Raw genomic sequence first — 53445 nt, forward strand, 5'->3', positions numbered from 1 at the left:
GGCGGGCTCGTCGGACGCGGCAGGCTCGTCGGACGCCGCGGCGTCCTCGGAGGCGACCTCGTCCGCGGCAGGGGCCGCGTCGGCGGCCTGCTCGGCCGCGGCGGCCTCGTCGCGCTCGGCGACGGCGGCGTCCGCCGCGGCCTCGGCCTCGACCTGGGCCGCGGCGGCTTCCGCCGCCCGCGCCTGGTCCTCCTCGAGCGTGCCGGCGAGGACCGCCTTGCTCGGGCCGAGCAGCATCGTCATGTTGCGGCCGTCCTGGATCGGGCGCTGCTCGACGACGCAGAGCTCCTTCAGGTCCTCCGCGAGGCGGTCGAGGATCATCACGCCGCGCTCCGGGTGCGTGACCTCACGGCCGCGGAACATGATCGTGATCTTGACCTTGTCCTTGTGACGCAGGAAGCGCTCGACGTGACCCTTCTTCGTCGAGTAGTCGTGCTCCGCGATCTTCGGCCGGAACTTGATCTCCCGGATCGTGATCTGCGTCTGGTGCTTCTTGGCCGCCTTCTGCTTCTGCGCCTGCTCGTACTTGTACTTCGAGTAGTCGAGCACGCGGCACACCGGCGGGCGCGCGTCGGCGGCGACCTCGACCAGGTCGAGATCGCGGCTCTGCGCGTAGCGGAGTGCCTCGTCGGTGCGCATGACGCCGACCTGTGAGCCGGTCTCGTCGATCAGGCGCACCTCGGGCACGCGGATGCGCTCGTTGATGCGGGTGGTGTCCCGCTCGGGCGGGCGCCGGTCGAACCTACGCGGAACCGGCACTAGCTGTGTACACGCGGCGCGATCGTGCGCGCGGCGGGGGCAGTGAATTCAGTCAACAGCCAGGAGCATAACGCCTCAGGCACTGCGGGCGCGGGTGATCTCCGCGATCCGCTGCGCGACGGCCGCCACGGGCTCGCTGCCCTCGTCGCCCTCGCGGTGCCGACGGACGCTCACGGTGCCCTCCTCCATCTCGCGGTCGCCGACCACGAGCATGTACGGGACCTTGCGCAGCTCGGCCTCCCGGATCTTGCGCCCGACCGACTCGGTGCGCTCGTCCACCTCGGCGCGGACGCCGGCGGCACGGAGCTCGTCACGGACCGCGCGGGCGGTGTCGGCGTGCCGGTCGGCGATCGGCAGCACGAGCGCCTGGGTCGGCGCGAGCCACACGGGGAGCTCGCCGGCGGTGTCCTCGATGAGGATGCCGATGAACCGCTCGTAGGAGCCCATCAGCGCCCGGTGGATCATCACCGGGCGGTGCTCGGCGTTGTCCGCGCCGACGTAGCTGAGGCCGAACCGCTCGGGCATCTGGTAGTCGACCTGGACGGTCCCCAGCTGCCAGGAGCGGCCGAGCGAGTCGGTCAGGTGCAGATCGATCTTCGGGCCGTAGAACGCGCCGTCGCCCTCGTTGACCTCGTACTCGAGACCCTGGCTGCGCAGCGCGCTCTCCAGCGCGCCCTCGGCGTGGTCCCACAGCTCGTCGCTGCCGAGGCGGTTCTCCGGCCGCGTGGAGAGCTCGACCTTGACGTCGTCGAACCCGAACACCCGGTAGGTCTCGAACGCGAACTCCAGGCAGCCGGCGATCTCCTGCTGGATCTGCTCCTCGGTGCAGAAGACGTGGGCGTCGTCCTGGCAGAAGTGCCGCACGCGCAGCAGGCCGTGCAGCGCACCGCTGAGCTCGTCGCGGTGCAGCAGCCCCGGCTCGGAGTAGCGGACGGGCAGGTCCTTGTAGGACCACTGCTGCATGCCGAACAGGTGCGCGTGGCCCGGGCAGTTCATCGGCTTGACGCCGAACTCGCGCCCCTCCGACCCGGTCACGAACATGTTCTCGCGGTACTTGCCCCAGTGCCCGGAGGTCTTCCACAGCTCGGAGTCGTAGATCTGGGGGGTCTTGACCTCGGTGTAGCCGCGCGGCTCCCCCATCTCACGGGAGAGCGCGACGAGCTCGTTGAAGACGGTGGTGCCGGCGGGCAGCCAGAACGCGCTGCCCGGCGCGGCGTCGCTGAACTGGAAGAGGCCGAGCTGGGGACCCAGGCGGCGGTGGTCGCGCGCCTTCGCCTGCTCGAGGCGCTCGAGGTGGGCCTTCAGCTCCTTCTTGTCGAAGAACGCGGTGCCGTAGACGCGGGTGAGCATCGTGCGGTTCGCGTCGCCGCGCCAGTAGGCGCCGGCGACCGACTGCAGCTTGAAGGCGCCGATGCGACCGGTGGACGGCATGTGCGGGCCGCGACAGAGGTCGGTGAACGGACCGTTGGTGTAGAGCGTGACGGTCTGCGCACCCGTGTTGGTGATCAGGTCCTCGATCAGCTCGACCTTGTAGGGCTGGTCCTGCGCCTTGTAGCGCTCGATCGCCTCCTCGACCGTGACCTCCTCGCGATCGAAGGTCTCGTCGGCCTTGACGTGCTCCTTCATCTTCGCCTCGATTGCCGCGAAGTCGGCCTCGGTGAGGGTCACGCCGTCCGGGAACTCGAAGTCGTAGTAGAAGCCGTGCTCGATCGGCGGTCCGATCGAGATCTTCACGCCCGGGAAGAGCTCCAGCGCGGCGGCCGCGAGGACGTGCGCGGTGTCGTGGCGCACGAGGTCCAGCGCGTCCTGCCCGGAGCTCCTGGTGACGATCTCCAGCGGCACGTCGGGGACGAGCGGGCGCGCGAGGTCGCGGACCTCGCCCTGCTGCTTGACGGCGAGCGCGGCGCGGGCGAGGCCGGGCCCGATCGCCGCGGCGGCGTCGAGGCCGGTGGCGCCCTCCGGGAGGTCGAGCTCGGTGCCGTCGGGGAGGGTGACCTTCATCGTCGTGGCAGCGTATCGGCGGACGTCCTGCGCCGCCCCGCGCGCACGACCGTTCGGACCCGTACGAACACGTGTTCGCGGTTTGCGCTAGGGTTCGAGCCCTCGACGGGTCAGAACCCGGGTCGCGGCGACCGTCTCGCCGCCATCCGAGGGACGTGAGCGCCGCCGGCCTGCGCCGGCACGAGGAGACGCTCCGTCCCTGTCTGCACCGTCGCCCACCGACCGGCCCGGGCCGGCGTGCGTCCGCATGCCCGCCCACCGGCCGCGAAAGGACGTGCATGCGCACATGCCCCCCACCACGAACCCCGTCCCGCGCCGCCTCGGCCTGACCGCCGTCGCCGCGACCGCGGCCGCCGCGCTCGCCGCCCCCGCCCTCCCGGCGCCCGCCGCCACCGCGCCGGCGACCGCGACCGTCCCGCTCATCGACCTGCCCGTCCCCGACGGCACGGTCGTGCACGACGCGCTCGAGGACCACGCGCGTGAGGTGCTGACCGACCGCGCCGTGCGCCTCGGCCGCAAGGCGGCCGCGCTGCGCGACGGCCGCTTCCGCGCCCGCGCCTACCGGGCGGTCATCGACGACTGGTCGGTCGAGCGGCTCGAGCGTCGCATCACCCGCGTGCGCCGACAGATCCGGACGCTGCGCCGCACCGGCGGGGCACCCGCCGTGCCGATCCCCGCGGCGCTGGCGTCGATCGCCGCCTGCGAGTCGGGCGGGAACCCGCGCGCGATCGGCGGCGGCGGCCGGTACCGCGGCAAGTACCAGTTCGACATGGGCACGTGGGCGAGCGTCGGCGGCAGCGGCGACCCGGCCGCCGCGCCCGAGCTCGAGCAGGACCGCCGCGCGGCGATGCTCTACGCGCGCGCCGGTGCGTCCCCCTGGCCGGTCTGCGGCTGAGCCACCCGGAGTGGTCGGGCGCCCGTCGTATGCTCGCCGGGTGCCCGACGCCTCCACCCTCCGCGCCCACTTCCCCGTCTTCGAGCGGGTCGCCTACCTGAACGCGGGGACCTGCGGCCCGCTCGCCGCCGAGGCGCTGCAGCGCGGGGCCGACAGCGCCCTGCGCGCCGCCGAGGAGGGCCGGTCGGCCGACTACTACCCGCGCCTGGGCGAGGCCCGCGAGGAGCTGCGCGCGCGGTACGGCGAGCTCGTCGGCGCGCAGTCCCCGCACGACGTCGCGGTCACCGCCTCGACCAGTGAGGGCATGGCGCGGGTGATCGCGGGCCTGGACCTGCGTCCGGGGGACGAGATCGTCACCGCGGACGACGAGCACCCCGGCCTGCTCGGCCCGCTGTCGGCCGCCCGGCGCCTGCGCGGCATCACGGTGAAGGTCGTGCCGCTGCGCAGGATCGCCGCGCACATCGGCCGGCGCACGAAGCTCGTCGCGTGCTCCCACGTGCACTGGGCCACCGGGGAGCTCGCCCCGGAGGACCTCGCCGCCCGGCCCGCGGACGTGCCGCTGCTGCTGGACGGCGCCCAGGGGGCGGGCGCGGTGCCCGTCGACGTCGCGGCGCTGCGCTGCGACTTCTACGCCGCGGCCGGCCAGAAGTGGCTGTGCGGCCCGGTCGGGCTCGGCCTGCTGTGGATCTCCCCGGACTGGCAGGAGCGGGTGATGGTGCACATGCCGACCTACGCGCACCTGTCCGAGCCGTCGGCCGGCCTGGAGGCGCGGCCCTGGCCGGACGCGCGCGCCCACGACGCGTTCGCCACCTCCGCGGAGGCGTACCTGGCCGGCGTGGCCGCGCACGACGTGCTCGCCGACGCCGGCTGGGCGGACGTGCACGCGCGTGCCGCCGCGCTCGCCGCCGACCTGGCCGACCAGCTCGCCGAGCGGGGCCACGAGGTCGCCCCACGGGGCCGCAGCACCCTGGTCAGCTGGAAGGCCGAGGACCCGGACGCGGTCGTCGCCGCCTGCGCCGAGCGGGGCGTGGCCGTGCGGTCGTTCGCCGGGCTGCCGTGGGTCCGCGCGTCGGTCGGCGCGTGGAACGACCAGTCGGACCTCAAGCGGCTGCTCGCCGCGATCGCCTAGGCGGGTCCTGAAGAAGAGGCCCCTCCTAGAGCGCGAGGTCGTCGCGCACGCGCGCGAACGTCGCGAGCGCCCGCTCGTCGAAGAGCCAGAAGCGCGCCTCGACGACCTCCGGGTGCCGCGCGAGCGCCCGTGCGGTGGCGGTCAGCGCCACGTGGGCGGCGCGCTCCAGCGGGTAGCGGTAGATGCCGGTCGAGATCGCCGGCAGCGCGACGCGGCGACCGCCGCGCTCGGCGGCGGCGGCGATCGCCCGCTCGAAGCAGGACGCGAGCAGCTCGGGCTCCCCGCGCTCGCCGCCGTGCCAGACCGGGCCCACCGCGTGGACGATGAAGCGGGCGGGCAGGCGACCGGCGGAGGTCACCCGCACCTCCCCGGTCGGGCAACCGCCGTGGGCCTGGCACTCGGGCAGGATCTCCGGCCCGGCGGCGCGGTGGATCGCGCCGTCGACGCCGCCGCCCCCGAGCAGTCCGGAGTTGGCCGCGTTCACGAGGACGTCCGCCTCCCCGTCCGTGGTGATGTCGCCGAGATGCAGGGTGATCCGCGACAAAGGCGACGACCGGAATCGAACCGGTGTACACGGCTTTGCAGGCCGCTGCGTAGCCACTCCGCCACGTCGCCAGGTGCGCGCACAGCCTAGCGCCCGGACCACGCGTCACGCGGCGCGCCACGTTTGCGCGCGGGTTGCTACTCTCCTGCACCCCAGGGGCGATTAGCTCAGCTGGGAGAGCGCCTGCTCGACAAGCAGGAGGTCACTGGTTCGAGCCCAGTATCGCCCATGAGAAAGGCCCCGGAACTCCGGGGCCTTTCGCGTTTCAGCGGCGATGCCAGGGCCCGCGCGGCATCAAGTCGCGGAGTCCTGGAACCCGTACACACGGCGAGGGGCAGCCCTCTCCCCCTCGCCGCTCCCTGCCGGACCGGACCCCGCCGGGTCGCGCGGGTCGGCGGCCGCGAACGCCGCGCCGATGCGCGCGGCGTCGTCGTGTGCCGGCGCGTAGTGCATGTAGCGCTCGGTCGTCTTCAGGCTCTCGTGGCCGAGCCACGCCTGGATCTTCCGGACGTCAACGCCGGCCGCCGCCATCCTCGTGCCGAACGAGTGGCGCAGGCTGTGCCAGCGGAACTCGGGGTCGAGGCCGACCGCGACGAGCGCGACGCGGTACCGGCGCATGAGGGGGTGCGGGTCAGCGTCCCGCCGGTCAACGGATGCGGGAACACGAGGTCCTCGGGGTCGGGATCGACGCCGCCCAGCTCGATGAGGACGCGCGCGACGTCCGGCGCCAGGGGGACGCTGCGACGCTCCTTCGACTTCGGGGTCGTCTCGCGGCCTCGGACGACGCTGCGGACCACCCTGAGCCGTCCTCCGGCGATGTCGACGCTCTCCCAGCGCAGCGCGAGCGCCTCGCCCTGCCGGAGGCCGGTCATCGCCGAGGTGAGGATCAGCGCCCGGTCCACGCGCCCGTAGACCGCGTCGCGCGCGGCCGCGGCGGCCAGGTCGCGGACCTCGTGCGGCTCGAGGAACTCCAGCTCGTCGGCGTCCTGCTGATCGTCGGCCGGGACGGTGATGTCCGCGGCGGGGTTCTCGGTCAGCCAGCGGCGCTTGCGGATGGCGTAGTTGAAGAGCGTCGAGAGCAACGTGACGTAGTTGCGGATGCTCTTCGGCGCCAGGCCGGTTCGGTCGCCGCGCTTCTTCTGCCGGCCCGCGGCCATCGCGTCGACGAGGCGGTCCACGTCCGCACGGGTGATGCGGTGGATCGGCTGCTCACCGAAGTGCGGGACGAACCAGCCGTGCACGCACGCCCCGTAGTCGTGCAAGGTCGTCGGCTTCAGCTCGCGGCCCCGATCGTCGCGGTAGGCGGCCCAGAGGTCGGCGATCGTCATCTCGCCGGGCCGCGCGCGGCGCTGCGCCGGCGACCGGACGTCCTCGGCGCGCACGGTGGCCATCAGCTCCCGCAGCCGGGCTTCCGCCTCCGCGCGTCCCAGGCCGTCCGCGGTCCCCGGGCGCCGCTTCGGGCCGATGGTCCGCTTGATCAGCCGGCCGTCGTCGCGCCACTGGCCGACCCAGACCTCGCCGGAGCGGCGGTTCTTGCGGATCGTCAGCGACCCGCTCCCGTAGCTGCGCCGGCTCACGCGAACAGCCCTCGACGCGCGTGGTCAGCGCGGATCTCGGCCATGAGCGCCTGCAGCTCGCAGTCCTGCGACGTCGGCCGCCGCGGTGGCGCCGCACGCTCGGTCAGCGGGTAGAGCACCGCGAGCGCCTGGGGCTCGTCGGCTCGGATGAACAGCTCGTCGGCCACGGCCAATGTCACACGGCCGGTCGCTCGCATCCGCCGGCGCAGCAGCGCCTCATCGAGGTCGAGGGCCAACGCCACGTGCGCGACGTCGCCGGCCTGGGCGACCTTCGCGCGCAGCCACTCGGCCAACGGTCCTGCCGGGAGGTAGGAGGCGCTCACCGCTCGGCCCCCGCGCGCTCGACGAGCTCGAGCGCTTCGTCGCGCAGGCGTTCCGCCGCGCGCGCCCGGCGCAGCATGGCCTCTACCGCGTCGAGGGTGGGGTCTCCCTCGGTGAGCCGGTGGATCAGGGTCCGGGTGAGCGCGGCGGCCGCGAACGCGACGTCCGACGCCGCGAAGCAGCGCGCAGGGGTCCTCAGCGCTCGGTAGACCGCGACGGCGCGGGCCAGGTCGTCGGCGTGCTGGTCGAGCTGGGCGGGCTCGCGCACGGCCGCGTGGCCGAGGGCTTCCGCGGCGTCCTCGATCTCGCAGAGCATCTGCTCGACGAGGCGCAGCCGGATCTCCGCGGGGACGACGAGAGTGGTGTCGCCGGCGCGAGCCCGGTCGGCGGTCAGGGACGAAGGGTGGCCGGCCGAGTTCGCGTCCTCCTCCAGCGGGAGGCCGGCGGCCAGAAGCTCGAGGTCGGCGACGTCGCGGTGCGCGCGGGCTCGTTCACGGGGACCGGTGGGGCCATGCCCCTCCCCGAGCGGGGTGGCGATCCAGTAGCGGGCTTCCTCGGCCACGGCGACCATCACGTCGGCGGCGATCGACGTCCCGCCTTCTCGCAACGTCGCGTACGCCTCGCGCGCCGCGTCGACGCGACCGAGAGAGGGCGCGTCGACGGGCTCTTCGTCGAACGCCTCGCCCGACGCCCGCAACTGGAGGCCGAGATACCGGCTGGCCGCGGCGATCAGGTGCTCGCGCAGATGCTCAGGGACCGGGGCCTCAGTCGGCTGGTGTGTGGTGGTGCTCATGGTGCTCCTTCGTGGTGGGTGTCGGAGCACCGAAGGAGGGTGAGGCGGACGGGCACGCGGACCGCCTGGGCGGTCGAACCATCGCGGGTGTCAGGTAGCGTGCCGGTCGCATCGAAGATCATTCCTTCGGTGCCACGCCCCCGGGCCGCGCCAACGGTCGCGGGGGCACTTGCGTGGCGCATCCTACGGGCGGTCCGGGACCGCGCGCAAGCCCGGGAACTCGCGCGCGGAGTCGTGGCCGGCGTCGAACAGCTCACTCGCCGCGTCCCACATCGGCTCGCGGAGCTGGTCCTCGGGGAGGTCCTTGACCTCGGCGAGGCGCTGGAAGAAGCGCGTGAGCGCCACGGCCTTCGGGTGCTCGATCACCACGCCGCCTTCCGAGCAGCTCGCTCGAACTCCGCGTGCTTGGCCGCCTTCTCCTCGTTCTGCTTGCGGCGCTCGTCACGCGCTGCGCGCGCCTGTACCCGCGCCGGCGGTCCCGGCAGCAGCACCGACGTGTGCTCGCGCGCGAGCGCGCCGAGCAGCGCGCCGACCTCGTTCTCCACGGCACGGCCTCGACCCATCGGCTCCTTGGCCATGTCCTTCCGGATCTTCTCGAGCTGCCGGCCGTGACGGTGGGTGGCCTCGAACTCCAGCTCGCGGCCTTCGAACTGGTGCAGCGCGTTCGCGACGCTGGCCAGCGAGTTCATCTCGACGATCCTGACCGCGAGCTGCTCGAGTTCGGCGCGGATCGACTCCTGCGCCTTCTCGGCGGCCTCGAACTGCGCGGCGTGCCACTCGATCTGCATCGAGAGGAGGAGCGCGCGGTAGGCCTCGTACAGCTCGAGGGCGTGCGCGTGCGCCGCGCGCTCGGCCCGGTCCGCGCGCGTCAGCTCCTCTCGCGTCTTCACGACGAGGTCGGACTTGGGCATCGGGCTGCCGGCTCGCAGCGCCTCGCGGTCGGCGTGCGCCTGCTCGGCCGGCGCGCGCTCCCACGCCTCGTAGGCGTCGCCGAGCGCGCGGGCCTTGGCCCGCCAGGCGGTGTACGCGGCGAGTGCCGCCGAGTGCGCGTCCCGGATCGGCTCCGGCGCGGCGGCCAGGTGCGCGGGGTCGACGAAGTTCAGGCCGCGAGGCCGGAGCCGCTCGTTCGGGTTGTCGAGGTCGTGGATCTTCTCGCCGGCGCGCTCCGGCGCGGTCAGCGTGAGGGTGCGAGGGAGGTTCATCGGGTCTCCTTGTTGCGTCGGATGTAGTCGAGGTGGTCCTCGACGGTCGCCTCGAGGAACCCGGTGCCGCCGAAGGGCGTCCCGTGCTCCTCGATGTGCTGCCTCATGGCGGCGCGGTACTCGTCGGTCTCCGGCTGGCGGCCGGTGCGCTCGTGCTCGAGGTGCTCGTCGACGGTCCAGTCGTCCATCGGCTTGAAGCGCTGCGGCTCGGTCATGCCTCGAGCCTCCGAGCGTGGTCGGGGTGACGAGCCAGCCAGGCGCGTCGGTGCGCGTCGCGGTCCGGCGTCGGGTCTTCGCGGAGCCACGCGAAGAACGTGACCGCGTCGTAGTCGGCGGCGATGAGCTGCTCAACGTCGGCGGTCTCTTCGCGCAGGCGCTCCTTGCCGATCACGCCGAGGGTTGGTGTGGGATCAGCCGTCATGTGGCGGTCCTCCTTGGGGTCGTGGTTGCTGGTGGGATGCGGTGCCGCGGGGGTCATGCCGAGCACCCCCGCGGCCCACAGTCGGCGGCCGGTGCCCGAGGGGGCCAACACGTTCCCTCGGCACGCTGGCCAGCCTTGGCGCACCACCCGAGCGCCAAGCTGAAGATCCGGGCCGGCGAGGCGGCCCCGAAGCGGCGTAATCGCCGCGCGCAGGGTCAGGGGGCCCGGGAAGGCTTTGAACCCTGCAGACCTCCGACGGGCAGCCCTCTCCGGTCCCGGAGGTGGTCGGAGGGGGTCACCCCCCAGGGGTCGCCGCGGCCGCGCGAAGATCACGCCGCCTCCGATGAGCGGACGTCGGGACCGCGGTGCTGCTGGCTGATCCAGGCGTCGAGCGTGACGGGATCGAAGCGGGTGAACCGGCCGAGCTTGACGTGCGGGATCGTGCCCTTGCGAGCCTGCTCCAGCATCCAGCGGGCCGAGACGCCCAAGCGCTCCCCAGCGGTCGCAGCGTCGATGAGCTTCGGCGCGCTCATCGAAGACCGTCCGTGGACTCGGCGTCGTCCGCGCGGGCGGCGGCCTCGGCGCTCTTGTAGGCGTCGGCCTCGGCCTGGAGGCGCGCGACGCGCTGTTCGTGAGTCTCCCGGGACCGCACCCTGGCGGCGTGCGCGGCCATGATCTCCGCGCCGCGCGGATGCTGCCCGCTCCGAGCCCGGCGGGACTTGCCGCCATCGCGAGCGAGGTCGCGGAACATCTCGATGTGCGAGGCGTCGCGAAGGAGCAGGCCGAGGTCGTTGTAGACCGTGGCGCGATCGTTCTCCCCCTCGGTGATGCGGTGAGAACCGCCAGCCGTCCACGGCCGCGACGAGCTCCTCGACCTCGAAGAGCTTCAGGGCGTTCTCGATGGTCTTGCGGCGCTTGGCGTCGAGCTTCGCCGTCGCCTTCCCCGTCGACTTCCGCCATGCCTCGAACACGAGGGCGACGTCCCCGGTCGCGGAACGCGACGAAGTGGGTGGTTCCTCCGGGGGGGGTTCCTGGATGATTCCCGGGTGGTTCGGGGCACCTCAGGTTCCCCGGAAGCGGCACTCAGGTTCCCCGGGTGGGGCACCTCAGGTTCACCGGGCGCCACCTCAGGTGCCCGGGGCACCTCAAGTTCCCCGGGCACCTGAGGTTCCCCGGGCACCTCAGGTTCCCCGCCCGGGGTTCCGCGCCAGGCCTTCACGAACTCTCGCCGGCGGCCGCGGATCGCGGACTCGCTCTCCACGAGGTCGAGAGCGAGCCTCCAGCTCACGGTGTCGTGCCCGCTCCGTCCCGCCCGGACAATCACGCCGGTGGCCTCGAGGCGCTCGAGCGAGGCCCTGATGGCTCGTCGGGAGAGCCCGGTACAGACGCCGATCGTGGCGAGCGACGGGTAGGCGCCGTTGCCGCTCTCGTCGGCGGTCTCCGCGAGGACCACAAGGACGGCGACGTCGCTGGTGAACCGATTCCGGTCGAGGGGTGCCGAGTAGAGCGCCCACTTGACGGCTTGCCAGCTCATGAGTCGCAAGCCTCGGGCGCGCGGTGCTCCCGGAGGACGTAGACGGCCTGGAACCCGCGGCGGCGAGAACTCTCGATGTGGAAGCCGCGCTGGCGCAGGCGGTAGATCACCGCGGCGAGGCGCAAGACGGGCGGTCCGCCATCGGGAGTCCGGTCGACCCAGTCGGAGGCGGTGATTCCGTGCTCTCCCGCAACTTGCAGGCCGCGGAGGACTCGCGTGTTGGCGCAGCGAGCCGCGCCGCCGGTCCGCGGGCTATGGTGCATCGGTGTGGGCGGTCCCAGCGCCCGTGTCGTGACGGAGACCCTGCGTGCTGGCGGGGTCTTCGTCGTTCAGGTGGCGGCGCAGCGCGTACCGGATCTCGGCCGAGAGGGTGCGCTCGTGCTGCGCCGCGAGTTCGACGAGCTGCTCCCTCATCGGGGGCGGAAGCTTGATACTGATGGGCAGGGCGGCCAACGGGAACTCCTCCGTGATGAGCGGGGTGTTCCGGTTCCGGTCCTCGCGGACTCGGTCCCTCTGTGCAGAGGTCGCCCGCTCCGGTTGCGGGCCGTCGGCGCGGCCTGTTGGCCTACGGGTTGTGAGATCCCGTCGCTGGTAGCGCGTAACACTACCACGCCCGCTGGCAGCAGATTCGTTCGGTGGCGAACTCTCAGCGGCTGACGACTCCGGCCCGCGCCTGGAGGGCGCTGGTCCGCGAACTCTCGCGGATCTTGACCTCGACGCGCTCGTCGATCCTCTCCCCGCCGATCCAGATGTCGGCGTAGATCGAGGGCGCGCCGGCGGGGGTGACGGTCTCGCCCTGGTGGACGTAGGCGAGTCCGTCGCGGGGGATGACGCCACCGTTGCGGTAGGAGCCGACGAACGGGCCGGTCATCGTCTTCGTGCCGCCGAGCACGCCGCCCTTCGCCATCGCGACGTGCACGTGGTTGAAGTGGCCGGCGGCCGCGATCGGCGCGGTGACCTGGCCGTGCTTGATCGAGTAGCCGAGCGGCGTGTAGAAGAGCTCGAGCAGGTTCTGGCGCGCCGCGCGCGACATGAACTGCGCGTAGCGCATCATCTGCGGGGTCGGGCCGAAGCCGTTGGAGGCGTCGAACGCTCGCCCGGAGTAGTGGTAGGAGCCGGGGGCGTGCTGGCCGCCGGTGGTGGAGGTGATCGTGAGCCCGGAGCGGACCGCGAGGGTCATGGCCTGCTGCAGCGTCTTCACGAGCCCGGTGCCGAGGTTCTCCGCGCCGCCGCCCCCGGGGACGATGTCGCCGACCTTGTCCTTGATCCACTTCTTGACCTCGGCGAGCACGTAGGTGCCCATGCCCTTCATCCAGGCCGGGAGGTCGCCGACGCCGGGGAGCTTGTCGAGGATGAACTTCGCGCCCTGCTCGAGCAGCGCGCTGGGCGCGCCGAGGATGTCCTTGGGGGACGGGAGCGCGCGGTCGAGGACGCCGCCGAGCGCGAAGCCGGGCACGCCGAGCTGCCGCGAGAGCTGCGCGTAGAGCGTGAGCGCGCGCCCGCGGTACGCGGGGTTGGTGGGGATGACGTACTCGGGGTGCTTCGGGGCTTCCTCGCCGACGACGACCATCGGGCGGGTGATCTCGCCGCCCTTGGCGAACCAGTCGTCGTGGTGCACCACGCCGCCCGTCGCCATCCCCGGCACCGAGCGCGCGTCCACGACGCCGCCCTTCCGGAACAGGCTCACCTTGGGGATCTTGACGCCGGGAATCTCGTTCAGGACGTCGATCAGCTTGTTGACGAAGCCCTGGAAGACCTTGCCGCCGCTGGTGAGGCCTTCGACGATCCAGCCGATGACCTTGCCGCCGATCTTGAGGAAGTCCTCCTTGAGGTCGGTGAGGCCCTGGACGACTCGGTTCTTGATCCACCCACCGACGCCGGCGAGCGCCTCGGTGACCGTGGTGATGCCGTCGGCGAGCCGGTTGACCACCCAGCGGCCACCGGCGACCAGCGTTTCGCCGCCGAGCTGGACGAGTTCCACGACGCGGTTGGCGAGCCATCCGCCGACCGTGCCGAGCGCCTCGGTGACCGTCTTGAACCCGGCGACGAGCCGGTTGACGACCCAGCGGCCGAGAGCGGCGTAGCCCTCGGCCGTGGCCTCCACGGCGTCGACGACGCGGTTCTTCAGCCAGCCTCCGGCGCTCGCGAGCGCGTTGCCGACGGCCTGGAAGCCGTCGACGATCTTGCCGAGCATCCAGCGGCCGAGTTCGAGGAGCTGGCCGCCGAGCGCGCGGACCGCGGTCAGCATCGCGCGGACGCCGGCCTCGGCCAGGATCTTGATCTGCTCCCAGGCGCCCTTGACGACGGCCTTCATGGCGTCCCAGATGCCCGCGAAGATCTGCTTCACCCCGTCCCAGACGCGGGACCAGTCGCCGGTGAAGATCCCGGCGACGAAGTCGCTGAGGCCGCTCAGGACCTGCCGCATCCCGTCGGCGACGCCCATGACGGTGTCGATCAGGTTCTTCGCGTAGCGGACGAAGAGGTCGCCGAAGTTCCGCCAGGCCACGGTGGCAATGTCGACGGCCGCCGAGAACGTGGTCTTGAAGGTGTCCATCCACCCCTGCAGCGTCGTGAGGACGTTCTGGATGCGGGTGCCCTCGCCGCCAGCCCCGGAGAGGGCGCCCCTCAGGCGGTCGAAGGTGATGCGGAGCCGCTCGACGACCTGAGGCAGCCGGTCCATCGCGGTGCCGACCGCGCCGAACACGCGGCTCGCGAGCGGCTCCAGCCCGACGAGGACCCGGTTCTTGAGGATCTGCCACTTCTCGCTGAAGTCCTGGGTGTCCTTGGCGGCGCCGAGGATCGTGTCCTTGCCGCCGGCGATCTGCCCGGTGAGGGAGCCGAGCTCGAAGCGTCCCTCGCGGATCGCGGCCGCCATGTCCGGGCCGGCGCGCGCCCCGAACAGCTCGAGCGCCTTGGCGTTGGCCTCGCCGGCGGTGCCCGCGTTCTTGATCTCGCCGGTGACGCGCTGGAAGGTCTTCTGCGGGTCCTCGCCCGCCTTGGCCATCTTGCCGAGCGCGACGCGGAGGGAGCCCATGACGAGCTGGGTGTTGACGCCCTCCTTCTCGAACTTGCCGATCATCGCGGCGGACTGCTCGAAGGAGAACCCGAGCTGACGGAGCGGCGCCCCGTACTTCACGAGGGTGTCGCCGAGCTTGGCAACCGGCACGCCGGTCTTCTGCGACGCGCGGAAGAGCTTGTCCATCGCGTCGCCCTGCTTGCCGGTGGCGATGCCCCAGTCGCCGAACGTCCGGGTGAGCGACTCGATGTTCGTGTTGAGGTCGGTCTCGGTGATCCGCGAGAGCTCGAGGAACCGCTTCGACATGCTCTCGAGCGGCTTGCCGGTGAGGCCGAGCCGCGCGTTGAGCTGCCCGACCGCGTCCGAGGCGGACCCGAAGTCGGTGGGGGTCGTCTTGACGACGTTCTTGAACGTCTTCTCGAGGCCGTCGAGCTGCTTGCCGGTCTTGCCGGTGGTGACGCGCAGGCTGTCGTAGGCGTCGTCGAACTGCCCGCCGATGTCGTAGAGCGCCTTGCCTGCGGCGCCGGCGGCCGTGGCGATCGCGCCGACACCGACCGCGGCGGCCTTCCCCCACTTCTCGAACTTGCCGGAGAGCGGGCCGAGCGCCTGATCCACCTGCGACTGCAGACCGGAGAGGTCCGGCTTGATCTCGACGTAGGCGGTGCCGATCTTGGCCATCGACGGATGGTAGTCCGGCACGCGAACGTGGCATCACCTTTGCTACATCCGGCCCGTTCTGGGTCGTGTTTCGAGGCCTTGGCGCGTACCTAGATGTACGTCGTCGTCCCGAAACGACTTTGTGCGCCAGAGTTCGAGCCCAGTATCGCCCACTCGGAAAGCCCCGCAGCCGCGGGGCTTTCTCCGTTCCGGGGCCGGTCAGCCGGTCGGGGCGGCCGCGTCGATCGCGGCGACGACCGCGTCCCGGAACGCGCGTGCCTCGCGGTCGGGCTCCCGGCCCTCGAGCCGCTCGTCGCCGAGCACCGCGACGGTCGCCTCGCCGCTCTGCAGCACCGTGACGTGACGCTCGGTGAACGGCTCCTCGCCGGCGCCGAACCACTGCACGACGACGGCCCACTGCAGGACGGCGAGCGGGAACGGAAACGTGGTCAGGGCGATCTCCCAGGCCTCCAGACGCGGCACGTCGATCTCGCAGCTCACGAGCGCCGTGTCGGTGAGGAGCAGGACGGTGACGTCGCCGTCGACCGCCTCCCGCTCGGGCGTCACGCGCGGGACGACCGCCCAGCTGCGCGGCTCGACGGGCAGCTGGGCGAGGCCGGACGCGATCCGCTGCACGAGCCCGAGTCCGGCCTCGTGCGCCTCCGACCGCCGCTCCGGGCTGTCGGCCCAGGCGCGGGCGATCCCCTCTGCCGTCGTGCGATCCATGCGCCGGGTACGGTGCGGGAGCGCAGGCGGGATCGTCGGCGCTCCGCGCGCAGCTCGTTCGGGGGCCGTGGCAAATTGACGTAGCCCGTTCATGACGGTGGGACGACCGGACGCTCATCCGATCGGGTGGCCCCGGTCCACCGGGCGGACGGCCCCGGTTTCGACCGCAGAACCGTCCAGGCCGACGGTGGGCGCGCACCCCGGTCGGTGGTGGTATGTGCCTCGTGCTCTGGGGGCAGCCTGGGGCGACCACCCACCCCCTCCCGGAGACACACCATGGAGTACCTCTTCCTCTTCGCGATCGTCACGCCGCTCGCACTGCTCGTCCTGAACCTCACGGGCTTCCGCGCCGGCAGCACGCCCGCCACGGCCGTCACGCTCGACCTCTCCGTCGCACCGACCGCCGCGCCCACCCCGGTCGCCGCGACGCCCGCGGTGCGCATGCCGTCCCCGGCGATCGTCGTCCCCGAGCAGCTCGACCTCGACGCCGAGATCTACCTGCTGCCCCGTCGCGACGTCGTGACGGCGCCCACGGGCAGCAGCGCCACCACCGGTGGCACCCTCGTCGCGCTCCCGCGCCACACCCCCCTGGTGGCGCAGCGGAGCATGGCGCAGCGCTGACCCCCTTCAGCGCGCCCCGAGGGGCAGGCGCCGTTCCCCCGCCGCGCCGCCCCACCCCCGACCGATGGCCGCTCTCCCCCGAGCGGCCATCGGCCGTTCCGGGCCCTGTAGCCCCGGTGCATCCACGAGCCGTCAAGCTCCGTCGCGCTCGTCTATACTCCGTGCCACCTTGCGGCTGTAGCTCAGTTGGCTAGAGCGTCTGCTTGCCATGCAGAAGGTCGAGAGTTCGAGTCTCTTCAGCCGCTTGACGAAAGCCCCGCCCCGGCGGGGCTTTCTCGTTGCTCGGAACACGTGGTCCCCAAACTCGGGGCCGCGTTCTCGGACGCCGGCCGGCGAGCGTTCGGTCACGGACGCTCGCGTCGGCTCCGATGGTGCAGCTCCGCCGGCGCGAAGGCGGCCGACGCCTCGGCCCGAGGTCAATCAGCGGGCACCGCTCCGAGGCACGTCCCGCTCCCGGTCAGGCCGCCGCGTCCTCGTCCTGCGACGGCGCGTGCACGTAGGCCCGCAGGCCGCGATGGCGCGCGGCGAGATGCTCCAGGCGCAGGGTCATCGCCGGCGTCACGCGCACGCCGCGAGCGATCAGCAGCGTCCCGTCGGGCAGCCGCACGTCCTGCGCGATCGTGCTGCCGGCGGGGATCTCGGCGAGCCCGTGCTCGAGCAGCAAGGACTCCTGCCGGGCGCCGACGGCCGCGGCGAGCGCGTCGAGCACCGGCTCGGCGATCGCGCCTTCCGCGCGCAGCACCGCGACCGCGTCGGCGGGCGCCAGGCCGATGCACAGGAGGTCCAGGGCGACCGCGCCGCGCAGCAGGCTCGCCGCCGGTCCGAGCTCGCCGGAGGGCGGGTCGAGCGCCGCGACGACCGCGTCGAGCCGCGGGATGCGGCGCAGCATCCGGCCCGCGGCACGGACCGCGCCGACGACCGCGTCGCGGTCGGCGGGCTCGAGCGCCCGGCTGTCGGCCAGCCGGGCGGCGGTGTCGGCCGGCAGCGCGAAGGTCCCCAGCTGGCTGAGCGCGGCCGCGGTCTGCAGCGTCCACGTGTCGGTCAGGCCCAGGGACGGCGCGGCGTCGAGCACCAGGGTCGTCAGCCGTGCCGCGCGACCCTGCGCCACCGGATCGGCGGCACCGAGCACCTCGGTGAGGACCTCGGTCGCGCCGCGGACCGTGTCCTGCAGCACCCGGTGCTCGGAGATCCGCTCACGGTGCCGGCGCACGCCCGCCTCGATCGCCGCCAGCAGGACGTCGCGGGCGACCGGCTTGGTGAGGTAGCGGAAGACCTGGCCGTCGTTCACCGCGCTCGCGGCCGCGGCCGCGTCCGCCTGTCCGGTCAGCACGATCCGCGTGACGTCCGGCGCGCGGTCGCGGGCCATCCCGAGGAAGCGCGCACCGTCCAGGACCGGCATGCGCATGTCGCTGACGATCACCTCGACCGGCTCCTCGTCGAGCACCCGCAGGCCCTCGAAGCCCTGGCTGGCGGTGTGGATGCGGTAGCTGCGGCGCAGCATGTCCCCGAGCGCCTCGAGGACCTGCGGCTCGTCGTCGACGCAGAGGACGACCGGGCGATCGTGCTCGCTCATGCCGCACGCTCCGGAGCCACGGCCCCACCCAGCTCGGCCCACAGCCGGGTCAGCGCGTCCGGCAGCTCGGGCACCCCGACCGGCGCGTCCGCACCCCACACCGCGGGATCACCGTGCCGGTAGATCGCGGTCGTCCCGGGATCCTCGAGCCGGTGCGCCAGGCGCTCCGCCAGCGCGACGGCCCGGACCAGCGGCGGGCCGCTCGCCGCGTCGGGCGCGTGATGGCACGCGACCGCCTCGACGACGGCGGCCGGCAGGCCCCACAGGGCGAGCAGCCGCCCGCCCGTCGCCGCGTGGCACGCACCGCGCTCCCGTGTCTCGACCTCGTGCAGGGCCAGGCCGGCGTCGGCGGCGGCCAGCAGGCGTGCACGGTGCGCGCCGCGGTCGGCGCTCGCCAGCAGCAGCGCGCCGACGTCGTGCAGCAGCCCGCCGGCGAACGCCGCCGAGCCCAGCTCGCGGGAGCCGACGACGTCCCGCGCGATCCGGCCGGTGAACCGGGCGTGCGCCTCGAACGCCTCGAGCGCCGACGAGGGCAGCCGCGGCCCGGCGACCGTCAGGACCCCGTGCTCCAACGCCACCGCCTCCACCGTGGAGACCCCGAGGAACGCGATCGCCTCCTCGAGTCGCACGATCGTCCGCGGCACCCCGAAGTACGCGGAGTTCACCAGGCCCAGCAGCCGCGCGGTGAGGATCACGTCGCGGGACGCGATCCGGGCCAGCTCGGCCGCACCCGTGCGGTCGTGCGCCAGCGCGTCGCAGAGCTCCAGCACGACCTGCGGGGCGCGCGGCAGCTCACCGATGCCCGTGACCGCGAGCCGCAGGCCCTCCTCACGCAGCCGCGCGCGCACCTCCAGGCTCTCCTGCACCGCGCGGGCGATCTCCGGCTCCGCGCAGGGCTTGCCGAGCACCCGGTGCGCCACGAGCCCCGCCCGCGTCGCGTTGCGCGGCTCCACCTGACCGCTGAGGATGATCCGCACCACGTCGGGGTGGAGGCGCTCGACCTGCTCCAGCAGCGCGACGCCGTCCGTGCCCGGCATCCGCACGTCCGTGACGATCACGTCCACCGATCCGGCGTCGAGCGCCGTCAACGCGGCCGCCGCCCCGTCGTGGAAGCTCATGTCCCAGCGGTCGCGGCGGCGGCGCAGCAGATCGCGCAGCCCCTCGAGGATCTCCGGCTCGTCGTCCACGAAGACGATCCGCACACGTTCGGTCGTGGCGCTCATCGCGGGCCCCCGACCGGCAGGCGGACCTCGACGCACGTGCCCACCCCGGGCCGGCTCGACATCGTGATCGTCCCGCCGTGCATCTCCGTGACGATCCGGTGGGCGATCGCCAGGCCCTGCCCCGTCCCGACCCCGACCTCCTTCGTCGTGAAGAAGGGGTCGAACACGCGCGGCAGCGTCGCCGCGTCCACCCCCACCCCGTCGTCGACGACCTGCACGACCGCGGTGTCGCCCTCGCGGCGGGTGCGCACGGTCAGGGTGCCGTGCCCGTCGCGACCGGTCGCGGCGATCGCCTGCGCAGCGTTCACCACGAGGTTGAGGAACACCTGCCCGAGGTCGCCGGGGCTGCAGCGGACCTCGCGGTCCAGTGCCAGGTCGGTGACGACCTCCGCCACGTGCCGGTACTCGCTGCGGGCCACGACCAGCGTGTCCGCCAGCATCCGGTCCAGATCCGCCGGGGCCAGCTCGCCGGACGGTCCGCCGGGCGAGAACCGCTTCATCGCCCGCACGATCGTCGCGACCCGGCCGACCCCGTCGGCGATCCGCTCGTGGGCCCGCGGCAGACGCGTGCGCAGGTCGTCGAGGTCGACGCGCTCCTCCGCCGCCCGGACGGCCGCCTCGTCGACCGTGCACGCCAGCGCACGATGGTGGTCCAGCACCCCGACGAGGTCCTCGTGCGCGTCCTGGAGGAACGCCGCGGTGTCCCCGATGAACTGGATCGGCGTGTTGATCTCGTGCGCGATCCCCGCCGCCAGCTGCCCGACCGCCTCGAGCTTGCGCGCCAGTTGCAGCTCGCCTTCCGCGCGCGCGTGCTGCTGCTGGGCCAGGACCCGCTCGGTGACGTCGAGCAGCACGCCCTGCGACACCACGGTCGCGCCGCTGCCGTCCTCGACCGCCGCGAGCTCCTCGCGCACCCAGACGTCGTGGCCGTCGGCGTGCGCGAGCCGGTACTCGATCGCCCGGTGCTCCCCCGGCTCCAGCGGCCGGTCGGCGTGCGCGACGACCCGGTCGCGGTCCTCCGGATGCAGGCGCGAGCGCCACAGGTCGCTGGCTCCGAGCCAGCGCCAGTCCGGGAAGCCGGTCAGCTCCTCGATCTGCGGCGACGCGTACTCGACCAGGCCGCCGAGCCCGCCGCTCGTGCCCACCGTCAGGTACACGACGGCCGGGAGGTGCTCGACCAGCCGCTGGTAGCGGCGCTGGGACGCGCGCAGCGCGGCGCGGCTCTCGGCCAGCGCCTCGACCTCCAGGCGCCGCACGCGGCCCGCCTCCTCGGCGTCCCGCAGGGCGTGGCGCTCCGCGCGCGCCCACGACTCCAGTCGCTCCTCGCGCAGCGCCAGATCGGTCACGTCGTGCAGCTCCACGACCGCGCCACAGCCCGACGGGTCCGGCCAGGCCTCGAGGCTCCAGACCGCGGTCCGACCGCCGGTCGCGGTCCGGCGCTCGTCGCTGCACCGTGCGTGCTCGCACGCGCTGCGGCCCCCGAGCGCGAGCGCGCGCGCCGCCTCGTCGGGATGCGCGGACGCCCACGCCAGGTAGGCGGGCGTGGCGGCGAGCAGCTCGCCGTCGGCGGTCACGTGGACCAGCGGCACCGGGAGGGCGCGCCAGACCTGATCGGGGATCACGAGCTCGGGCACACCCCTCCATCGACGCGCGCGCCCACGCGCATCCACGTGCGCGCCCCGGGGTCGACGGACGGACTGCCGCGCGCCTCACCAGTCGCGGGCGCCGGCTCGTACGGACGTCCGGGTCAGGCCTCGCCCTGCCACTCGCCCAGGAACCGCTCGACGAACGCCTCCATGTACGCGTGACGCTCGTCCGCGATCCGCCGGCCCGTGGCCGTGTGCATCCGGTCGCGGAGCAGCAGCAGCTTCTCGGGGAAGTGGTTGAGCGTCGCCCCGCTGGAGGACACGTAGGCCTCCGCGGTGTCGTGCCGCACGGGCGGGTCGTCCGGGTCGTACATCAGTCGCCCGGCGTGCCCGCCGTACGCGAACGCGCGACCGATCCCGATCGCCCCCATCGCGTCGAGCCGGTCGGCGTCCTGCACGACCCGGCCCTCGAGCGACGGCATGTCGTCCGGCACGCCCGCACCCTTATAGGAGACCCGGCCGACGATGTCGGCGACCCGGTCGGCGAGCGCGGGCTCCGCGCCCGCGTCCAGGAGCCAGGCGCGCGCGGCGCGCGGGCCGGCGTCGAGGTCGCCGTCGTGGAACTTCCAGTCGGCGATGTCGTGCAGCAGCGCCGCCAGCTCGACCACCACCGGGTCGACGTCCTCCCCGCGCGCGATCAGGCGCGCGTTCTGCCAGACGCGATGGACGTGCCACCAGTCGTGCCCGGAGCCCTCGCCGACGGACTGCGCGCGGATGTGCGCCGCGGCCGCGGCGATCAGCTCCTCGCCGGTCGCCACGCCGCTCAGGCGTCGAGCGGCGGGAAGTCGCCCGGCACGCGCGGCCGGCGACGGTCACGGATCGTGCGGACCGAGCCCTCGGGGGCGACCGCGCCGCGGGCGCGGCGCTCGGACTTGCGCCGGTCGACGATGACCTTCACGTTCGGGTCGTCGGCGTAGTAGGCCGTCAGCTTGTCCAGGAGCTCGTCGGCGAGCGCCTCCGGCACGACGCAGTAGATCATCGGCTTCCCTTCCCCACGGCGGTCATCGCTGCTGGAACCTACGCGACGCCCGCGACGCGGTGCAACTCGCCCGCGTCGTCCGCCGCCGCGTTGGGCGTGCGCTCCTCGGGCGTCAGCTCGTCGAGCTCCGCCCCCTGGCCGATCACGCGCACCCCGGCGGCCTCGTCGCCGAGGTCGATCTCGTACCGGTACCAGCTGAGCTCCCACCCGACCACGACCGACACGATGCTGCCCTCGGTCTGCGACGGGCGGGCGGACACGATCGGGGCGCCGAGCGACCGCGCCACGCCCGACACGGTGCGCGGGTGCTGGCTGGCGTTGAAGACCTCGAGCGCCCGGGCGATCTTCAGCTCGGCGTTCGTCGGCACCGCGTGCACGCCGCGGGGCTCGTGGAACGCCTCCGCGTACGGGTCGGCGGCGGGCTGCGGCTCGGGCGCCGGCGGCTCGGGATCGCGGACGATCGGCTCCGGGATGACCGTCCGGGTGTTCTCCAGCGGCTCCAGCGGCGGCAGCTCGTCCCACGCGTCCTCGGGCGGCTCGGCGGCGTGGTCGCCGGAGCGACCGCCGCGGCGGGCCGCCGGGGCGGGGCCGCCGTCACGCCGGGTGCGCAGCCGCGTCAGCAGGCCACGGGCGGCGCCCTCGCGCGGGCTGCGGCCGAGCGCGTCGTCGATGCCCTCGCGGATCCAGCCCTCGTGGACGGCGCGGCCGGTGCACAGCTCGCAGACGGTGCGGCGGGTCCCGCCGTGCAGGAACACGTCGGAGTTCTCGCCGCGCAGCAGCGTGCGGCCGCACACGTCGCACGCCACGGAGGCCTGGGATGTCGAGATGGTCTTGCGGGTCACGCGGCGATCGAGGGTAGCAGCGGTCCCGAGCGGGCCCCGCACGACGCGGATCACCCGCGAGCTGCTACGCCGCCCCCGGTGAAGCGGCGCTGCGGGTCAGTCGACCTGGTCGCTGGTGAGGCGCGAGCGCAGGCGCAGCACGGCCTTCGTGTGCAGCTGCGAGATCCGCGACTCGGTGACCCCGAGGACCTCGCCGATCTCGCGAAGCGTGAGGTTCTCGTAGTAGTAGAGCGCCACGACGAGCTTCTCCCGCTCGGGCAGGCGCGCGATGGCGTCGGCGACCCGGTCCTTCAGGTCGGTCTGGTCCATCACGGCAGCGGGATCGGGGGCGTCCGGGTCCTGCAGGGTGTCCAGGAGCGACACCTGGTCACCGCTGGAGTCCGACACCGTCCACAGCTCGTCGAGCGCGGCGATCGTCGAGTTGGAGATCTGCAGCAGCGCCGCCTGGAACTCGTCGACGGTCATCTCGAGCTCCTGCGCCATCTCCTCGTCGGTGGGCGCGCGCTGCAGCTTGTGCTCGAGCTTCGAGTTGGCCCGCTCGATCGCGCGGGCGCGGGCCCGCACGGACCGCGGCACCCAGTCCAGGGAGCGGAGCTCGTCGATGATCGCGCCCTTGATGCGCGTGATCGCGTACGTCTCGAACTTGATCTCGCGCGAGAGGTCGAATCGCTCGATCGCGCTGATCAGTCCGACCAGACCGTAGGAGATGAGGTCGGCCTCCTCCACGTGCGCCGGCAGGCCCGACGCCATGCGACCGGAGACGTACTTCACCAGCGGCGAGTAGGCGACCACGAGACGCTCCCGGGCGCGCTCGTCCCCGGCGGTCTTGTAGCGCCGCCAGAGGTCCTTCAGTTCGATCGCTTTGACGTTCGTCTCCACCCTGGGTCTCCGTCTCGTGTCAGGCTCGCGGGTGTGCCCGCGCGTACGCCGTCCTGAGACGCGCTGACTCTACCCGAGTGTAGATCTGGGTCGTGGAGACGCTCGCGTGTCCGAGCATCTCCTGGATCGCGCGCAGGTCGGCCCCGCCGTCCAGCAGGTGCGTCGCGAACGAGTGACGGAGGGCGTGCGGATGCACCCCGCCCTGGACCTCGGCGAGCCGCACCCAGACGCGCAGCCGCCGGCGGACGTCCGACGTGCCGAGACGCCGGCCGGACTTCGAGAGGAACAGCGCCGGTTCCGCATCCGGCTCCGCGCCGGCGAGCGCGGGGCGGGCACGTTCCCGGTAGCGGGCGACCGCGGCGAGCGCGGCCTCCCCGGCGGGCACGAGGCGGGTCTTGCCGCCCTTGCCCTCGACGCGGACCTGCTCGGCGTCGAAGTCGATGCTCGGCAGGTCGAGCGTCACGATCTCCCTCCGCGCGCAGGCCGCACGCGTACGCCAGCTCGAACATCGCCCGGTCGCGGAGCTCCAGCGGGGTCGACGTCGGGATGCGGTCCAGGAGGGCGGCGATCTCGGCGGGCTTCAGCACGGTCGGCAGCGTCCTCGGCCGCTTCGGGGAGGCGACGAGGTCCGCCGGGTTCTGCTCCACGAGGCCGTGCTCGCGCAGGGACCGGAACAGGGAGCGGATCGCCGCCAGCTTGCGGGCGACCGTCGTCGGTGCCGCCCCGTCCTCCCCGAGCTTCGCGGCGTAGCGGCGCAGCGCGCGGTGCTCGACCTCGCGCGGCTCGAGGCCGGCGGCGGTCGCCCAGCGCGCGAACTGCTCGACGTCGATGCCGTAGGCGCGCCGGGTCTTCTCGGCCGCGGCCCGGCCGCGCAGCTCGCGGTCGAGCAGCAGCAGCGCCTGCTGCCAGGCGGGCGGCAGCTCCGCCGGGGAGCCGGTCGTATCCTCAGAGGACATGGGTCGCTTCTACATCCACACGACGGACGGTCACATCGCCACCCAGAAGCAACTGGTGGAGGCGGGGCTGGCGACCATGGACGACGATCCGGCACGTCCGTGGTTCCCGATCAACGCGCCGATCGACGCGACCACCATGTGGTACGCGGCGATGCGCAAGCAGGAGAAGGGTGTGTACATCGGCACGTTGGTCTTTCGCCACCAACCGCACCACACCCTGCTGCTCGAGAAGGGCTGGGAGGAAGTGCCCGTCGAGGAGATCGGGCTGCCGGGCACGACGTCGGAGATCAGCCCCGCCCCCGACCTGGGCTGACCGCCGGGCCGGGACCGTCGCCCGGCCGCGGGGCGACGGCCGTCAGGCGATGTAGATCGGGGCGCCGACCGGGACCCGCGGGTACAGGTCCTCGACGTCCTCGACGAGCATCCGCAGGCAGCCGTGGCTGGCGTTCGAGCCGATCGACCCGCGGTCGCTCGTGCCGTGGATGCCGACCCCGTCGTAGATGCCCAGCCAGCGGGACTTCAACGGGTTGTTCGGCGCGCCGCCCGGGATCACCTGACCGGCGAGGTCCCCGGCCCAGTCGCTGTTGGGCACCGTCCACGCCGGGTTGATCGCCTTGTTGGCGATCTTGTACAGGCCGGTCGGGGTCTCGTGGCCCTCGGAGCCGACCGCGATGCCGTACGTCTTCTCGAGCTTGAGGTTGCGGTAGACGCGCAGCTTGAACGTCGTGCGGTCGGCGATCAGCACGACCGGGTTCTTCTTCGCGAGGCTGGCCTCGGTGTTCTTGGGCTGGACCTTGCGGGTCTGCGCGACGAACCGGCGCTTCGCGGTCGCGGACACGATCGCCGCGCGGATCTGGCGGTGCAGCTCGCTGGCCCGGACCTCGAGGCCGACCTGGCCCTCGGTCTCCGACAGGCCGGCGGCGGTGAAGGTCAGCTTCGCGTCCTTGGCGGGACGCTCGATCCCCCGGCGCACGTGGTCGAGCAGGCGCACGACGGCGGCCTTGGAGTACTCGACCTGCGGCTGCAGGTCCGCGCGGACCTCGCCGCCGGTGAGCCCACGGACCGTGCGGGCGAGGATGTTGCCGTCGCGGCTGCGACGGACCGCGTCGTCGACGAGGACGTCGAGGTTCGTGGCGATCCGCGCCTCGCGCGCCCCGAGCGTCCAGGTGCTGCGGTCGTGGTTGACGATGATCGGCGCCTTCAGCCGCGGCAGGAGGTCCTGCTCGAGACGGTCACGGGCCTGCGCGTGGGTCAGGCCGCCGAGCGGGACGCCGCCGACGCTGACGCCCTCGGCGATCGTGTCCTTGCGGGAGCTGTCGTAGGCGAACACGCCGCCGGTGACCCCCAGGAGCAGCACGAGGGCGAGGGAGACGACGAGGACGGGGCGAGAGCGCACGGGGAACAACCTGCCGGGAGGGGACGAACGTCCTGCACACAGTAGGGATCGCGGCCGACGCCCACCACCCGTGAAGCGTGCCGTGAGACGCAGTTGAGAGCGGCGCGACGCCAGATTTCGGCGTACGGGCTACGCGGCGCGCCGCCGCAGCGGCTCGAGCGCCGTCTCCAGGCGCTCCGCGAGGGTCGGCCAGTCCTCGGCGTGGACCACGCCCTCCTCCTCGACGACGTCGCGGTTCCACGGGTGCAGGATCGTCGCGGGCGTGATGCCCGCCTCGATCGCCTGCTGGATGTTGATCGGGCTGTCGTCGATGAGGACGTCGATCTGGATCTCGCGGCAGCGGCTGATCTTGTCGAACGAGCAGTAGAGCTCGTCGTGGCGCAGGCCGATCCGGTCGAGCCAGCGGGCCGTCGGGTCGTGGGCCGAGCTCGCCCGGTGGCTCGTGATGTGGATGAAGTGGCCGGCGGCGTGCCAGGCGTTGACCGCGTCGATCGCCCCCGGGTACGGGACGCCGGCGAGGATCGCCTCCTCGGTGTGCGTCTCGTCGATGCAGCACTGCAGCTGCTCGGGGCGCAGGCGGGTGATCCCCCAGTCGAGCTGCTGGTCGTACGGGAGGTCGATCCCGAAGCGGCGCTTGGCCGCCGCCGAGAGCCCGTCCCAGTAGTGGTGCAGCGTGGAGTCGATGTCGATCGCGATCCGCATGGCCTGCGGCGTACTGTAGAGCGGGATGGGACGGACCGGCCGCGTCGTGGACGCCGTGACGATCGAGCAGTACGGGCCGCGCGGGCGCTCCGCGTGGCTGGACGTCGACTGGTCGGCGCACCAGCGCTGGGTGGCGGTCGACGGCCGGGCGGTCAACGTCGTCGACCTCGGCGAGGGACCGGCCGTCGTGTTCGTGCACGGGCTGTCGGGCTCGTGGCAGAACTGGCTGGAGAACCTGCCGGACCTGGCGCGCGACCACCGTGTGCTCGCGCTCGACCTGCCAGGGTTCGGGGAGAGCGCGCCGCCGGCCGCGGGCATCTCGATCCCCGGGTACGTCGCGACGGTCGCCGCGGTCCTCGACGCCCTCGGGGTGCGGCAGGCCGACGTGGTGGGCAACAGCATGGGCGGCCTCGTCGCCGCGGAGCTCGCGCTCGCGATGCCCGAGCGGGTGCGCCGGCTCGCGCTGGTCTCCCCCGCCGGCATCAGCGCCGACGGGCTGATCGGCGACCGGGCGATGGTGGCGCTGCGCCGCGCCGAGCGGCTGATCGTCGGCTACAACCGGTTCTGGGCGGACCGCGCCGATCGCGTCAGCCGGCGCGCGGGGCTGCGCCGCCAGCTGCTGCGGGCCAGCGCGGCGCATCCGGAGCTGCTGCCCGCGGCGCTGGCCAGCGAGCAGCTGAGGGTCTCGGGCCGGCCCGCGTTCCTGGATGCGCTGGAGGCGATCGTGCGGACCTCGATCCGCGCTCGCCTGCCCGGGGTCGGCTGCCCGACGCTGCTGGTCTGGGGGAGCGGGACCGGCTCGTGCCGGTCGCGGACGCAGCGCGCTTCGCGCGCGCGATCCCGGGCTCGCAGCTGATCGTCTACGCGGACACGGGCCACGTCGCGATGCTCGAGCGGCCCGAGCGGTTCAACGCGGACCTGCGCGCGTTCCTCGCGGGCTGACCGCGTCGGCGCGCAGCGAGCGGTGGGTCAGGTGGCGACGCGCCCGGCGCGTCGCAGCCGCGTGTTGCGGGCGCGCTCCCACTCGCTGAGGCGCCACAGGTCGCGCTGCACGGCCTTCGGGTCGACCTGGCGGCCCGGCAGGTGCATGTTCGCGCTGTCGAGCAGGCGCCTCTCGTCGCCGGTGAGCGCCATCCACTTGGCGAGCGCGTCGTCGGAGTCGGGCAGGCGCGCGGAGCCGTAGGGCCGGGTCTCGTCCGGGAACGCGACGCAGTACTCGGCGAGCAGCCGCCGCGTCTGCGGCAGGTAGGAGACGACCGGCTTGTGCGGGTAGATCAGGTACGCGTAGGGCGCGCCGAACGCGACGGCGGCGTCGGAACCCTGCTCGGGCCCGCCCGCGAGGCGCCCCCAGACCCGGATGAAGCCGAGGTCCCGGTACATCTCCCACTCCTCCTCGCCCACGCAGGACTTCAGGAGCTGGCGGGCGCGCTGCTCGGCGCGGCGTTCCCGGCCGGGGTCGTAGCCCTCGATCGCGGTGCGCTCGCGGCGGCGGCGGCGCTCCTCGGCCCAGCGCTCCCAACGCGGCAGCGTGATCTCCCACATGAGGGCGAGGATCACGACGGCGACGGCGAAGATGGCGAGGAGCATGCGCGTTCGCGGTCAGGCCGCGCCGCCGGCGGCGCGCGGGAAGAAGATGACGCGGTCGGCGTCGCGCGGGATGTCCTCGAAGCGGCGGACCATGCGCGCCTCGCGGCGTCCGGCGGCGGCGGTGGTCGGCACGGCCGCCCACATGCCGGCGTCGAGCTGCGCCCGGAACTCCTCGATCAGGCGCTGCTCGTCCTCGGTGATGTCGACATCACCTTCGGCGAGGAGCACCTCGCCGTGTCCGGGCTTCATCCGCAGGAACCGCATCGGCCGCCGATTATGGCAAAGGGCACGAGCGCCCAAGGGCGGTTCACGCGCCCGGTGCCGTGCGCGAGCGGACGTCCAGGACGTCGACCGGCCCGGCGCCGGTGCCGAGGTCGCGCAGGCCGTGGGCCACCGCGTGGGCGGCGACGCGCCGCGCCGCCCGGGCCGCCTCGAGGGGGCGTGGCCGTGGGCGAGGTGGGCGGCGAGCGCGGAGGCGTGCGTGCAGCCGGAGCCGTGGGCGGCCCCGTCGGGGTGCCGCGGACCGGGAATCAGCGTGGTGCCATCGGCGTCCTGGAAGACGTCGGTGGCCTCGTCGCGGTGGCCGCCCGTCACGACGACCGCCGCCGGACCGAGGGCCCGGACGGCCGCGGCGAGCTCGGCCCCGTCGAGCGTCGCATCGCCCGCGAGCGCCCGCGCCTCCGGCAGGTTCGGGGTGACGACGGTGGCCCGCGGCAGGATCAGCCGCACGAGCGCGTCGTGCGCCTCGGGGTCCAGGAGCCGCGCCCCGGACTCGGCGACCATGACCGGGTCGACGACGACCGGCACGCCCGCGGGGACGAGGTCGAGCGCCTCGGCGACCGCGGCGGCCGTCGCGGGGCTGCCGATCATCCCGAGCTTGACGGCGTCGACCCCGAGGTCGTCGACCACGGCACGGACCTGCTCGACGATGAACGCGCCCGGCACCGGGTGGACCGCGGTGACGGCCACCGTGTTCTGCGCGGTCAGCGCGGTCAGCGCGCTCGTGCCGTGGGTGCCGCAGGCCGCGAAAGCCTTCAGGTCGGCCTGGATCCCGGCGCCGCCGCCGCTGTCGGAGCCGGCGATCGTGAGGCAGACGGGCGGGCGGCGCGGGCTGGTCACGGGCCGCAGGCTACTCAGCGCACCACCACCGCGTACGCCCCGCCCGGGCTGCGCCGCAGCTCGCCGAGCAGCTCGAGCTCGCTGAGCGCGGCGAGCACCTCGAGCAGCCGGGCGGGGTCCCGCTCGATCGTCCCGGGGGTCGTGCGCCCGTCGGCGACCGCGTCGCGGACCGCCTGCAGGTGCGGCGGCAGCGCGGCAGCGCCACCGCCACGCGGCGCGGTCGGACCGTCGTGCGCCCGGCGCAGGTCGGCGAGGGCCTGCCCCAGCAGCCCGTCGAGCAGGTCGGCGGGCTCCAGCACGAGGTGGGCGCCGTCGCGCAGCAGCAGGTTCGTCCCGCGGCAGCGCGGGCTCGCGGCCCGGCCGGGCACCGCGGCGACGTCACGGCCGAGCTGCATCGCGAAGTCCGCGGTGATCAGCGACCCGGACCGCTCGGCCGCCTCGACGACGAGCGTCAGGCGGGCCAGGCCGGCGATGATCCGGTTGCGGGCCGGGAACGCCCAGCGGAAGGGCGGCGTGCCCGGCGGCAGCTCGGAGACGATCGCGCCGGCCCGTGCGACCCGCTCGCCGAGCGCGTGCTTGGTCCGCGGGTACGTGCGGTCCGCCCCGGTCGCCAGCACCGCGATCGTCGTGCCGCCGGCCTCGAGCGCGCCCTCGTGGGCGGCCGAGTCGACGCCGAGCGCCAGGCCGCTGACGACGGTCACGCCGGCGGCCGAGAGCGCCCGGCCGATGCCCCGGGCCATCTCGAGCGCCTCGGGGCCGGCGCGGCGCGCCCCGACGACGGCGACGCAGCAGGGCGTGGTGTCGGGGTCCCCGGTCCCGGCGAGCCGCTCCAGCGCGCCGGGACCACCCCGGACGTGCAGCACCGCGGGCGCGGACGGGTCCTCGAGCAGCTGCCCCGGGTACCCGGGGTCGTGGCGGCAGACCACGGCGAGGCCGGCCCGCGACGCCTCCTCCGCCGCGCGCTCGGGGCGGAACGCGGCGTGGGCGGCCGCCAAGACCGGGCGCCGCTCCCCCGCGAGCGCGGCGAGCAGCCGGTCGTCGTCGAGGGCGAGCACGTCGCGCAGCGCCCGCCGCGTGCGCGAGGCCCGCTCGAGGTGCGGGGCGAGCGCACCGAGGGAGCCACGTGCGGCGCAGGCAGTCCGGGCACGCGCTCATGCCGCGAGCTCCTCGAGGTCGTGGCGTAGGCCCAGCGCCACGAGCACGTCGCCCGCCCGCACGTCGTCGCGGCCGTCGAGGTCCGCGAGCGTGCGCGCGAGGCGCAGGGTGCGGTGGCGGCCCCTCGGGCTCAGCCGCCCGGTCGCGTAGGCGCGGTCCAGGTGCGCGTGCGCGTCGGCGTCGAGCCGCACGCAGTCCCGCACCGCCCGTGCGTCGAGCTCGGCGTTGCACGTCACGCCGGTGCGGGCGCTGCGCGCCTCCTGCTGCCACCGCGCCCGGGCGACCCGCTCGCGCACCGCCGCGGAGCTCGTCGCCGGGGGCGCCGACAGCTCGGCCTGGCTGGGCCGCGGCACCTGGGCGACGACGTCGAAGCGGTCGAGCAGCGGTCCGCTGATCCGCCGGCGGTAGCGCAGGTGGTCCGCCTCCCCGCAGCGGCAGCGGTCCCCGTCCCCCGCGTGCCCGCACGGACACGGGTTCATCGCCGCGACGAGCATGAAGCGCGCGGGGAAGACCGCGGTCTGCTGTCCGCGGATCACGACGACCCGCCCGTCCTCCAAGGGCTGGCGCAGCGTGTCGAGGACGTGCCTGGGGAACTCGGGCAGCTCGTCGAGGAACAGCACGCCGCGGTGCGCGAGGGTCACCTCCCCGGGCCGTGGGATGCTCCCGCCGCCCACGAGCGCGGACGCCGACGTGGTGTGGTGCGGTGCGCGGAACGGCCGCTCACGCGCCAGTCCGCCGACCCGCAGTCCGGCGACGCCCTGGATGCGGGTGACCTCGACCGCCTCCTCGCCCCGCAGCGGCGGCAGGATCGACGGCACGCGGCGGGCGAGCATCGTCTTCCCGGTGCCGGGCGGGCCGTTGAGCAGGATGTTGTGGCCCCCGGCGGCGGCGATCGTCAGCGCCTCGACGACCGCGGCGTGCCCGCGGACGTCGGCGAGGTCCAGCGGGCGGTCGGCGTCCGGCGCGGGCAGCTCCCGCGGCGCCGCCGGACCGGCGTCCACCGCCTCCCCGGCGAGGATCCGCACGACGTCCTGCAGCGTGCGCGCCCCGTGGACCGCGATGCCGTCCACGAGCGCCGCCTCGCCCGCGCTCTCGGCGCAGAGGATCAGGCCGGCGAGGCCCGCGTCGCGCGCGCCCTCGGCGACCGCGAGGGCGCCCTGGACCGGGCGCAGCTCGCCGCTCAGCGCCAGCTCCCCGAACACGCCGAGCGACGCGAGCCGCGCGGGCTCGACCTGCCCGCCGGCGGCGAGGATCGCGCACGCGATCGCCAGGTCGAAGCCCGGACCGTGCTTGTGCAGCGAGGCGGGCGCGAGGCTGACGGTGACGCGGTTGTCCGGGAACTTCAGGCCGCAGTTGCCGATCGCGGCCTGGACCCGCTCGCGGGACTCGCGGACCGCGCGGTCGACGAGCCCGACGACCGTGAAGGCCGGCAGGCCCGACCGCAGGTCCGCCTCGACGGTGACGCGCCGCGGGACGAGCCCGTCGACGTGGAAGGTGGTGACACGGCTGAGCACGCCGCCGACGCTAGGCGCGGTCGTCGTCGCGGCGCAGCATCGGATCGTGGCGCAACCGTGCCGATCCGGCCACGAACCCCGTGACGTCGCGAGGCCCGCGGACGGATCCGGTGTTCCGGCACGGTCCCGTGACGATCCCGTGCTGCGCCGTCACCCGGGGGCTCCTAGCGTCGACGCCATGCCCAAGAACGACCTGCGCCAACGCCTCGGACGGACCGGGGAGACCTATGCGGCCGAGCACCTGGAGCGGCTCGGGTACGCGATCGTCGCGCGCAACCACCGCACGCGCCACGGGGAGATCGACCTCGTCGCCTGCGACGGCCACACGCTCGTGATCTGCGAGGTCAAGACGCGCCGCGGCACGGGCAGCCCGTGGGACTCGCTGCACGACCGCAAGCGCCGGCAGGTGCGGCGCATGGCGTCCGCCTACCTCGCCGGGGACCACGACCGGCCCCACGTGCCGGCGGTGCGGATCGACGCGATCGGCGTCGTCCTGGACTCCCGTGACCGGCTCGTGCGCCTCGAGCACCTCGAGGGGGCGATGTGACCGTCAGCCGAGCGACAGCTGCTGGTAGGCCGTCGACTGGAACGACAGCCGGTGCAGCGGCGAGACGCCCTGGCGCTGGATCGCCGCCCGGTGCTCGGGCGAGGAGTAGCCCTTGTGTCCCGCGAACGCCCAGCCGGGGTGGCGCACGTCGGCGCGCTGCATGAAGCGGTCGCGGGAGACCTTCGCGAGGATCGAGGCCGCGGCGATCGCGGCGCTCGTCGCGTCGCCCTCCACGATCGCGCGCTGCTCGTAGGGCATCTCCGCCACGCGGAACCCGTCGACCAGGCAGACGGTCCCAGGCCGGGCGACCCGCATCAGGGCGTCACGGAGCGCCTGCAGGTTCGTGCGGTGCAGGCCGCGCTCGTCGAGCGCCGGCACGCACCGGGAGACCACCGCGCTGCGCGCGGCCAGCCGCAGCACGACCGGGTAGAGCGCCTCGCGCGCCTCCTCGCTGTGCTGCTTGCTGTCGTTGAGCAGGCCGAGCGCGCGGACCTCCTGCGGGCCGACGCGCTCGAGGTCCAGCAGGACGGCGGCCGCCACGAGCGGTCCGGCGAGACATCCACGGCCGGCCTCGTCGGCCCCGGCCACGAACCGCGCACCGATCGCGCGGTCGTGCTGGACGAGCTTGCGGCCCGTGCGCTTCGGGCCGGCGGTCCGGCTCCTAGAGGAGCCCGATCCGCTTGGGCGGCCAGTAGGTCGCGAAGGCGCCACCGATGATCCACTTCTTCGGGACGGGGCCCCAGAACCGGCTGTCGTCGGACTCTCCACGGTTGTCGCCCATCATGAAGAAGTGCCCGGCGGGAACGGTGAAGGTCCGCGGCAGGTCGCAGCCCTGGCCGTCACCGCACGCCCGGATGTAGTCGTCCTTCTCGCGCTTGCCGTTGCGGAAGACGTGGCCGTCGCGGATCGAGATCCGGTCGCCGCCGACGCCGACGACGCGCTTGATGAAGTTCACGTCGGCGCGGTCGCCGGTCGGCTTGTCGCAGGCCTGGTCCTCCGGCTTCTGCGGGTTGCCGCAGGTGTTCGACTCCGAGCCCGACGGCGGGTGGAAGACGACGACGTCGCCCACCGACGGGTCACTGAAGTTGTTGCCCAGCCGGTTGACCAGCACGCGCTGGCCGACCGTGAGCGTCGGGACCATCGACTCGGACGGGATCCGGTACGGCTTGACGATGAACGCCTGGATCGCCAGCGCGAGACCGATCGCGACCGCCACGATCACGACGGTCTCGAGGATCGAGCCGCCGGCGGACTTCTCCGACTTCGCCACCGGCGCCGACCCGCCTACGCCTTGTCGTCGGCCGGGGCGTCGCCCTCGGCCGCAGCCTCGGCCGGCGCCTCGGCGGGCGCGTCCGACGCGGACGCCTCGGCCTCGGGCGTGTCGGCCGCGGTCTCCTCGACCTCGGCCTCCGCGGCCTCCGCCTCGGCGGCCTGGGCCGCAGCGGCCTCCGCCTCGGCCGCGGCGGCGGCCTCCGCGGCGGGATCGTGCAGCAGACCGGCCTCGACGACCTGCTCGGGGCCGACGTAGCGCTTCTCGCGGACGCGGGCGCGCTTGCCGACGCGGTCACGCAGGTAGTAGAGCTTCGCGCGACGGACGTCACCGCGGGCGGCGACCTCGATCTTCTCGATCTTCGGCGAGTGCAGCGGGAACGTGCGCTCCACGCCGACGCCGAACGACTGCTTGCGCACGGTGAAGGTCTCGCGGGCCCCGTGGCCCTGGCGCTTGATGACGACGCCCTCGAAGACCTGGGTACGACGGCGCGTGCCCTCGATCACCTGGAAGTGGACCTTGACCCGGTCGCCGGGCTGGAAGGAGGGGACGCGGCGCAGCTGCGCGCGCTCGATGGAGTCGATGACGGTGCTCATGGCTAAAGGTGAAGGGCCGCGGGACGGACGGGCGTCTGGAGGCAGGGCCGGTCTCAGGCGCGACGGATCATGGTAGCGGAGAGCCGCCCGAGGAGGCCCCACGCTCGTCGCTGCGTGCCCGGCGCCAGTTGCGGATCTCCTCGTGGTGCCCCGAGAGAAGCACGTCGGGGACCCGCCAGCCGCGGTACTCCGCGGGCCGCGTGTAGTGCGGGTACTCCGGGTTGCCGCCCAGCGCGGCGGAGAACGACTCCTCCACCGCGGAGTCCGCGTGCCCGAGCGATCCGGGCAGCTTGCGCAGCACCGCGTCGGCCACGACCATCGCGGCGAGCTCGCCGCCCGCCAGGACGTACCGGCCGATCGAGAGGGTGTCCGAGCAGAAGTGCTGGACGATCCGCTCGTCGAAGCCCTCGTAGCGCCCGCACAGCAGCGTGATCGCCGGCTCGGCGGCCAGCTCGTCGACGTACGCGTCGTCGAGCACCCGGCCCCCGGGGGTCAGGGCGATGACCCGACGCTGCGAGCGCAGCTCCACCGGGTCGGTGTCGTAGAACGACCGCAGGGCCGCGTCCATGACGTCGACGCGCAGGACCATCCCGGCCCCGCCCCCGAACGGCGTGTCGTCGACCTGCCCGCCGCTGAGCGTGGTGTGGTCGCGCGGGTTGAGCGTGCGCAGCTCGTGGCCGCCGCGCAGGGCGTTGGCGACGTGGCGCTGGTCGCGGAACCAGTCGAACCAGTCGGGGAAGAGCGTGACGACGTCCAGCTGCATGGTCCTCAGACCTCCTGTCCTTCGAGGAACGCCAGGTCGACGTCCACCCGGCGGGCGGCGACGTCGATGGTGCGGATCGCGTCGCGGACCATCGGCACGAGCAGCTCGGGGGCGCCCTCGCGCCGGACCTCGAGCACCTCGCACGACGGGAGCGGCAGCATCCGCACGACGACCCCGACGGGCCGGTCGCCGTCGACGACCGCGCAGCCGGCGAGGTCCTCCGCCCAGTACTCCCCCTCGGGGAGCTCGGGCAGGTCCTCGCGGGCGACGAGCAGGTCCTGCCCGCGCAGCGCGAGCACGGCCTCCCGGGTCGTCGCGGCCGCCAGACGCAGGATCGGGCGGTCGTCGGTGCCCGCCCGGCGCTCGACCGTCGTCGCGGTGCCGTCCACGTGGACGGTCGCGCCGAGACCGAGCAGCAGGGGGCGGGGTCGCGTCACGTGGAAGCTGCCGTCGAGCCCGTGCGGCCTCCCCACGCGCCCGGCGCTCAGGAACGGCTCGGTGACGGCGCCCATCCGTGCGTCAGTCGACGATGTCGACGAGCACGCGGCGCTTCTCGCGGACCGCGGCGGCCTTCACGACGGTGCGGAGCGCGCTGGCGGTGCGACCGCCGCGGCCGATCACGCGGCCGTAGTCGTCGTCGCCGACCGCGAGCTCGAGGACGATCGTGCCGTCCTCCTCCACGAACTGCTCGACCGAGACCTTGTCGGGGTGCTCGACGATCCGCCGGGTCAGGGACTCCAGCAGGTCGCGCAGCGGCGCCTCCGCCTCGGCCATGAGGTGCTAGGCCTCGATGCCCTGCGTCTTCAGGATCTTGCGGACCGAGTCGCTGGGCTGCGCGCCACGGCTGAGCCAGTCGCGGATCCGGTCCTCCTTGACGACGATCGTCGAGGGCTCGGTCTGCGCGTTGTACTGCCCGACCGTCTCGATCACGCGGCCGTCGCGCGGCGAGCGCGAGTCGGCGACGACGATGCGCCAGATCGGATCCTTCTTGCCGCCCACACGGGTGAGCCGGAGTCGTACAGCCACGGGGTTCCTCTCAGAAACTTTGGAAATGCGGTGAAGGAGCGTAGACGATCGGCGCTCGGCGGCGCGTTCTCAGCGCTGCTTCATGAGCTGCGCCATGTCGGGCATCTTGCCCTTGCCGAGCTGCTTCATGACCTTGCGCATCTGGCCGAACTGCTTGACGAGGTTGTTGACCGCCTGCACGTTCGTGCCCGAGCCCTTGGCGATCCGCAGCCGCCGCGAGCCCTTGATGAGCTCCGGCCGGCGTCGCTCCTCCGGCGTCATCGAGAGGATGATCGCCTCGATGCGGTCGAGCTCGCGCTCGTCGACCTTCAGGCCCTTGAGCTGCTGGCCCGCGAAGCCGGGGATCATGCCCAGCAGCGAGGTCAGCGGGCCCATCTTGCGGATCTGCTTGAGCTGCCCGAGGAAGTCCTCGAGCGTGAACTCGTTGCGGCGCAGCTTGCGCTCGAGGTCCTTGGCCTGGTCCTCGTCGAACTGCGCCTCGGCCTTCTCGATGAGCGACATGACGTCGCCCATGCCGAGGATGCGCTGCGACATCCGGTCCGGGTGGAAGCGCTCGAACTGGTCGAGCTTCTCGCCCGTGGACGCGAACAGGATCGGCTTGCCGGTGACCGCCTTGACCGACAGCGCGGCGCCGCCGCGGGCGTCGCCGTCGAGCTTGGACATGACGACGCCGTCGAAGTTGACCGCCTCCGCGAACTGCTCGGCGACGTTGACCGCGTCCTGGCCGGTCATCGCGTCGACGACGAGCAGGATCGTGTGCGGCTTGACCGCCGCGCGGATCTGGACGAGCTCGTCCATCAGCGTGGCGTCGACGTGCAGGCGGCCGGCGGTGTCGACGATGAGGACGTCCTTGCCGTCCTGCTTGGCCCGATCGAGCGCCCAGCGGGCGATGTCGACCGGGTTCGCGTCGGTGCCCTGCTCGTAGACGGTCGCGCCGACCTGGCCGCCGACCTTCACGAGCTGGTCGACCGCGGCGGGCCGGTACACGTCGCACGCGGCGACCGCGACGGAGGAGTTGTGCTCCTCCTTGAGGTGCCGGGCGAGCTTCGCGGTCGCGGTGGTCTTGCCCGAGCCCTGCAGGCCCGCCATGAGGATGACCGTGGGCGGCCGCGGCGAGAAGCTGATGCCGGCCGAGGCGCCGCCCATGAGCGCGGCGAGCTCCTCGTTGACGATCTTGACGACCTGCTGCCCGGGGTTCAGCTGCCCCATGACGTCGGCGCCCATGCAGCGCTCGCGGACGGTCGTCGTGAACTCCTTGACGACCTTGAAGTTGACGTCCGCCTCGAGCAGCGCGAGGCGGATCTCCCGCATCGCCTTCTTGATGTCGTCCTCCGTCAGCGTGCCGTGGCCACGGACGTCGGACAGCGTGGCCTGGAGCTTCTCGGAGAGCGCGTCGAACACGGACCGAGTGTAGATGCCCCGTCCGACCGCGGTCGTGCCCGCGGCCGGTTGGTTGCGTCAGGTCAGGCGGGCGGTGCCGGGGGCGCGGGCGGCGGGGTCTGCTGCCCGAGCTTCGCGACCGCGCCGCCGAGGCCGCCGAGCGCCTGGTTGAACTCGCTCGGGATGACGAAGATCTTGTTCGCCTCGCCCTGCGCGAGCTGCGGCAGCATCTGCAGGTACTGGTAGCTCAGCAGCTCCTGGTCGGGCTTGCCGTCGTGGATCGCCTGGAAGACGGTCTCGATCGCCTTCGCCTCGCCCTCGGCGCGCAGGATCGCCGACTCGCGGGCGCCCTGCGCGGTGAGGATGGCGGACTCCTTCTCGCCCTGGGCGGTGAGGATCTGCGACTGCTTGACGCCCTCGGCGTTGAGGATCGCGGCACGCCGGTCGCGCTCGGCGCGCATCTGCTTCTCCATCGACTCCTGGATCGACGCGGGCGGGTCGACCGCCTTCAGCTCGACGCGGCTGACGCGGATCCCCCACTTGCCCGTCGCCTCGTCCAGCACCGTGCGCAGCTGCGAGTTGATCTGATCGCGCGAGGTCAGCGAGTCCTCGAGCGTCATGCCGCCGATGACGTTGCGCAGCGTCGTGACCGTGAGCTGCTCGATCGCCTGCAGCGGGTTGGCGACCTCGTAGGTCGCGGCCTTCGGGTCGGTGATGGTGAAGTAGAGGACGGTGTCGATGTTGACCGTCACGTTGTCCTCCGTGATGACGCCGGAGGGCGGGAAGTTCACGACCTGCTCGCGGAGGTCGATCAGCGGCTTGACCTTGTCGACGAACGGGATGACGATCGTGAGACCGGGCTGGAGCGTGCGGCTGTAGCGGCCGAGGCGCTCGACGACGCCCGCGCGGGCCTGCGGGATGATGCGGACCGTCTTCGCCGCCACGAACAGGGCGAAGAGGACGAGGGTGCCGAGGACGATCAGTCCGGCCATGAGGGAGACCTCCGGGTCTGGGTGTCGGGGGGAAGCGGGGTCATTCGGAGACCAGGGCGGTCGCGCCGCGGATCTCGAGCACCTGCACGCGCGTGCCGGCCTCGATGACGACGTCCTCCTCGAAGCCGCGCGCCGTCCAGATCTCGCCGTCGAGCCGGATCGCGCCGACGCCCTCGTGGTTCTCGATCCGCTCGACGACGACCGCGCTCTTGCCGATCAGGGCGGCGGTGCCGGTGCGGATCTGCGGCGGGGTGCGCAGGTGGCGCTTGGCGATCGGCCGCAGGCCACCGAACGCGACCCCGGAGACGACGAGGAAGACGGCCAGCGCCGGGACGAGTGACAGGCCGACGACGGAGGCCAGGGCCGCGGCGAGCGCGCCGACGGCGAACGGCGCGAGGAAGAAGCTCATGTTGAGGATCTCGCCCACCGACAGCGCGACGGCGATGATGATCCAGACCACCCAGTCGTCCATTGCGACGGAGGGTACCCACCGGGGCGGCGCGCCGGGAGGGGGTCACGGTCCCATCCCGGTCTCGGATCCGTCCCCCCCGACGCTCGACTCCGTGGTGCGTCGGGCGGGCGTCAGGCCGCGGGCTCGGCCGTCCCGAGCAGCGCCTTGGCGAAGTCGTCGGCGTCGAACGGGCGCAGGTCCTCGAGCGTCTCGCCGATGCCGATGAGCTTGACCGGCAGCCCGAGCTCGGCGGAGATCGCCAGCGCGATGCCGCCCTTGGCGGTGCCGTCGAGCTTCGTCAGGACGACGCCGTCGACCGGCACCGCCTGGGAGAACAGCTGGGCCTGGCGCAGCCCGTTCTGCCCGGTCGTCGCGTCGACCGTGATCAGCGTCTCGTGCGGCGCGTCGGGCATCTGCTTCTGGATCACGCGGCGGATCTTCGAGAGCTCGTCCATCAGGTGGTCCTGGTTGTGCAGGCGCCCGGCGGTGTCGATGATCACGATGTCCGCGCCCATCTCGCGACCCTTCTTCACGGCCTCGAACGCGACCGAGCCAGGGTCGCTGCCCTCGGGACCGATGACGATCTCGCAGCCCGAGCGCTTCGCCCAGCCCTGCAGCTGCTCGGTCGCCGCCGCGCGGAACGTGTCGGCCGCCCCGAGCACGACGGACTTGCCGAGCTCCTTCTGCAGGTGGTAGCTGAGCTTGCCGATCGTCGTCGTCTTGCCGGTGCCGTTGACGCCGACCGCCATGATCACGGTCGGCGAGTGCCGCAGGTCGATGCGGCCCGCGTCCTCGTCCTTGGGCCGCGCGATCGACGCCAGCAGCTCGATCAGGCGGTTGGTCAGCGCCTCGCCGCCCTCGACGGCGCCGCTCTCCGCCTCGGCCTCGAGCTGGGCGACAACCTTCGCCGTCGTCGTCGCGCCGACGTCGGCCATGATCAGCGCCTCCTCGAGCCGCTCCCAGGTCTCCCTCGTCGAGCGTCTCGAACAGCGTCGCCTGGATCTCGGCGCCCAGCGCCTGCCGGGTCTTCGACATGTTCTCCCGCAGGCGCTTGAAGAACCCGCGCCGCTTCTCGGGCTCCTGGGTCGCGGCGGCGGCATCGCCGCCCGCGGGTCCGTCGGTGAGGAAGAGGTCGGTCCAGTCACGGGGCATGGGTGCGCGAACATACCCGCATGCCCCCGGAGATCGACTTCCGCCCCGCGCGGGTGGACGCCGGCGACGGCGCCGCGCTGGCCCAGGCGATGCGTGACGAGCTCGCCGAGCTCTACGACGGCCTGCAGCTCGACGGCCCCGCGATGCCGAAGGCGGGGCCGGCGGAGCTCGGGCCGCCCGGCGGCGCGTTCCTCGTCGGCCGGCTGGACGGCGAGCCCGTGTGCTGCGGCGGGCTCAAGCGCCTGCCGGACGGCACCTGCGAGATCAAGAAGATGTTCGTCGCCCCGTCCGCCCGCGGTCGCGGCGTCGCCCGGACGCTGCTGCGCGCCCTGGAGGACGAGGCGCGGCGCCTGGGCTACGCGGTCGCGCGGCTGGACACCGGGCCGAAGCAGCCGCACGCGCAGCGCCTGTACGAGTCCGAGGGCTACCGCGAGATCGGGAACTTCAACGACAACCCGGTCGCCACGTACTTCGCCGAGAAGCAGCTGTGACGACGCTGTCGATCGCCGCGCGGTTCAACGGCCCGCCCGCCAGCGCGCACGGCGGCTACACCGCGGGGCTCCTCGGCGCCGCGATCGACGGGCCGGCGGAGGTCACCCTGCTCGCCCCGCCGCCGCTGGAGACCGCGATGGAGCTGGTGGCCGGCGACGGCGGGACCGTGGTCCTGCGCGACGGGGACCGCGACGTCGCGTCGGGCCGACCGACCACCGTGGACGTCGGCGCACCGCCCGCCGCGGCCGTCGCGGAGATCCGCGTGGCGATGCCGTCGCGCGAGGTGCTGCGGACCTCCCACCCCTTCCCCACCTGCTTCGGCTGCGGACCGGACCGCGACGACGGCGACGGCCTGTGCCTGTTCGCCGGGGAGGTCGACCCGGCCGCCCGGGTCTGGGGCGTGACGTGGACACCGGACGGGGACGGTGCGGTGGACCCGGTCCTGGTGTGGGCGGCGCTCGACTGCCCGAGCAGCGCACCGGCGCAGGACCCGACCGGTGAGCGGCCGATCGTCCTCGGGCGGTTCGCGGTCGACCTGCTGGCCGAGGTGCCCGCCGGCGGGGCCGAGCACCGGATCCTCAGCGCGCCCCTGCGACACGAGGGACGCAAGCGCACGAACGCCGTCTGGCTGCTCGACGCCGACGACGCGGTGCTCGCCGCCGGCCGCGCGACGTGGATCGAACTGAAGCCCGACGACGCCGCCGCGCGGCGCGGCGACGGGCGCTAGGCCGGGCGCGAGCGCTCAGCCGCAGTCGACGATCTCGCCGAGCGTGCCCGTCGGCGCGGCGCCGAGCTTCTCCGACGTCGTCGCGTCGACCTCGGTCCAGTAGAGGGTGTCGCCGCCGAGCGCGAAGTCCGTCGCGCCCATCGCGCCCGCGGTCCGCAGGCCCGCCGCGTCGGCGATCTTCACGACGCCGTCCTCGAACGCGAAGCCGCCGCTCTTGCCCGCCCAGACCTCGCGGATGTCGCAGCCGTAGGCCTTCGCGGTCTCCTTGCCGGTCTTGAGGTCGAACTGCGCGACGCGCCCGCTCAGGGCGCTGCCGGACTCGACGGTGATCGCCAGGGCGACCTTGTTCTTGGCGCTGCTGAACGCGGCGTCGTTGATGCGCATGAAGCTGTCCAGCGAGGAGGCGTGCTTGACGATCACGTTGGCGGAGCGCGAGCCCAGCCTGCAGGTGGTGACGCGCAGCGTGCCCGCGTCGGGGTCCGACTTCGACGGCGCGAAGGTCCGCAGGACGCGGTAGGCGCCCGCGGCGACGAGGTCGGTCCCGGCGCGGTTCTCGCAGAGCGGCGCCTTGGAGGTCTTGGCGTCGGCGGCGGACGCGCCGAGCGGGAGCAGGGCGAGGGCCAGCGCGGTCGTGGCGAGGGCGCGGCGGGTACGTGACGTGGTCATGTCCGCCCAACGCCGGACCGCGCCGCGAATCACGCGGGAGAACGAGCGTCGACGCGCCAGGAGGCGCGCGGGCCGCGGCTACGTGGTGGTGTCCGGCAGGTGCCGGCCGACGTGGCCGACGTAGATCCCGCGGGGCACGTCCCCGGACCCGTCCGCGACGTGCAGGTAGATCCGGGCGATGAAGCCGGCGCCCGAGCCCGAGCCGAGCGCGACGTGCGGACCGAGCTCCAGCCGGTGCCCGTCGTGGGTGACCGCGTAGTCGTGCGGGTTGCGGGAGCGGGCGATCTCCGACACGTCGCCCTTGTAGGTGAGGCCGAGCTCCGTCGCCGCCTGCGTGAGCGAGCGGCCGAAGCCGGCCGGGTCGGCGTGCAGCGCGCCGAGCTCGTCGAGCCGGCGCAGCGCGTCGAGCACGTCCTGCGGCCGCCGGTACGGGCTGTCCGCCGCCGAGCTGCGGGCCGCGTCGGTGAACACGAGGTGCGCGCAGGTCGCCGCGGCCCGCTCGACCGCGGCCAGCACCGTCTCCGGCGGCTCCTCCTCCCCCTCCGGGCTCGTCGCGTCCGCCGTCGCGGCCCCCGCCTCGGCCAGCAGCGTCGAGAGCCGCGCGATCGTGCGCGCGTCGGCGACCGCCTGCTGCTCCAGCGCCTCGCTGCGCCCGAGCAGCTCCTCGCGGTGGGCACGCACCGCGTCGAGCTCGTCACGCAGCGCGACGAGCCCGGCGTCCGGGTCGTCCGGCGCGGCGGCCGCCGCCTCCTGCGCGCGGTCGTGCAACGTCCGCTCCGCCGCGGCCGCCCGGGCCTGCGCCGCCTCCACCGCGCCCTGCAGCCGCTCGGCCCGCGCACGCTGCTCGTCACGCTCGGCCTGCGCCGCCTCGCGCCCCGAGCGCGCGCTCTCCACCTGCCGCCGGAGGTCGTCGACGCGCGCCAGCTCCTTGACCAGCTGCTTCTCGCGAGCGGCGAGGTCCTTCGCCTCCGCGTCCGCCTCCCGCACCCGGGCCAGCAGCGGCGAGCCGGGCACGCCGGCGTGGGCCAGGAACTTCTCCCACGAGCCGAACACGTCGATGACGTAGTCCGGGTGCGGCCACGGCTCCTTCTTCAGCCACTCCTGGGCCTTCGGGACCTCGCCGGTGTGGATGATCCAGCGGTACAGCTGGTAGACGTAGTCGACCTCCTCGACGAGCAGCGACACCTCGCGCAGCCGGCCGTCGGGGCCGAACGGCTCGGCCGCCGGGGTCTCCGCCTCCGCCTGGCCCTCCGTCGCGGTCGTGGCGTCGTCGGCCGGCGGACGGCCCTCGCCCTTCTTGCTGCGTGCGCGCTTGCCCATGGTGGTCGGTCGGGCCGGATCAGCCGATGCCGGCGCCGCTGCGCTCGCGCTCCTCGCCGGCCACGAGGTCCTTCGGCGGGAGCTTGCGGGAGATGACCTTCGAGACCCCGTCGCCGCCCATCGAGACGCCGTAGAGCGTGTCGGCCGCCTCCATCGTGCGCTTCTGGTGGGTCACGACGATGAACTGCGCACGGTCGGCGTAGGTCTCCAGCAGGTCGATGAAGCGCCCGATGTTCAGGTCGTCGAGCGCCGCCTCGACCTCGTCGAGGATGTAGAACGGGCACGGCTTCGCGAGGAACACGCTGAACAGGAACGCGATCGCGGTCATCGACTTCTCGCCGCCGGACAGCAGGGAGAGGCGCTTCATCGCCTTGCCCGCCGGGGTGATCTCGATCTCGACGCCGAGCTGGTCGTCGGGGTCGATGCCGGCCTCCTCGTCGGCCTCCGCCTCCGCCGCCGCCTCCGCCGCCGCCGCGGCCTGCACCTCGGCGACCCCGTCGCCGCTGTCCTTCGGCTCCCCGCCGCCGACGACCGGCCGCGGGCCGCTGTCCTCGCGCACGAGCCGCAGGCGGCCCTTGCCGCCCGGGAACAGCCGCGCGGACAGCTCCTCGAAGTTCGCCGCCGCCGCGTTGAAGGTCTCCTCGAACGTGACACGGATCTGCTTGTCCGTGTCCTTGATGAACGCGCGCAGCTCGCGCAGCGCGGTCTCCAGGTCGCCGCGCTGGCGCTCCATCTCCTCGACGTGCGCGACGGCCTCCTCGTACTCGGCCTTCGCGAGCGGGTTGACCGGGCCGAGCTGCTCCCGGCGCTTGACCAGCCGCTCGATGCGCTGACGCAGCGCCGCGACCGCCTCGGCGTCGAGCGCCTCCTCGGCGGGCTCCGGGCTCAGCCCCAGCGTCTGCGCGATCGTCGTCAGCTCCTGGGCGGCCTCCTGCTCCTGGTCGCGGGCCTGCTGCGCCCGGACCTCCGAGGAGGTCAGCAGGTCGCCGCGCTCGCGCAGGTGCTGCTGGATCTTCGCCTCCTCCGCGGCGCACGCGCGCAGCTCGGCGGCGACGCCCTCGCCCGCCGCGCGATCGGCGGCCAGCGCCTCGTCGAACACCGTCACACGCTCCTGCACCGCGGTCAGCGCGGCCTCGAGCGCGGCCGCGAGGCGCTGCGCGGCCGGCACGAGCGCCTTGTCGCGCTCGAGCTTCGCGCGCAGGAACGTGATCCGCTGCGCGCGCTCCTCGCGCTCGCGGGCGGCGCGCTCGGCGACCCGGCGCTCCGCGGCGAGCTCGCCCTCGACCTGCGCGCGACGCACGGCGCTCGCCGCGTCCTCCGGCGCGTTCTGGCGCTGCTTGATCAGCAGGCCGGTCTGGCGCTCGTCCTCGCGCGCGGCGTTGCGGGCGCGCTCCGCCTCACGGACGGCGCGGTCGGCCTCGTCGCGGGTCGTGTCGGCCGCGGCCATCGCGCCGCCCGCCGCCTCGACGGCCTTCAGCGCCGCCTGCTCCTCCTGGATCGCCGCCTCGCTGGCCGCGATCAGCCGGTCGCGGCGGTTGCGCTCGGCGAGCACGCGCTCGCTGCCGCCCTGCGCCGCCCGGACCATCTCGCGCGTCGCGCCGAACCACGCGCGGCCGTCCGTCGTGACGGCGATCCCGGTGAAGTCGTCCGGGAGCGCCGTGACGTCCTCGACGATCCACGCGTCGGCCAGCAGGCGCCGCGCGACGGCGACCGCGCGGTCGGGGCCGCGCACCAGCTCCCCGAGGTGCCGCGCACCCGCGACGGGGCCGCCCGGCGTCGCCGGCGGGACCGGCTCGGCAGTGGCGACCAGGGCGCTGCCGCCGTCCCGGCCGGCGCGCTCCAGGAGCGCCGCGGCGGCCGCGGCGTCCTCGACGATCCCCGCGGTCATCCGGGCACCGAGCGCCGCGGACAGGGCGAGCTCGCAGCCCTCCTGCACCTCGAGCTCGTCGGCCAGGGCCTTCGCGCCGCCCGGGGCGCTCGTGTGCGAGCGCAGGAACTGGTTGGCCGACGCGAGCTCCGCACCGAGCTTCGCGGCCTCGCGGCGCGCCTTCTCCGCCGTCGCCTCCGCCGCCCGGCGCTGCGTGCGTGCGAGCTCCAGCGCCGTGTCCGCCTCCCGCAGGACCCCACGCACGCGCTCGACCTCGGCGTCGAGCTCCGCCACCTTCGCCGCGGCGGCCACGCGCCGCGCCTCCAGCGCCTCGACCTCGCGCGCCAGCGCGCCTCGCGCTCGTCGTCCAGGCGGGCGAGCTCGGCCTCCAGCGACTCGATCCGCTCGAGGCCCGCCTCGTCCGGCTGGTCCTCCGCGACCTGGGCCTCCAGCAGCTGCAGCTGTCGCGCGCGGCCCTCGGCCCGCTCGGCGACCGTCTCGGCGGTGTCCCGGGTGCGCTCCAGACGGACCTCCAGCCGGTCGACGCTCGACCGGGCCGCGTTCACCCGCCGCATCAGGATCTCGCGCTGCTCCGTGCGCCGGGCCAGCGCCTCCTCGGCCTTCTCGCGCCGGGCCGCCACGCCCGCGAGCTGCGCCTGCGCCTCGTCGCGCGCCGCGCGCGCCTCCTGGGCCGTCGCCTCCGCCGCGGCCTTCTCGGCGCGCTTGGCGCGGACCGTGTCGCGGGCGAGCTCCCAGCGGGCCTCCAGCGTCTGGCGCTCCAGGCGCTCGTGCAGCTCCGCCGCCTCGGCCTGCCGCTTCAGCGGCCGCAGCCGCGAGCGCGCCTCGCGCTCCACGTCGAGCGCGCGGTCGAGGTTGTCCTGCGTGCGCTCGAGCTTCAGCTGGGCGCGACGGCGGCGCTTGCGGTGCTTGCCCAGGCCCGCCGCCTCCTCGATCAGCAGCCGGCGGTCCTTCGGCTTGGACGAGACGATCGCGGTCACGCGACCCTGCGACACGACCGAGTGCATCTCCTTGCCGAGGCCCGTGTCCGACAGGACCTCGAGCACGTCGACGAGGCGGCACTTCGCGCCGTTGAGGAGGTAGGTGCCGTCGCCGTTGCGGTCGAGGCGGCGCACGATCGAGATCTCGCCCAGCGGCAGGTCGACCGTCTGGTCGCTGTTGTCCAGCACGATCTCGACCTCGGCGCTCGAGCGCGCCTGCACGCCGCGGCCGCCGCCGAAGATGACGTCCTGCATCGACTGGCCGCGCACCGCCAGCGGCGACTGCTCGCCCATCGCCCACAGCACGGCGTCGGTCACGTTCGACTTGCCCGAGCCGTTCGGGCCGACGATGACGCTGACGCCGGTGCCGAAGTCGAGCTTCGTCCGGTCGGGGAACGACTTGAACCCCTTGAGCACGATCGACTTCAGGTGCATCTCAGCTGTCCTCCCGGGACGTCGCGACCCGGCGGGCCGCGTCCAGGCCGTCGAGCGCCGCGCGCGCGGCCTCCTGCTCGGCCTGCTTCTTCGACCGGCCCGTCCCGGTGCCGACGGTGGCGCCGGCGACCGAGGCCGTGACCTCGAACGTGCGGTCGTGCGGCGGCCCGTGCTCGCCGGTGACCGCGTAGACGACGACCGCCCCGCGCTGGGCCAGCCGCTCCTGCAGCGTGGACTTGAAGTCCACGGGGTTGGCGAGCGCGTCCTCGAGCTCCGGCGCGAACGCCTCGACGACCGCCTCGGCCGTGCGCTCGTAGCCGTTGACGAGGTAGCAGGCCCCGATCACCGCCTCGGTCACCGAGCTCAGCACCCGCTCGGTCTCGAGCGCCACCGCGCTGCGGCCCTGCCCCGCCGGCGCCACCGCGCGCATCCGGTCCGGCACGTCGAGCCGCTCGGCGACGCGCTTGCACGCCGGGCCCGACACGGTCTGCGCCCGGATCTTCGTCAGCCGGCCCGCGCCGTAGCGCTCGGCCTCCAGGCGCGGATACAGGTGCGAGGTGATCGCCAGACCCAGGACCGAGTCCCCCAGGAACGCCAGCCGCTCGTAGGAGTCCGCGGACCGCTCGGTCCACGACGCGTGCGTGAAGACCTGCCGCGACAGGTCGTCGGGCAGGGACTCCAGCAGCTCGCGCAGCAGCTCCATCGGGAGCTACGCCGCAGCGCGCTCGAGGACGAAGTCGACGGCCTGTCCCACCGTGAGGATGCGGGACGCCTCCTCGTCGGTCATCTTCACCCCGTAGGAGTCCTCGAGCTCCTGCACGAGCGTGTAGAGGTCGAGGCTGTCGGCGGCCAGGTCCTCCTTGAAGCGGCTCTCCTCCAGGACGGCCGACGGATCGACGTCGATCTCGTCCGCGAGGTGGTCGCGGATCAGGTTGAAGACCTCTTCACGAGTCATGGCGCGGACACCGTAGACGAGGAATCGGACGGGGCCGAATCATCGCCGGAAGAGCCCGCACGTTGCGGGGATTCCCCGCCCGCGGCGCCCGGACGCGCACGCAGCGCACCGGCCGCCTCGAGCGCCCCGTGCGTCCGGCCGACGACGTCCCCGGACACGCCGCGCGCCGCCAGCAGGATCGCCTGCGAGAAGCCGAACCGCGTGAAGCGACCGTGCGGCACGACTCCCAGCCGGCGCAGGCCCAGCAGGTACGCGCCCCCCCGGCCCCTCCGGGTCGATCTCGTCGCGGAAGCCGCGCAGGGCCGGACGCAGCAGCAGGCCGCCCGCCTTCGCGCGCGGCGTGCTCGTCGCGACGTCGCGGATCGCGCCGATCATCATCTGCGAGACCCCCTCCACGAGCTTCAGCGCGACGTTGCCGGTGAAGCCGTCGGTGACGACCACGTCCGCCGCCCCGGTCACGAGGTCCGTCCCCTCGACGTTGCCGACGAACTCGAACAGCGGCGAGTCCTGCGCCCGACGCGCGATCTCCGCGTGCGCGGCGACCACCGTCTCCGTCCCCTTCGTCGGCTCCTCGCCGTTGGAGAGGAGCGCCACGCGCGGGCGCTCCACCCCCAGGACGGTCTGGGCGAACGCCGCGCCCATGAACGCGAACTGCACGAGATGGTCGTCGCGGACCTCGACGTTCGCGCCGACGTCCAGCAGCGTGACCGGGGCGCCCGGCACGGGGATCGGCAGCGCCAGCGCGGGACGGTGGATGCCGCGGCCGCGCTTCAGCGTGAACAGGCCCGCAGCCAGCGCCGCTCCCGTCGAACCGCCGCTGACGAACGCGTCCGCGCGCCCGTCGGCGACCGCGCGGACCGCCTGGACGATCGACGACTCCGGATTGCCGCGGACCGCCCGGGCCGGATCGGCCTCCTTGGCGATCGACAGCGGCGCGTCGACGACCTCCACGCCCGCGGGCACGGAGTCGATCCTCGACGCGTCCCCGAACAGCAGCACGCGGACTCCGCGCTCGGCGGCGATCGCGGCGCCCGCGGCGACCTCCGCCGGACCGAGATCGGCCCCGCCGGCGTCGACCGCGACGGTGACGTGGTCCGGCACGCTCAGGCCGGGCCGCGGAGGCTAGTGGTCGTGATCGTGGTCGTGCGCGTCCGGCGCGACGACCTCGACGCCCTTGTACGTCCCGCAGTTCGGGCAGACCCGATGGGGACGACGGGGGGAATGGCACTGCGGGCACGCGTTGAAGACCGGAGCAGCCATCTTGTGCTGCGCGCGGCGCTTCGTCGTGCGGCTGTGCGACTGCTTCTGCTTCGGGACGGCCATAACGAACAGGGAAGAGTAGACCAAAGCGCTCCGCGACGACTGCTTGACTCCCACCGGTGTCCCCCACCCCCGTGATCCGCCCCATCACCGACGACGACGTCGAGGTCTGCGCCGCCCTCGCCTGGGAGGCGATCAGCGCGTACATCCCCGTCGAGTTCCGCTCCGACGCCGACACCGAGCAGGCCGCCGAGCGCGCCCGCGCACGCATGCGCCGCTTCCTCGCCACCGACCCCGGCGGCTGCTGGACCGCCGAGCTGGACGGGCGCCCCGTCGCCACCGCGCTCGCCCTGCGCCGCGAGGGCGTCTGGGGCCTGTCGCTGTTCGGCGTCGCCCCCGGGCTGCAGGCCCAGGGCATCGGCCGCCGGGTGCTCGACGCCGCGCTCACGCACGCCGACGGCTGCCACGGCGGGATCATCGCCTCCACCCTCGACCCGCGCGCCATGCGCCGCTACGCGCTCGCCGGCTTCGCGCTGCAGCCCGCCTTCGCCGCCTGCGGCATCGTCGACCGGCACGCCGCCCCCGACCCCGCCACGCTCCGCGCCCGCGAGACGACCTGGGACGACCCGGCGCTGCGCGCCGCGGCCCGCGACGTCTCCCGGGACGTGCGCGGCGCCTCCCACGCCGACGACCTCGACGGCCTCGCCCTCTACGGCGGCGTGCCGGTCGTGCTCGACGGGGAGGGCTGGGCCGTCCGCGACGCCGACGGCTCCCCCACCGTCCTCGCCGCGCGGACCCCCGCCGCCGCGCAGGACCTCCTCTGGAGCTGCCTGCTCGGCGGCATCAGCGGCGCGACCGTCCACGTCGACTTCCTCACCGGGGCGCAGCAGTGGGCCTACGAGGTCGTGCTCGCCGCCCGGCTGCCGCTGTCCCCCGACGGCGCGGTCTTCACCCGCGGGCGCACCGGGCCGATGAGCCCCTACCTGCCCAGCGGCGTCTTCCTCTAGGGCGCCGGGCGCGCCGTCACGACAGGTCGAGCTCGCGCAGCTTCGCCCAGCGCGGATCCGGTCCGCGCTCGTGATGGTGCCCCGGCTCGGCCGTGTTGAGGTCGATGCCGCACTCCGCGCACAGACCCGCGCAGTCCGCCCGACACACCACCGACGGCGGCAACGCCAGATGGAACGCGTCTCGCGCCCACGACGCGATGTCCAGCACCTCGCCCGTCATGTACGGGCTCGTCAGGTCGTCGTCGGTCTCGCCCGGCACGTCGACCTCCCGCGCATCGACCACCGTCTCCGGACGCGCCGGCTGCAGGCAGCGCATGCACGGGCCGCTCAACGCCGCGCCGAACCGCAGCCGCAGCGCGTAGCCGCCCCCGGTCATCCGCGACACGTCGACGGTCACCGGGATCTCCGCCGGCTCCACCGCGTACACCGTGCCACCGAAGTCCAACGGCTCCAGCGCGACGTCGATCCCGTCCAGCCGCCGGCCCTCGCCGGGACTGAGCTTCAACGTCGCGAGGTCGTACGTGTCGGTGTGCTGGCCCACGGGGAAAGGGTAGCGGGGCCCGCTGCGGCGGCCACAGGGCCGCCTCCGCACCCGCAGGCGTAGCGGGGCCCGCTGCGGCGGCCACAGGGCCGCCGCGCCCGCCTACCCGTCCTTCAGCTCGCGCTTGAGCACCTTGCCGGTCGCGTTGCGCGGCAGCTCGTCCAGGAACACGATCTCGCGCGGCACCTTGTACGACGCGAGCTTCGCCTTCACCAGCGCCTTCAGCTCGTCCTCGGTGACCGCCTTGCCCTCCGACACCACGGCGAACGCCTTCAGCCGCTGACCGAACTGCTCGTCCGGCACGCCGACCACCGCGACCTCGTCGATCGCCTCGTGGTCGGCCAGCACGTCCTCGACCTCGCGCGGGAACACGTTCTCGCCGCCGCTGACGATCATCTCGTCGTCACGGCCGTCCACGAACAGGCGCCCGCCCTCGTCGAAGTGCCCGACGTCCCCGGTGGACATCAGGCCGTCGATGACGTCCTTGCCGCCCCCGCCGGTGTAGCCCTCGAACAGCATCTCGTTGCCGACGAAGATCCGGCCCGTGGCTCCCGCCGGCACCGGCCGTCCCTGCTCGTCGTAGATCCGCACGATCGTCCCGCGCGGCGGCTTGCCCGCCGTTCCCGGCGCGACCCGCATGTCCTGCGGCTGCGCGATCGTCGCCCACGCGACCTCCGTCGAGCCGTAGAGGTTGTAGAGGACGTCCCCGAACGTGTCCATCACCCGGATGCCCAGCTCGCCCGGGAGCGCCGAGCCCGACGCCCCGATCACGCGCAGCGAGCCCGTGTCGTGCCGGGCGATCGTCTCCCGCGGCAGCTCCAGGATCCGCTGCAGCATCACCGGCACGACGATCAGCGCGGTGCAGCGGTGCTCCGCGACCGCCTGGAGCGCGCCCTCCGGATCGAACCGGCGTCGCAGCACGAGCGTCGAGCTGAGGCCCATCCCGAGCGTGAAGTGGGCGAAGCCCCACGAGTGGAACATCGGCGCCGCGATGTGCGTGTTCTCCCGCGCGCGCAGCGGGATCTTCGAGAACAGCGCGGCAGCCGGATCCAGCGAGTCCGGCTGCTTGCGGTTCGCGCCCTTGGGCGTGCCGGTCGTGCCCGAGGTCAGGATCACCACCCGGCCCTTCTCCGACGGCGGCGTGCGGTCCGCCGGACTGCCGGAGGCGATGAGCTCCTCGAGCGTCGGGACCGCGTGCGCCGTCTCCCCGTCCGTCCACGCGACGACGGCCTGACGGTCCACCACCGCGTCGGCGACGAGCTCCGCGAACTCCTCGTCGTAGACGATCACCTTCGGCACCTCGCGGGCGCACACGTCGGTGATCTGCGGGCCAGCGAACATCGTGTTCAGGTACAGCGCGTTGGCGCCGAGCTTCGAGCACGCGACCGTGATGTCGATGAACCCGCGGTGGTTGCGGCACATGATCGCAATGCCGTCCCCCTCGCCGACCCCACGGCGGGCGAGCGCATCCGCCAGCGCGTTGGACCGGCGGGCGACCTCCGCGAACGTCAGCGTGCCGAGCTCGTCGATGATCGCCGGCTCGTCCGGGTAGCGGGCGGCGCTGGCCGAGTAGCCCGCCGCCGGGGTCGGCCCCCACTTCGCGAGCGCGAGACCGGCCCGCACCAGCCGGTCGGGGCGCGCGGGCCGGACCATGCCGACCTCCACGAGCGTCTTGACGGTGTGGAGCTTGCCGCTCACCTGTCCGAGAACGTTCACCCGACGTATCCAATCACTCCGCCGGGGGCAGGATCACGTCAGCGGGCAGGACGCCGTCGTCGATCGCCGATCGGATGTCCCCCGCCCGGCCCGGGTTGAGGAACACGTGCCGCTGGCCGACGCTCGGCTTCTCGCGCAGCACCTCGGCCGCCAGCAGCGCCTCGCCGACCGCCTCCGCCAACGCCCGCTCGTTGCCGGCGAACCCGCGGGCCAGATGGCTGAACTCCGTGTGGTACCCGCCCCACTTCCCCATCCCGTCGAGGCGCTGCAGGATCCGGCGCGCCACCCGCCGGACCGGATCCGGGTCCTCGTGCGGCCGCGGTGCCGCGACCCCGGACGCCGCCGCGCGCGCCGCCAGCGCGGCGAGCACGTCGTCCTCGTGCTCGGCGACCGACGCCGGGTCGGCGGGCCGGCCGCCGTGCGCGGCGACCGTCGCCGCGACGAGCAGCGGGTGCGCCGGGCCGATCGGGGCGCGCAGCTCGCCCGTCGCCAGCAGCTCCGGCGGGAGCGCGAGCGCCCGCGCGCGCAGGCGGTCGATCGCGGCCACCTGCTCGTCGAACGCCAGCACGGCGAGCTCCGCGTCCTCCGGGTCCCCCGCGCCCGGCGCCCGCAGCACCAGACGACCGTCCAGGCCACCCGCGCGCAGCTCGGTCACCGCCGCGCCGGCCTCGGCGAGCGCCCCGACGAGCGCGGCGACGAGCAGCCAGCCGCGCTCCGGCAGGACCGCGGGATCGGCGCGCAACGCGGCGTCCACGGGGGCGACCGCGAGCAGGCCCGAACCGTCGGCGGCGATCCCCACCGGGACCGGGGAGCGCTGCCCCGAGCGCGCGAGCGCGAGCTCGTCCGCGCCGGCGCCCAGCGCCGCGGACAGCAGGCCACGCAGCCGCGCGTGGTGCTCCCGCGGCGCGCGCACGCCTCCGGCCTCCTGCAGTGCCTCGGCGAGCGGCTCCGTGGACATCGAGCCCCGAACGCTACCGTTGACGGCGTGTCCGACTGGTTCGAGAGGTACGGGTTCGCGCTGGTCGACGAGCGGCTGGCGACCGGCGCCTACCCGCTGGACGCCGCCGACGTCGCGCGCCTGCGCGACGAGCTCGGCGTCACGCGTGTCCTGAACCTCTGCGAGGACGCGGAGTACGAGGAGGGCGAGCGGCTCGCCGTCGACGAGGCGTACGCCCATCACGGGATCCTCGAGCACCGGCTGCAGCTGATCGACTACGGCGAGGTCCTCCCCGGCGCGCTGGAGCAGGGCGCCCGCGAGGTCGTGCCGTGGCTCGACGGCGGCGAGACCGTGTACGTGCACTGCCGTGCCGGCTGGCAGCGGTCCGCCACGGTCGCGGCCGCCGCGCTGTCGGTGCGGTTCGGGATCGAGCCCGACGCCGCGCTCGGACGCATCCGCGAGCGCAAGCCCAGCGCCCAGCCGCTGCACCACCAGCTCGAGGGCCTGTGGCGCTGGTGGCGGACGCGGCAGGCACGCCTGGAGGGCCGGGGCTAGGCCCTTCCGGCGCGCGCGTGCACGC

Annotated in this window: 63 protein-coding genes, 3 tRNA genes and 2 pseudogenes (1 of these 68 cut by a window edge); 13 read left to right on the plus strand and 55 right to left on the minus strand. The window is 73.9% G+C overall.

What is annotated here, in order from left to right; translation table 11 throughout:
- Both infC and thrS read right to left on the minus strand, forming a co-directional pair.
- Positions 1–759, minus strand: partial view of a translation initiation factor IF-3 gene (infC, locus tag GKE82_RS03635; RefSeq protein WP_309233378.1) — the 5' portion only. It extends 30 nt beyond the left edge of the window; only the first 759 of its 789 coding nucleotides appear in the window; the start codon lies at positions 757–759; its stop codon lies off the left edge, out of view.
- A gap of 75 nt (positions 760–834) precedes the next feature.
- Positions 835–2760: a threonine--tRNA ligase gene (gene thrS / locus GKE82_RS03640; protein WP_154732356.1), complete on the minus strand. Its 1926-nt coding sequence runs from the start codon at positions 2758–2760 to the stop codon at positions 835–837.
- A 286-nt stretch (positions 2761–3046) separates the two neighbouring features.
- Between thrS and GKE82_RS03645 the strand changes: the two genes are divergently transcribed.
- Together GKE82_RS03645 and GKE82_RS03650 are read left to right on the plus strand one after the other, a co-directional pair.
- Positions 3047–3655, plus strand: a complete 609-nt coding sequence (locus GKE82_RS03645) for a transglycosylase family protein (RefSeq protein WP_199224030.1) — start codon at positions 3047–3049, stop codon at positions 3653–3655.
- A gap of 40 nt (positions 3656–3695) precedes the next feature.
- On the plus strand, positions 3696–4784 hold the full coding sequence (locus GKE82_RS03650; protein WP_107571380.1) for an aminotransferase class V-fold PLP-dependent enzyme: 1089 nt from the start codon (positions 3696–3698) through the stop codon (positions 4782–4784).
- 25 nt (positions 4785–4809) lie between these two features.
- Here the strand turns inward: GKE82_RS03650 and GKE82_RS03655 are convergent, their stop codons facing one another.
- A complete protein-coding gene (locus GKE82_RS03655) occupies positions 4810–5328 on the minus strand; it encodes a macro domain-containing protein (protein WP_154732357.1) in 519 nt (172 codons plus the stop codon).
- Positions 5329–5399 (minus strand) — tRNA-Cys (locus tag GKE82_RS03660).
- Between the two features lie 85 nt (positions 5400–5484).
- Between GKE82_RS03660 and GKE82_RS03665 the strand changes: the two genes are divergently transcribed.
- Positions 5485–5557 (plus strand) — tRNA-Val (locus GKE82_RS03665).
- A gap of 65 nt (positions 5558–5622) precedes the next feature.
- Here the strand turns inward: GKE82_RS03665 and GKE82_RS31190 are convergent.
- The 13 genes from GKE82_RS31190 to GKE82_RS03730 form a co-directional block, all read right to left on the minus strand.
- Positions 5623–5883 carry a tyrosine-type recombinase/integrase gene (locus GKE82_RS31190; protein ID WP_375337035.1) on the minus strand — a complete coding sequence of 87 codons (261 nt, stop codon included), beginning with the start codon at positions 5881–5883 and terminating at the stop codon, positions 5623–5625.
- Positions 5799–6905, minus strand: a complete 1107-nt coding sequence (locus tag GKE82_RS30535) for a tyrosine-type recombinase/integrase (protein WP_154732359.1) — start codon at positions 6903–6905, stop codon at positions 5799–5801. Before GKE82_RS30535 ends, GKE82_RS31190 begins: the two co-directional genes overlap by 85 nt.
- Entirely contained in the window at positions 6902–7228 is a 327-nt protein-coding gene (locus tag GKE82_RS03680) for a hypothetical protein (protein ID WP_154732360.1), read from the minus strand. The genes GKE82_RS30535 and GKE82_RS03680 overlap by 4 nt, the downstream gene beginning before the upstream one ends.
- A complete protein-coding gene (locus GKE82_RS03685) occupies positions 7225–8019 on the minus strand; it encodes a hypothetical protein (protein WP_154732361.1) in 795 nt (264 codons plus the stop codon). Before GKE82_RS03685 ends, GKE82_RS03680 begins: the two co-directional genes overlap by 4 nt.
- A 183-nt stretch (positions 8020–8202) precedes the next feature.
- Entirely contained in the window at positions 8203–8385 is a 183-nt protein-coding gene (locus GKE82_RS03690; RefSeq protein ID WP_196189043.1) for a hypothetical protein, read from the minus strand.
- Complete coding sequence (locus GKE82_RS03695) at positions 8382–9221, minus strand: hypothetical protein (protein WP_154732363.1); 840 nt, start codon at positions 9219–9221, stop codon at positions 8382–8384. Before GKE82_RS03695 ends, GKE82_RS03690 begins: the two co-directional genes overlap by 4 nt.
- Positions 9218–9436 carry a hypothetical protein gene (locus GKE82_RS03700; RefSeq protein WP_154732364.1) on the minus strand — a complete coding sequence of 73 codons (219 nt, stop codon included), beginning with the start codon at positions 9434–9436 and terminating at the stop codon, positions 9218–9220. Before GKE82_RS03700 ends, GKE82_RS03695 begins: the two co-directional genes overlap by 4 nt.
- Complete coding sequence (locus GKE82_RS03705) at positions 9433–9753, minus strand: hypothetical protein (protein WP_154732365.1); 321 nt, start codon at positions 9751–9753, stop codon at positions 9433–9435. Before GKE82_RS03705 ends, GKE82_RS03700 begins: the two co-directional genes overlap by 4 nt.
- 218 nt (positions 9754–9971) lie before the next feature.
- Complete coding sequence (locus tag GKE82_RS03710; protein ID WP_154732366.1) at positions 9972–10175, minus strand: helix-turn-helix domain-containing protein; 204 nt, start codon at positions 10173–10175, stop codon at positions 9972–9974.
- A complete protein-coding gene (locus tag GKE82_RS03715) occupies positions 10172–10393 on the minus strand; it encodes a hypothetical protein (RefSeq protein WP_154732367.1) in 222 nt (73 codons plus the stop codon). Before GKE82_RS03715 ends, GKE82_RS03710 begins: the two co-directional genes overlap by 4 nt.
- A 1035-nt stretch (positions 10394–11428) precedes the next feature.
- Positions 11429–11590, minus strand: a complete 162-nt coding sequence (locus GKE82_RS03720; RefSeq protein WP_154732368.1) for a hypothetical protein — start codon at positions 11588–11590, stop codon at positions 11429–11431.
- 232 nt (positions 11591–11822) lie between these two features.
- On the minus strand, positions 11823–14870 hold the full coding sequence (locus GKE82_RS03725) for a phage tail tape measure protein (RefSeq protein WP_154732369.1): 3048 nt from the start codon (positions 14868–14870) through the stop codon (positions 11823–11825).
- 198 nt (positions 14871–15068) lie between these two features.
- Complete coding sequence (locus tag GKE82_RS03730; protein ID WP_154732370.1) at positions 15069–15575, minus strand: hypothetical protein; 507 nt, start codon at positions 15573–15575, stop codon at positions 15069–15071.
- Between the two features lie 276 nt (positions 15576–15851).
- Here GKE82_RS03730 and GKE82_RS03735 point away from each other — a divergent pair, with 276 nt between their 5' ends.
- Positions 15852–16196 carry a hypothetical protein gene (locus GKE82_RS03735; RefSeq protein WP_154732371.1) on the plus strand — a complete coding sequence of 115 codons (345 nt, stop codon included), beginning with the start codon at positions 15852–15854 and terminating at the stop codon, positions 16194–16196.
- Positions 16197–16367: 171 nt separating this feature from the next.
- Positions 16368–16441: transfer RNA gene (locus GKE82_RS03740), tRNA-Gly, on the plus strand.
- 212 nt (positions 16442–16653) lie between these two features.
- Here the strand turns inward: GKE82_RS03740 and GKE82_RS03745 are convergent.
- The 9 genes and pseudogenes from GKE82_RS03745 to GKE82_RS03785 all read right to left on the minus strand — a co-directional run.
- Positions 16654–17769, minus strand: coding sequence for a response regulator (locus GKE82_RS03745; RefSeq protein ID WP_107570418.1), 1116 nt, complete (start codon positions 17767–17769; stop codon positions 16654–16656).
- Positions 17766–18992: an HDOD domain-containing protein gene (locus tag GKE82_RS03750; protein WP_154732372.1), complete on the minus strand. Its 1227-nt coding sequence runs from the start codon at positions 18990–18992 to the stop codon at positions 17766–17768. Before GKE82_RS03750 ends, GKE82_RS03745 begins: the two co-directional genes overlap by 4 nt.
- Complete coding sequence (locus GKE82_RS03755) at positions 18989–20626, minus strand: nitrogen regulation protein NR(II) (protein ID WP_154732373.1); 1638 nt, start codon at positions 20624–20626, stop codon at positions 18989–18991. The genes GKE82_RS03750 and GKE82_RS03755 overlap by 4 nt, the downstream gene beginning before the upstream one ends.
- Before the next feature lie 113 nt (positions 20627–20739).
- Positions 20740–21396, minus strand: coding sequence for an HD domain-containing protein (locus GKE82_RS03760; protein WP_309233381.1), 657 nt, complete (start codon positions 21394–21396; stop codon positions 20740–20742).
- Between the two features lie 5 nt (positions 21397–21401).
- Positions 21402–21617: a hypothetical protein gene (locus GKE82_RS03765; RefSeq protein WP_107570422.1), complete on the minus strand. Its 216-nt coding sequence runs from the start codon at positions 21615–21617 to the stop codon at positions 21402–21404.
- A 38-nt stretch (positions 21618–21655) separates the two neighbouring features.
- Positions 21656–22459: a hypothetical protein gene (locus tag GKE82_RS03770; protein ID WP_154732374.1), complete on the minus strand. Its 804-nt coding sequence runs from the start codon at positions 22457–22459 to the stop codon at positions 21656–21658.
- A gap of 96 nt (positions 22460–22555) precedes the next feature.
- Entirely contained in the window at positions 22556–23338 is a 783-nt protein-coding gene (gene whiG, locus GKE82_RS03775) for an RNA polymerase sigma factor WhiG (RefSeq protein WP_107570424.1), read from the minus strand.
- 19 nt (positions 23339–23357) lie between these two features.
- Positions 23358–23801, minus strand: a complete 444-nt coding sequence (locus GKE82_RS03780; RefSeq protein WP_309233383.1) for a tyrosine-type recombinase/integrase — start codon at positions 23799–23801, stop codon at positions 23358–23360.
- Positions 23802–24054: 253 nt separating this feature from the next.
- A pseudogene (locus GKE82_RS03785) lies at positions 24055–24294 on the minus strand (hypothetical protein); the annotation flags it as partial.
- Between GKE82_RS03785 and GKE82_RS03790 the strand changes: the two are divergent.
- On the plus strand, positions 24293–24607 hold the full coding sequence (locus GKE82_RS03790) for a hypothetical protein (protein WP_107570426.1): 315 nt from the start codon (positions 24293–24295) through the stop codon (positions 24605–24607). The pseudogene GKE82_RS03785 and the gene GKE82_RS03790 sit on opposite strands and share 2 nt — an antisense overlap.
- Before the next feature lie 42 nt (positions 24608–24649).
- Here GKE82_RS03790 and GKE82_RS03795 read toward each other — a convergent pair whose 3' ends face one another.
- The gene (locus GKE82_RS03795) at positions 24650–25690 is read right to left on the minus strand and encodes a L,D-transpeptidase family protein (RefSeq protein WP_146175430.1); all 1041 of its coding nucleotides are present in this window, start codon (positions 25688–25690) and stop codon (positions 24650–24652) included.
- Between the two features lie 129 nt (positions 25691–25819).
- The gene (locus GKE82_RS03800) at positions 25820–26392 is read right to left on the minus strand and encodes a hypothetical protein (protein WP_154732375.1); all 573 of its coding nucleotides are present in this window, start codon (positions 26390–26392) and stop codon (positions 25820–25822) included.
- A gap of 25 nt (positions 26393–26417) precedes the next feature.
- Between GKE82_RS03800 and GKE82_RS03805 the strand changes: the two genes are divergently transcribed.
- Together GKE82_RS03805 and GKE82_RS03810 are read left to right on the plus strand one after the other, a co-directional pair.
- The gene (locus tag GKE82_RS03805; protein WP_154732376.1) at positions 26418–27248 is read left to right on the plus strand and encodes an alpha/beta fold hydrolase; all 831 of its coding nucleotides are present in this window, start codon (positions 26418–26420) and stop codon (positions 27246–27248) included.
- Positions 27194–27334, plus strand: coding sequence for an alpha/beta fold hydrolase (locus GKE82_RS03810; protein WP_154732377.1), 141 nt, complete (start codon positions 27194–27196; stop codon positions 27332–27334). The genes GKE82_RS03805 and GKE82_RS03810 overlap by 55 nt, the downstream gene beginning before the upstream one ends.
- Positions 27335–27361: 27 nt before the next feature.
- On the opposite strand, the gene GKE82_RS03815 is transcribed toward GKE82_RS03810, so the two are convergent.
- The 4 genes from GKE82_RS03815 to GKE82_RS03835 form a co-directional block, all read right to left on the minus strand.
- Positions 27362–27979: a hypothetical protein gene (locus GKE82_RS03815; protein WP_107570430.1), complete on the minus strand. Its 618-nt coding sequence runs from the start codon at positions 27977–27979 to the stop codon at positions 27362–27364.
- Between the two features lie 12 nt (positions 27980–27991).
- Positions 27992–29098, minus strand: a complete 1107-nt coding sequence (gene thiD, locus GKE82_RS27810; protein WP_309233385.1) for a bifunctional hydroxymethylpyrimidine kinase/phosphomethylpyrimidine kinase — start codon at positions 29096–29098, stop codon at positions 27992–27994.
- Positions 29099–29112: 14 nt separating this feature from the next.
- On the minus strand, positions 29113–30153 hold the full coding sequence (gene dprA / locus GKE82_RS03830) for a DNA-processing protein DprA (protein ID WP_196189044.1): 1041 nt from the start codon (positions 30151–30153) through the stop codon (positions 29113–29115).
- A gap of 96 nt (positions 30154–30249) precedes the next feature.
- Complete coding sequence (locus GKE82_RS03835; protein ID WP_309233386.1) at positions 30250–31767, minus strand: YifB family Mg chelatase-like AAA ATPase; 1518 nt, start codon at positions 31765–31767, stop codon at positions 30250–30252.
- 178 nt (positions 31768–31945) lie between these two features.
- Here GKE82_RS03835 and GKE82_RS03840 point away from each other — a divergent pair, with 178 nt between their 5' ends.
- A complete protein-coding gene (locus GKE82_RS03840) occupies positions 31946–32314 on the plus strand; it encodes a YraN family protein (RefSeq protein WP_154732380.1) in 369 nt (122 codons plus the stop codon).
- Positions 32315–32317: 3 nt separating this feature from the next.
- Here the strand turns inward: GKE82_RS03840 and GKE82_RS03845 are convergent, their stop codons facing one another.
- From GKE82_RS03845 to ftsY, 11 genes are all read right to left on the minus strand, one after another.
- On the minus strand, positions 32318–32902 hold the full coding sequence (locus GKE82_RS03845) for a ribonuclease HII (RefSeq protein WP_309233388.1): 585 nt from the start codon (positions 32900–32902) through the stop codon (positions 32318–32320).
- A gap of 73 nt (positions 32903–32975) precedes the next feature.
- Positions 32976–33584, minus strand: coding sequence for a signal peptidase I (gene lepB / locus GKE82_RS03850; RefSeq protein WP_309233389.1), 609 nt, complete (start codon positions 33582–33584; stop codon positions 32976–32978).
- Positions 33585–33598: 14 nt separating this feature from the next.
- The gene (rplS, locus tag GKE82_RS31195; protein WP_154732381.1) at positions 33599–34180 is read right to left on the minus strand and encodes a 50S ribosomal protein L19; all 582 of its coding nucleotides are present in this window, start codon (positions 34178–34180) and stop codon (positions 33599–33601) included.
- A 67-nt stretch (positions 34181–34247) separates the two neighbouring features.
- Entirely contained in the window at positions 34248–34943 is a 696-nt protein-coding gene (gene trmD / locus GKE82_RS03860; protein ID WP_107570438.1) for a tRNA (guanosine(37)-N1)-methyltransferase TrmD, read from the minus strand.
- A gap of 5 nt (positions 34944–34948) precedes the next feature.
- The gene (gene rimM / locus GKE82_RS03865) at positions 34949–35455 is read right to left on the minus strand and encodes a ribosome maturation factor RimM (RefSeq protein WP_107570439.1); all 507 of its coding nucleotides are present in this window, start codon (positions 35453–35455) and stop codon (positions 34949–34951) included.
- Between the two features lie 7 nt (positions 35456–35462).
- The gene (locus GKE82_RS03870) at positions 35463–35717 is read right to left on the minus strand and encodes a KH domain-containing protein (RefSeq protein ID WP_107570440.1); all 255 of its coding nucleotides are present in this window, start codon (positions 35715–35717) and stop codon (positions 35463–35465) included.
- 6 nt (positions 35718–35723) lie between these two features.
- The gene (gene rpsP / locus GKE82_RS03875; RefSeq protein ID WP_107570441.1) at positions 35724–35969 is read right to left on the minus strand and encodes a 30S ribosomal protein S16; all 246 of its coding nucleotides are present in this window, start codon (positions 35967–35969) and stop codon (positions 35724–35726) included.
- Between the two features lie 69 nt (positions 35970–36038).
- Entirely contained in the window at positions 36039–37370 is a 1332-nt protein-coding gene (ffh, locus tag GKE82_RS03880) for a signal recognition particle protein (protein WP_233243916.1), read from the minus strand.
- A gap of 62 nt (positions 37371–37432) precedes the next feature.
- Positions 37433–38341, minus strand: a complete 909-nt coding sequence (locus tag GKE82_RS03885) for an SPFH domain-containing protein (protein WP_154732382.1) — start codon at positions 38339–38341, stop codon at positions 37433–37435.
- A 40-nt stretch (positions 38342–38381) separates the two neighbouring features.
- Positions 38382–38813 carry an NfeD family protein gene (locus GKE82_RS03890; RefSeq protein WP_107570444.1) on the minus strand — a complete coding sequence of 144 codons (432 nt, stop codon included), beginning with the start codon at positions 38811–38813 and terminating at the stop codon, positions 38382–38384.
- Positions 38814–38923: 110 nt separating this feature from the next.
- Positions 38924–39727, minus strand: a complete 804-nt coding sequence (ftsY, locus tag GKE82_RS03895; RefSeq protein ID WP_230316083.1) for a signal recognition particle-docking protein FtsY — start codon at positions 39725–39727, stop codon at positions 38924–38926.
- A gap of 237 nt (positions 39728–39964) precedes the next feature.
- On the opposite strand from ftsY, the gene GKE82_RS03900 reads away from it, so the two are divergent.
- Both GKE82_RS03900 and GKE82_RS03905 read left to right on the plus strand, forming a co-directional pair.
- Entirely contained in the window at positions 39965–40435 is a 471-nt protein-coding gene (locus GKE82_RS03900) for a GNAT family N-acetyltransferase (protein ID WP_154732383.1), read from the plus strand.
- Positions 40432–41163: a hypothetical protein gene (locus tag GKE82_RS03905; protein ID WP_154732384.1), complete on the plus strand. Its 732-nt coding sequence runs from the start codon at positions 40432–40434 to the stop codon at positions 41161–41163. The genes GKE82_RS03900 and GKE82_RS03905 overlap by 4 nt, the downstream gene beginning before the upstream one ends.
- Before the next feature lie 15 nt (positions 41164–41178).
- Here GKE82_RS03905 and GKE82_RS03910 read toward each other — a convergent pair whose 3' ends face one another.
- The 9 genes and pseudogenes from GKE82_RS03910 to rpmF form a co-directional block, all read right to left on the minus strand.
- Positions 41179–41829 carry a hypothetical protein gene (locus tag GKE82_RS03910; RefSeq protein WP_154732385.1) on the minus strand — a complete coding sequence of 217 codons (651 nt, stop codon included), beginning with the start codon at positions 41827–41829 and terminating at the stop codon, positions 41179–41181.
- A 78-nt stretch (positions 41830–41907) separates the two neighbouring features.
- On the minus strand, positions 41908–43149 hold the full coding sequence (locus GKE82_RS03915) for a hypothetical protein (protein ID WP_154732386.1): 1242 nt from the start codon (positions 43147–43149) through the stop codon (positions 41908–41910).
- Positions 43150–43168: 19 nt separating this feature from the next.
- Positions 43169–44734 carry a hypothetical protein gene (locus tag GKE82_RS03920; RefSeq protein ID WP_375337036.1) on the minus strand — a complete coding sequence of 522 codons (1566 nt, stop codon included), beginning with the start codon at positions 44732–44734 and terminating at the stop codon, positions 43169–43171.
- 135 nt (positions 44735–44869) lie between these two features.
- Positions 44870–45085, minus strand: a pseudogene (locus GKE82_RS31200) (hypothetical protein); the annotation flags it as partial.
- Positions 45034–46449 carry an AAA family ATPase gene (locus tag GKE82_RS27820; protein WP_230316084.1) on the minus strand — a complete coding sequence of 472 codons (1416 nt, stop codon included), beginning with the start codon at positions 46447–46449 and terminating at the stop codon, positions 45034–45036. The gene GKE82_RS27820 and the pseudogene GKE82_RS31200, both read right to left, overlap by 52 nt.
- 1 nt (position 46450) lies before the next feature.
- On the minus strand, positions 46451–47152 hold the full coding sequence (locus tag GKE82_RS03925; protein ID WP_107570451.1) for a ribonuclease III family protein: 702 nt from the start codon (positions 47150–47152) through the stop codon (positions 46451–46453).
- A 6-nt stretch (positions 47153–47158) separates the two neighbouring features.
- On the minus strand, positions 47159–47404 hold the full coding sequence (gene acpP, locus GKE82_RS03930) for an acyl carrier protein (protein ID WP_107570452.1): 246 nt from the start codon (positions 47402–47404) through the stop codon (positions 47159–47161).
- Between the two features lie 39 nt (positions 47405–47443).
- Positions 47444–48505, minus strand: coding sequence for a phosphate acyltransferase PlsX (locus tag GKE82_RS03935; protein WP_309233393.1), 1062 nt, complete (start codon positions 48503–48505; stop codon positions 47444–47446).
- A 21-nt stretch (positions 48506–48526) separates the two neighbouring features.
- Positions 48527–48727, minus strand: coding sequence for a 50S ribosomal protein L32 (rpmF, locus tag GKE82_RS03940; RefSeq protein ID WP_107570454.1), 201 nt, complete (start codon positions 48725–48727; stop codon positions 48527–48529).
- A gap of 56 nt (positions 48728–48783) precedes the next feature.
- On the opposite strand from rpmF, the gene GKE82_RS03945 reads away from it, so the two are divergent.
- Complete coding sequence (locus GKE82_RS03945) at positions 48784–49671, plus strand: GNAT family N-acetyltransferase (protein WP_154732388.1); 888 nt, start codon at positions 48784–48786, stop codon at positions 49669–49671.
- Positions 49672–49687: 16 nt separating this feature from the next.
- On the opposite strand, the gene GKE82_RS03950 is transcribed toward GKE82_RS03945, so the two are convergent.
- The 3 genes from GKE82_RS03950 to GKE82_RS26775 all read right to left on the minus strand — a co-directional run bounded on the left by GKE82_RS03950 (position 49688) and on the right by GKE82_RS26775 (position 52886).
- A complete protein-coding gene (locus GKE82_RS03950) occupies positions 49688–50212 on the minus strand; it encodes a DUF177 domain-containing protein (RefSeq protein ID WP_199224001.1) in 525 nt (174 codons plus the stop codon).
- A gap of 102 nt (positions 50213–50314) precedes the next feature.
- Positions 50315–51910 (minus strand): acyl-CoA synthetase, encoded by a 1596-nt coding sequence (locus tag GKE82_RS03955; RefSeq protein WP_309233394.1) that lies wholly within the window; start codon positions 51908–51910, stop codon positions 50315–50317.
- A gap of 31 nt (positions 51911–51941) precedes the next feature.
- A complete protein-coding gene (locus GKE82_RS26775) occupies positions 51942–52886 on the minus strand; it encodes a hypothetical protein (RefSeq protein ID WP_196189046.1) in 945 nt (314 codons plus the stop codon).
- Positions 52887–52913: 27 nt separating this feature from the next.
- Here GKE82_RS26775 and GKE82_RS26780 point away from each other — a divergent pair, with 27 nt between their 5' ends.
- The gene (locus tag GKE82_RS26780; protein ID WP_196189047.1) at positions 52914–53420 is read left to right on the plus strand and encodes a dual specificity protein phosphatase family protein; all 507 of its coding nucleotides are present in this window, start codon (positions 52914–52916) and stop codon (positions 53418–53420) included.
- Positions 53421–53445 lie beyond the last annotated feature (25 nt).

Origin of the sequence: Conexibacter sp. W3-3-2 (assembly GCF_009707605.1) — a bacterium.
GTDB lineage: Bacteria > Actinomycetota > Thermoleophilia > Solirubrobacterales > Solirubrobacteraceae > Paraconexibacter > Paraconexibacter algicola.

What these genes read in the sequence shown, in the direction of transcription:
- acpP (WP_107570452.1), bottom strand. Translation starts at nt 47,404, where the DNA reads ATGACTCGTGAAGAGGTCTTCAACCTGATCCGCGACCACCTCGCGGAC.
- rimM (WP_107570439.1), bottom strand. Translation starts at nt 35,455, where the DNA reads ATGGGCGCCGTCACCGAGCCGTTCCTGAGCGCCGGGCGCGTGGGGAGG.
- GKE82_RS03720 (WP_154732368.1), bottom strand. Translation starts at nt 11,590, where the DNA reads ATGAGGGAGCAGCTCGTCGAACTCGCGGCGCAGCACGAGCGCACCCTC.
- GKE82_RS03790 (WP_107570426.1), top strand. Translation starts at nt 24,293, where the DNA reads ATGGGTCGCTTCTACATCCACACGACGGACGGTCACATCGCCACCCAG.
- GKE82_RS03920 (WP_375337036.1), bottom strand. Translation starts at nt 44,734, where the DNA reads ATGGTCCGGGCGGCGCAGGGCGGCAGCGAGCGCGTGCTCGCCGAGCGC.
- GKE82_RS03725 (WP_154732369.1), bottom strand. Translation starts at nt 14,870, where the DNA reads ATGGCCAAGATCGGCACCGCCTACGTCGAGATCAAGCCGGACCTCTCC.
- GKE82_RS03745 (WP_107570418.1), bottom strand. Translation starts at nt 17,769, where the DNA reads ATGAGCGAGCACGATCGCCCGGTCGTCCTCTGCGTCGACGACGAGCCG.
- GKE82_RS03910 (WP_154732385.1), bottom strand. Translation starts at nt 41,829, where the DNA reads ATGACCACGTCACGTACCCGCCGCGCCCTCGCCACGACCGCGCTGGCC.
- GKE82_RS03695 (WP_154732363.1), bottom strand. Translation starts at nt 9,221, where the DNA reads ATGAACCTCCCTCGCACCCTCACGCTGACCGCGCCGGAGCGCGCCGGC.
- GKE82_RS03815 (WP_107570430.1), bottom strand. Translation starts at nt 27,979, where the DNA reads ATGCTCCTCGCCATCTTCGCCGTCGCCGTCGTGATCCTCGCCCTCATG.
- GKE82_RS03800 (WP_154732375.1), bottom strand. Translation starts at nt 26,392, where the DNA reads ATGCGGATCGCGATCGACATCGACTCCACGCTGCACCACTACTGGGAC.
- GKE82_RS03715 (WP_154732367.1), bottom strand. Translation starts at nt 10,393, where the DNA reads ATGTTCCGCGACCTCGCTCGCGATGGCGGCAAGTCCCGCCGGGCTCGG.
- rpmF (WP_107570454.1), bottom strand. Translation starts at nt 48,727, where the DNA reads ATGGCCGTCCCGAAGCAGAAGCAGTCGCACAGCCGCACGACGAAGCGC.
- GKE82_RS03710 (WP_154732366.1), bottom strand. Translation starts at nt 10,175, where the DNA reads ATGAGCGCGCCGAAGCTCATCGACGCTGCGACCGCTGGGGAGCGCTTG.
- GKE82_RS03840 (WP_154732380.1), top strand. Translation starts at nt 31,946, where the DNA reads ATGCCCAAGAACGACCTGCGCCAACGCCTCGGACGGACCGGGGAGACC.
- GKE82_RS03900 (WP_154732383.1), top strand. Translation starts at nt 39,965, where the DNA reads ATGCCCCCGGAGATCGACTTCCGCCCCGCGCGGGTGGACGCCGGCGAC.
- ftsY (WP_230316083.1), bottom strand. Translation starts at nt 39,727, where the DNA reads ATGGCCGACGTCGGCGCGACGACGACGGCGAAGGTTGTCGCCCAGCTC.
- GKE82_RS03925 (WP_107570451.1), bottom strand. Translation starts at nt 47,152, where the DNA reads ATGGAGCTGCTGCGCGAGCTGCTGGAGTCCCTGCCCGACGACCTGTCG.
- GKE82_RS03685 (WP_154732361.1), bottom strand. Translation starts at nt 8,019, where the DNA reads ATGAGCACCACCACACACCAGCCGACTGAGGCCCCGGTCCCTGAGCAT.
- GKE82_RS03735 (WP_154732371.1), top strand. Translation starts at nt 15,852, where the DNA reads ATGGAGTACCTCTTCCTCTTCGCGATCGTCACGCCGCTCGCACTGCTC.
- GKE82_RS03805 (WP_154732376.1), top strand. Translation starts at nt 26,418, where the DNA reads ATGGGACGGACCGGCCGCGTCGTGGACGCCGTGACGATCGAGCAGTAC.
- trmD (WP_107570438.1), bottom strand. Translation starts at nt 34,943, where the DNA reads ATGCAGCTGGACGTCGTCACGCTCTTCCCCGACTGGTTCGACTGGTTC.
- GKE82_RS26775 (WP_196189046.1), bottom strand. Translation starts at nt 52,886, where the DNA reads ATGTCCACGGAGCCGCTCGCCGAGGCACTGCAGGAGGCCGGAGGCGTG.
- GKE82_RS03890 (WP_107570444.1), bottom strand. Translation starts at nt 38,813, where the DNA reads ATGGACGACTGGGTGGTCTGGATCATCATCGCCGTCGCGCTGTCGGTG.
- thrS (WP_154732356.1), bottom strand. Translation starts at nt 2,760, where the DNA reads ATGAAGGTCACCCTCCCCGACGGCACCGAGCTCGACCTCCCGGAGGGC.
- GKE82_RS27820 (WP_230316084.1), bottom strand. Translation starts at nt 46,449, where the DNA reads ATGCACCTGAAGTCGATCGTGCTCAAGGGGTTCAAGTCGTTCCCCGAC.
- GKE82_RS03750 (WP_154732372.1), bottom strand. Translation starts at nt 18,992, where the DNA reads ATGAGCGCCACGACCGAACGTGTGCGGATCGTCTTCGTGGACGACGAG.
- GKE82_RS03915 (WP_154732386.1), bottom strand. Translation starts at nt 43,149, where the DNA reads ATGGGCAAGCGCGCACGCAGCAAGAAGGGCGAGGGCCGTCCGCCGGCC.
- GKE82_RS03730 (WP_154732370.1), bottom strand. Translation starts at nt 15,575, where the DNA reads ATGGATCGCACGACGGCAGAGGGGATCGCCCGCGCCTGGGCCGACAGC.
- GKE82_RS03870 (WP_107570440.1), bottom strand. Translation starts at nt 35,717, where the DNA reads ATGGCCGAGGCGGAGGCGCCGCTGCGCGACCTGCTGGAGTCCCTGACC.
- GKE82_RS03885 (WP_154732382.1), bottom strand. Translation starts at nt 38,341, where the DNA reads ATGGCCGGACTGATCGTCCTCGGCACCCTCGTCCTCTTCGCCCTGTTC.
- GKE82_RS03700 (WP_154732364.1), bottom strand. Translation starts at nt 9,436, where the DNA reads ATGACCGAGCCGCAGCGCTTCAAGCCGATGGACGACTGGACCGTCGAC.
- rplS (WP_154732381.1), bottom strand. Translation starts at nt 34,180, where the DNA reads ATGAGCACCGTCATCGACTCCATCGAGCGCGCGCAGCTGCGCCGCGTC.
- GKE82_RS03765 (WP_107570422.1), bottom strand. Translation starts at nt 21,617, where the DNA reads ATGATCTACTGCGTCGTGCCGGAGGCGCTCGCCGACGAGCTCCTGGAC.
- GKE82_RS03645 (WP_199224030.1), top strand. Translation starts at nt 3,047, where the DNA reads ATGCCCCCCACCACGAACCCCGTCCCGCGCCGCCTCGGCCTGACCGCC.